Origin of the sequence: Streptomyces boetiae, from assembly GCF_031845405.1 — a bacterium.
Classification (GTDB): domain Bacteria; phylum Actinomycetota; class Actinomycetes; order Streptomycetales; family Streptomycetaceae; genus Streptomyces; species Streptomyces boetiae.
The window spans coordinates 1-57671 of record NZ_JAVREN010000021.1; the positions used below are offsets into that span (position 1 = coordinate 1).

Consider the following 57671-nt stretch of genomic DNA (forward strand, 5'->3'; position numbering starts at 1 on the left):
CGCCCGAGCCGGAGCCTTCGCCCGAGCCCACGCCGCCCGCGCCGGAGCCGCCGCCGGCCGAGGCCGCGCCCCCGGCCCCGCGACCCTACGAGCTGCGTTCGCTGGACTACGACCTCTTCGGCAACGGCGAGGACCCGGCGCTGGTGCTGGCCGAGTCGGGCCCGGTGTGGCAGCGCTCGGGCGTCTCGATCGCCGGCCGCCGGCACGAGCACGGCATCACCGTGCCCACGCTGTCCACGGTCACGATCGCGCTGAACCGTCCCTGCACGTCCTACCGGGCCTTCGCGGGCCTGGACGACCTCACCCTCGGCCTCGGCGCCGCGGTCTTCTCCGTCCACGGCGACGGCCAGGAACTCTGGCGCTCCGGCACGATCCGGGCCGGCGACCCGGCCGTCCCCCTCGACGTCCCCCTGACCGGCGTCGAAACCCTCCGCCTGGAGGTCGACCCCCAGGGTCCCCTGGGCTTGGTCTCCCTCCCGGACTGGGCGGACTCCGAAATCCTCTGCTAGGCCCTTGCCGGCGGGCTGCACCACGACCCCGCACCCGCACGCCGGGGCGGCCCCGGACCCCTGGGCGTACGAGGTGCTGCGGACGGCACGTCGGCTCCGCCGCACGAAGCCTCGTGGCACCTGTGACCGCGAGCGGGAAGGATTCCCGGCCCTCGGGAGTGACGGGCTGGCCGCCCGGCGCTGCCGGGCGTCGCCGCGCCGGGCCGGAGGGGGCGCGGGGGAATCCCCGCGAGTGGGCGCCGCGCGGGGCGGGCCGGGGCGGCGGCCGTCGCAGAGACCGGCCCGGCCAGGGCAGCGTCAGGGGCTGACGCCGCTCGTGACCGCTCGGGGGTCGTGGTTGCCCTCGGCGGTCCAGCAGGAGCCCCGGCGGGTGAGGAGGCGGCGGAGCCAGATCTCCGTGGCGACGAGGTCGGAGAGGCCGTCGAGGGGGAGGTGTTCGCCCTCGGCCGCCGCGCGCAGGGCCTTGCGGACGACGCGGGCCTCGACCAGGCCCGCGTCGGCGAGCAGGGGCGCGTCGAAGAGGCCGACGAGGTCGGCGACGTGCGTGCGCAGGCCGGCCCCCAGGGCCTCGGCGGGCGCGGCGTGGACGGCCGCGCCCCAGCCCGGGGGCAGCGCGCGGACGCCCGCGCCCTCCAGCACGGCGCGCAGCACCTCCGCGCGCGCGCCGGGCTGCACCCGCAGCGTTTCGGGGAGTGCGAGGCAGGCGCGCACCACCTGGTTGTCGTAGAAGGGGGCGTGCAGCCGCTGGTGGCGCACCTCGGCGGCCTGCTCGAAGACGCGGTGGTCGGCGGCGTGCCGGGCGAGCACCGCGCGGGCGCGCTGAACGCCCGGGCGGCCGTTGAGCGTTGCGGAGGGCGGGCGCGCTGCCGCCGCGTCGAGCCGAATCGATACTTCCGCGAGCGCCTCCCCCGTCAGCCAGCGGGCGGCGGGCCCGGGTCTGCACCAGGCCAGCGCCGCGAGCGAGGCGCCCAGGGCCCCGTCCGCCTGCGGGGCCCCGTCGAGCGGTCCGCGCAGCAGCACGGCGGCGCTGGAGAGCCCCTCGGGGTAGGGCGTGCGGGCGAGTCTGCGCGCCGCGCGGTAGACCGTGAAGGGCACGAACATCGCGCGCGAGCCGCCCCCGCTGGCCCGGGCCAGGGCCGTCGCCGGGCGCAGCAGGTGCCGTCTGCGCCGGTCGATGAGGAGGTCGGCGAGGCGCGCGGGGTGGGCGTCGAGGACCTGGCGGGCGCCGTTGCCGATGAGGTGGTCGGCGCTTCCGGCGGCCAGGCGGCGGCGGTGGCGCGCGGCGATGACCAGGGAGGGTCCTGGCTCGTCGGTGAGCGGGCCGTTCTCCAGCTCGCCGTAGGGCAGGGCCTCCTCGCCCGCGGCGACGACCACGTGGTGCAGGCGCGGGTTCTCCGCGATCGCGCGGGCCCGCTCCATCTCGGCGGCGCGGGCGATGGCGGCCGGGCCGCCGGTGGCCGTGAGGTCGTTGAAGGTGACGGCCAGCAGGCGCTCGCCGGCCTGCGTCGCGCCGGTCCCGTAGACCGTGCCGGGCATGCCGGGCAGCCCGGCGGCCAGCAGGGTCAGGGTCGCGGAGGCGCTGCCCCCGGAGAGGTCCGCGCCGATGCCGGGGGCCGGCTCGGGCCCCAGGCGCGCGGCGCGCCGGTCGGCAGGACCCATGCCGGGCACGGGGCCGCCGTCGCGGGGCGGCGCGGTGTGACGGGGGGCGCCGAGCCGGGTGCGGACGGCCTCGACCAGGGCCTCGCGGACGCCCGCGATGGCCGCGTGCCGCTCGACGGGCGGGGCGGCGACGACGGTGGGGGCGGCGGGCTCGTAGCCGAGAACGTCCCGGCTGCCGCCCTCGCGCAGCCGCAGCGCGTGGCCGGGCGGGACGCGGCGCACGCCGCGGTAGGGCGTGCCGTCTCCGAGGGCCTCGGGCGCCTCGGGGCAGGCGAGGAGGGCGGCGAGGTGGGCGACGTCGAGCTGGGCCTCGGTGAGGTCGGCCAGCGGCAGGGCGGCCGTGGCGTAGGCGGTGCCGCCGGCCCAGGTGGTGTGGAAGACCGGGCGGGTTCCGGCCAGGTCGGCGGGAACGACGGTGCGGCGGCCGAAGCGGGCGACGGCGGTGTAGCTGCCGGGCCAGGTGGTGAGCTGGCGCAGGGCACCGGCGCGGGCGGAGATCAGGGAGCGGCGCAGCGTCGGGTCGTCGGCGCCGCAGTGGCCGAAGACGGCCAGGTGCGTGTCGCCGTCCGCGTGGACCAGGCGGATCTCGTCGGGGCGCCAGTCGCCCACCGCCCACAGGGGGTCGGGGCCTTCCCAGAGCAACTGGGCGCCGAGGGGCTGGATTTCACGGGCAGCGCTGGCCGACGCCCCGCACCACCCGACCAACCACCGCATCGCCGCCTCCCCATCGCGTACATCGGGAATCACGGATCGCTTCGGATCGGATCGCCGTGTGGGTGTTTGCTGACAGGGCCATGCTGCCACGGGAGGGGCGGGAACGGGGCATGCTGGTGAGGTAGTTCGCCCGGCGCGGCGCACCACCTGATGTGACGCCCGGGGCTCCCGTGCCTGGTGGGACGGGCTTCCGGGGCAAGACGATCATTCACGATCCGTCTCGGTCAACCTCGGTCGACGGGGGGCCTCGCGGCGCCCGCCGCTCGACGTTACCGGCGGGAAACCTCCTCTTTTCGGCCAAAGTTCGGCCGAACTCTGGCCGGGAGGGGGCCCATGGGAGGGCTCCCCCTGGGGCAGAAGATGCTTTGGTCCGGGAGACGCTGTCCGCCTCCCGGACCACGCCGCCGTCCGCGGGGAATGAGACGGCGGCATCCCCCGGCCCGCCGGACCTCACGGTCAACGGGCCGACCCACGCGATTCCATCCAACCCGCGCCTCCCGGACCGCCCAAGGCGCACGGGCGGGCGCACGGCCACATGCCCGGAGCACGCGGCGCCGCCCGGCGGCGCTCGCACGTACGTACAGTCATAAATCCGCCATCCGGGATTCACCCTCTTAACGGTCAGCAGGCGTCGAACTACGCTGGGTTGGCGAAAGCACGGAAGGGCCCGGCGCTGGTCGCGGGGCTGCCGGCGGCGGGTCAGGGGTGCGTCCAATGTCCAGGGAGTCACGCGGACCGAACGAAAAGCTGGGCGCGGTTCTCGCCCTTGCGGGGATCAGCAACGCGGGACTCGCCCGGCGCGTCAACGACCTCGGCGCGCAACGAGGTCTGACGCTGCGGTACGACAAGACGTCCGTCGCCCGGTGGGTCACCAAGGGCATGGTGCCGCAGGGCTCGGCCCCCCACCTGATCGCCGCGGCCATCAGCAGCAAGCTGGGCCGCCCGGTCCCGCTGCACGAGATCGGCCTGGCCGACACCGACCCCGCCCCCGAGGTGGGCCTGGCCTTCCCCCGGGAGGTCCCGGCCGCGGTCGACGCCGCCGTGGAGCTGTACCGGCTGGACGTCGCGCCAGGCAAGGGCATCTGGCAGACGCTGGCGGGCTCCTTCGCGGTGAGCGCGTACGCGACGCCCGTCTCGCGCTGGCTGATAAGCCCGGCCGACGCGGCCGTGGCGCGGGAGCCGGCGCCGCAGGCCGCGCGGCCCTCGCAGGCCAACGCCCCGGGCGGGGCCGCCGCGCCGGGTTCCGCGTCCGGGACAACACCCGGCGTCCCGGGCCGCGCCCCCGGCGCAGGCCCCGGCGGCGGCCGGCAGGCCCACGGCGCCCCGCCGCTCTCGTTCACCCTGCCCCCCTCCCCCGGCGGGACCGGCGGCCCCGCCGCGCCCGGCGGGCTCCCGTCCCCCGGCCGCGCCGGCGGACTCCGCGGCGGCGTGCGCGTGGGCCACTCCGACGTCGCCAAGCTCCGCGAGGCCGCCGAGTCCGCCCGCCGCTGGGACTCCAAGTACGGCGGCGGCGACTGGCGTTCCTCCATGGTCCCCGAGTGCCTGCGCACCGACGCCGCCCCGCTGCTGCTGGGCACGTACAGCGAGGACGTGGGCCGCGCCCTCTTCCGCGCCACCGCCGAGCTGACGCGGCTGGCCGGCTGGATGGCGTTCGACACCGGCCAGCAGGAGGCCGCCCAGCGGTACTACATCCAGGCCCTGCGCCTGGCCCGCGCCGCGGCCGACGTGCCGCTGGGCGGGTACGTCCTGGCCTCGATGTCCCTCCAGGCGATATACCGCGGCTTCGCCGAGGAGGGCGTCGACCTCGCCCAGGCCGCCCTGGAGCGGAACCGCTCGCTGGCCACCGCCCGCACGATGAGCTTCTTCAAGCTGGTCGAGGCCCGGGCGCTGGCCAAGGCGCGGGACTCCGCCGGCTGCCAGTCCGCGCTGAACGCCGCCGAGAGCTGGCTGGAGCGCTCCCGCGAAAGCGACGACGACCCGCGCTGGCTCGACTTCTACACCTACGACCGTCTCGCCGCCGACGCCGCCGAGTGCTACATCGACCTGGGCGTCCCCGGCCTGGTGCGCCGCTTCACGGAGAGGGCGCTGTCCGAGCCCACGGAGGAATACGTCCGCTCCCACGGGCTGCGGCTGGTGGTGGCGGCCATGGCCGAGCTGGAGTCGGGGAACCTCGACGCCGCCTGCGCCGCCGGCATCCGCGCGGTGGAGGTCGCCTGCCGCATCTCCTCGGCCCGCACGACCGACTACGTCCGCAACCTCCTGCACCGCCTGGCCCCTTACGGCGACGAGCCCCTGGTCAGGGCCCTCCAGGAGCAGGCGCGGCCCCTCTTGACCACTCCGGCATGATGGGGTCCGTCGAGGCGCGGCGGAGGTGACGGACGTGCGGGACCCGGACGGGACGAAGACGGGCCTGCCCGCGCGGGGCGCGCGGGCAGGCACCCCGGCGGAAGAGGCTGCCGCCCCGGCGGCGCACGCGGCGGCACACGGCGCGGGCGCGGGCGCCGCCCCGGGCACGGGGGCGCGCATCGACGCGGGCGCGGGCGCACGTCCTGACCCGCGCGCGGACGCGGACCCGCACGCTGCCGCCGGCGCCTCCGGCGCGGGCGAACGCACCGGCTCGCGCGCCCACGCGACCGCCGACGCCGCCCCCGACGCGCTGCGCACCGCCGACGCCAGCACTGCCGCGGACAGCGCCACCAGCGCGGCCGAGGCACCCGCAGCGGGCCCGGGCGCCGCCTGGCACGCGCCCCGCGCCGCGGAGGTCAACGCCCGCCCCGGCGCCGCCACGCACAGTGGCCCCCGGCCGAAGGCCGAGCCCGCCGACAGGGCCGCCACAGGCGAGGTCGCGCCCGGCGGGCCGCAGGGTGCCGCCGCCGCAGACAGCGCCCCCGCAGCAGGCCCCGACCCGGCCAAGGCCCCCGCAGCGGGCCCGGGCGCCGCCGCGCACGCGCCCCGCGCCGCGGAGGTCAACGCCCGCCCCGGCGCCGCCACGGACAGTGACCCCCGGCCGAAGGCCGAGCCCGCCGACAGGGCCACCGCAGGCCCAGCCCCGCACAGCGAGCCGCCGGGCGGCGGCGCCGCGAAGGACGCCCCCGCCGCAGGCGCGGACCCGGCCCCCGGGCCGGCCCCGCGCAGCGGACCCCGGGGCGTCGACGCCGACGTGGTCGTCGTCGGCGCCGGGATCGTCGGGCTCGCCACCGCGCACGCGCTGCGCGCCGCGCGGCCCGGGCTCGCGGTGGTCGTGCTGGAGAAGGAGCCGGAGCCCGGGCTGCACCAGACCGGGCGCAACAGCGGCGTCCTGCACAGCGGGGTCTACTACCGGCCCGGCTCGCGCAAGGCGCTGTTCGCCGCCCGGGGCACGGACCGGCTGCTGAAGTTCTGCGCCGAGCACGGCCTCCCCCACGCCGTCCCCGGCAAGCTGATCGTGGCCACCGAGCCCGAGGAGCTGCCCCGCCTGCACGAGCTGGCCCAGCGAGCCCGGCGCAACGGCGTGCCCGTCCGCGAGCTGGGCCCCGCCCAGATCGCCGAGCACGAGCCGGCCGTGCGCGGCATCGCCGCCCTGCGCGTGGAGACCACCGGGCAGGCCGACTTCGGCGCGGTGGCACGGGAGTTGAGCCGCCAGGTCACCGTCAGGACGAACGCCGAGGTGGTCGCCGTCGATCGCCGCGAGGGCCGGGGCGTGGCCGTGCGCACGGCCGACGGCGCGATCCTGCGCGCCCGCGCCCTGGTCAACTGCGCGGGCCTGCACAGCGATCGCATCGCCCGCCTGGCCGGCGACGACCCGGGCCTGCGGATCGTGCCCTTCCGCGGCGAGTTCTACCGGCTGCGGCCCGAGCGCTCCGGTCTGGTCCGCGGCCTGGTCTACCCCGTGCCCGACCCCGCCTTCCCCTTCCTCGGCGTGCACCTGACCGCCGGCCTCGACGGCGAGGTCCACATCGGGCCGAACGCCGTGCTGGCCCTGGCCCGCGAGGGCTACGACTGGCGCACGGTCCGCCCCGGCGATCTCGCCGGAACGCTGGCCTGGCCCGGCCTGCTGCGGATGGCGGGACGCCATTGGCGCGCGGGCGCCGGGGAGTTGCGGCGCTCGCTGTCCAAGCGGGCGTTCACCGCGGCCGTTCAGCGGCTGCTGCCCGAGGTCACCGAGGAGGACCTGCTGCCCTCACCGGCCGGGGTGCGGGCGCAGGCGGTGCGCCGGGACGGCACGCTGGCCGACGACTTCGAGATCGCCGAGGCCCCGCACACCGTGCACGTGCTCAACGCGCCCTCGCCCGCCGCCACGGCCTGCTTCCCGATCGGCGAGGAGATCGCCGCCCGCGTCCTGCGCGCCCTGCCGTAAGGGCCCGGGCACCGCCCTGGAGCGCCAACTCCCCAGGGCCCTAGCGCTCGTACGCCCGCAGCCGCAGCGCCGTCGGGGCGCCCTGAGGCCCCACCGGGGTCAGCAGGTAGAACTGGTCCTCGTCGCGCGCCAGGACGTGCCGGTCCCCGGCCCGCTGCCGGTCCAGGTCAACGGCCCCGGCGGGCGTCTGCGCGCCGCTGGCCGGATCGACCCACAGCAGCAGGAGAGTTCCGTCCTCACGCGTGCAGCCCAGAAGGAGCTGCCCGTTGTGGTCGGTCCCGAACTGCTGTGCAACGCCCGGCAGTTCGGTGCTCCACCGCTCGACGCCGTCCGCCAGCCCGAAGCCGGTGAGCACCCGCTGCCCCTCCCCCGAGCTGACCGCGAGAACGTCCCCGGTCACGGCCGAGACGCTGGCCGCGGGCCCGCCGAGGCCACCGGCGCCGCCGCCCGATCCGGCGGCACGGGCCGGGAGTTCCCACAGCACCTCGCCGTTCTCCGAGTAGGCGACGACGCGTTGGTCCTGCCGCAGCAGCACCGGGTCGCCGGCCAGCAGGCCCGTGAAGGCGAACTCCCCGTCCGTCAGCGGCCGTGACCACTCCAGCTCGCCGCTGTCGGCGTGGTAGACGCTCAGTGCGTCCGGCGCCCCGCCCGCGTCGGGCCCGGTCCCCGCCGTCCCCGTGCAGCCGCTCAGCGCGACGATGCGCGAGCCCGCGTGCCGCACGGCCAGTATCTCCGCGCGCCCGGCGCCGCAGTCCGGCGCCGACCCGCCCGCGGCGCCCGGGGGCTGGGGCAGGGCCAGGGCCTCGCCGTTCCCGGCGGAGAAGCGGTGGAAATCCGGCGCGGCGCCGTCCGGGTCCAGGCTGACGGCCACGGCCGTCTCGCCCATCGAGACGGCAACGTCCGCCGGGGAGACGGCCAGGCCGGGCCGCGAGAGGTCCGCCGCCCACAGCACCTCGCCCGCCACGGTGTCCACGGCCGCGACGACCGAGCAACTGCCGTTCTCCTTCGCGGTGTAGAGCACCGCGCCGACGCCCTCGGCGTTCACCCGCCCCGAGGCGGCGCAGGGCCCATTGCCGCCGCCCGGGGGCTCGGCCTGCCAGGCGGGGAGGCCGTCGCGCGTGGCGTAGCCGGTGATCCCGGCCTCCGAGACGAGCGTCACGCTCTCGCCGTGCGCCCACAGCCGCGGCAGCCCGGCGGCGCCGGTCCCGGCGTTCCCCGCCCCCTCGCCCGTCCCGCTCCCGCCCGTCTCCCCGGCCGTCTCCGGAAGCGGAACGTCCTCGGCCTGCCAAGCGCGGGCCAGCTCCCGCGGCACGGCCGAGGCCGAGGCGGCCGGCTCCGTGGGGATCGTCGTGCTGCCCGAGGCGTTCTGCGCCTCCGCCAGGCCCTCCTCGCGGCTGAAGACCACGACCCAGACGGCGAGCAGCGCCAGCGCCAGCACCAGAACGGGCAGCGCCAGCAGCCCTATTCGCCCCTCACCCATGGAACGCCCGCCCTTCGGGGCGTTCCCGCCCTTCGCGCTCTCCGCGCGCGCCGCGGCCTCCGCGCTCCCGCCGCCCTGCGCAGCCTCCGCGCCCCTGGCGCGCCCAGCGCCGCCAGCGCCCCCGGCGCGCGCCGTACCCCCGGTCATGGAACGCCCCCCGGCTTCCCCCGCGTCACGGTCCCCCCACCGTCTCCGACGCCCGCGCCGGGGTCACGGTTCCCCCCGGGAATACCGGCGTAAAATCGGACGCACTGTGATCGAGACCCAACACCACGCCTCTCCCCAGGCCGCCTCCGGGCCCCCGTCGGGGCCGGGACGCGCCATCGTACCCACGAGCGAGCGCCCCGGCATGTTCGCCCCGGGCGCCGGCCCCGCGGCGAACCCGGCCGCCGCCCTCGGCGCCGGCCCCGACCCGCAGGCCGGCGTGCGCAGCTTCACGCCCCGGCGCAGCCGCGTCACCGCCGCGCAGCGGGATGCGCTGGAGCGCCTGTGGGCGCGCTGGGGCGTGGAGATCGACGGGCGCACGCCCCTGGACCTGCCGGCCCTCTTCGGCGGCCTGGAGCGGATCGTCCTGGAGATCGGCTTCGGCATGGGCGAGGCCACGGCCGAGCAGGCCGCGGCCGACCCGGACACCGGCATCCTGGCCGTGGACGTGCACACCCCGGGCCAGGGCAACCTCCTGCGGCTGGCCGAGCGCGCGGGCCTGAGCAACCTCCGCGTGGCGAACGGCGACGCCGTCACCCTGCTGCACGCGATGCTGCCGCCCGGCCCCGCGCTGGCGGGCGTCCGCGTCTTCTTCCCCGACCCCTGGCCCAAGAAGCGGCACCACAAGCGGCGGCTGATCCAGCCCGCGTTCGTGGAGCTTGCCGCCTCCCGGATGGCCCCGGGCGCACTGCTGCACTGCGCCACCGACTGGGAGCCGTACGCGGAGTGGATGCTCGACGTCCTGAGCGCCAGCCCCTCGTTCGCCAACGCGGCCCCCGGCGGCGCCGGTTACGCGCCCCGCCCGGCCGGCCGCCCCGTCACCCGCTTCGAACGCCAGGGGCTGGCCAAGGGGCACCGCGTGCACGACCTCCTCTTCCGCCGCACGAACTGACCGCACCCCCCGCGCGTTCCCCCCGTACCACTCACGCCCGCACGAGTCCCTGGCCGAAACGCCGCCTCCCGCCGCACACCACGCCCCGGCGCCCCTGGAGCCCCCCGGCGGCAGGCCGTAAGGTCGGCGTGTGCGCACCGCGTCCCCCCTTCGAATCGGCGTGCCGCTGCTGCTGTGCGGCCTGCTGGTCACGGTGCTGATGTGGCGCGAGCTGGGCGGCGAGGGCGTGGCGGCCGGTCTGCTGCTGGCCCTGGTGCCGGTGCCGTTCCTGCTCGGGGCCTTCCGCTGGCTCGACTCGGTGGCGCCCGCGCCCTGGCGGCCCCTGGCGTTCGCCTTCGGCTGGGGGGCGTGCGCGGCCACGCTGTTCGCGCTGGTGGTCGGCGGAGCGCTGATCGGCCTGGTCAGCGGCGACTTCGGCGGGGACGCGACCTCCTTGCGCCCGGCGCACGCCGACGCGCTGGAGCTGACGGTGATCGCGCCGGTGGTGGAGGAGTCGGCCAAGGCCGCCGCGGTACTGCTGCTGTTCGTCCACCGGCCCCGGGCGTTCAACGGCCTGCTGGCCGGCCTGGTCGCGGCGGGGGTGACGGCGACCGGCTTCGCGTTCACCGAGAACGTCCTCTACCTGGGCAGCGCCTTCACCCAGGACCACGCGGCGGCGCCCTCCGTGCTGCTGGGCGCGGGGACGCTGGTGACCTTCGTGGTGCGGGTGCTGATCGCGCCCTTCGCACACCCGGTGTTCACGGCGCTGACCGGCATCGGCTTCGGGCTGGCGGCCACGCTCCCGCCGGAGCGCGGGCGGGCGCTGAGGGTGGGCCTGCCGCTGGCCGGCCTCGCGGCGGCGATGGGGCTGCACTCGGCGTGGAACGCCTCCGCCTCGATGACCGTCACGGGCTTCGTGCTGGTGTATCTGCTGCTGATGTTCCCGGTGTTCTGCGGCCTGTGCTGGCTGGCGGCGCGGGCGCGGCGGGTGCAGTTGCGGGTGGTGCGCGAGGTGCTGCCGCTGTACGCCGCCGCGGGCTGGCTGACCCCGGACGAGCCGGAGGCCCTGGCCTCCCCGGAACATCGCTCCCGCGCGCGGGAGTTGGCGCGCCGCATGCACGGCCAGGCGGGCCGCCGGGCGGTGGCGGACTACCAGCGGGCGGCCACCTCCCTGGCGTTGCTCCGGGAGCGGGCCGAACGCGGCGTGGAGGGGCCGGAGTTCCGCGCGGAGGAACGCGAGCTGCTGGCCCGCATTGAACGCCACCGCTCGGTGGCCGTCCCCGTCACCCTCTCCTCGGGCTGAGGCCCCGCGACTACCGCGGGACTACCGCAGGGAGACGCGCAGGCCCGCCCGCTCCGTGGCGTGCCCCAGCAGCCACTGGCGTTCCTCCGGGCGTAGCTGCCCCGGCAGCCCGAAGCCGAACAGGTCGATCCGCGTGCTCACGCCGAGGTGGTGCAGCAGCCGGGCCACCACGAAGCCGGTGCTCGGATCGGCCGCCCACCCGCTCTCGCCGAGGACGGCCGGGTCGCGCAGCGGCCGGCTGAGCGAGCGGTCGCCGACGTAGGACTGGGCGCCGGGCACCAGGTGGGCGCGGATCGCCTCGGCCCACTGCTCCGGCCGCTCGCCGAAGACCAGCCGGGTGCGCACCCGCCGCCGCCAGCCCGGGCCGCCACTGCGGCAGGACACGGCGTGCACGTCGGCGCGTTCCCCGGCGGCGAAGGAGTCCACGCGGACGACCAGGTCGTAGCCGTCGATCACCGGGCGCAGGCTCTTCTCGGCGGCCACGGCCTCGCCGTTGGCCACCACGCAGACGCTGCGGCCCATCACCTGGGCGCGAAATCCGGCCAGGCCGATCAGCTCGCCGCCCTCCAGGGGGAGCGCCTCCGGCTCGGCCGCCGCGTAACGCGCCCGCGCGTGCGCCGCCTCCGCGCCGCGCCCGTCCGCCTCCAGGGCCTGCGCGCGCAGCCGCCACGCCTGCCCGGACGCGCTGCGCAACGCCACGCCACTGTCCGCGATCCTGCGCGCCAGGCGCACCTCCCGCGCGTCCAGCGCCAGGCGGCCGACGTTCAGCAGGGCGTCGAAGGTCCGATCCGGGGAGGGCTGGTGCGCGGAGTGCTCGGCCACCAGCGTTCCGATGGCGGCCACGAGCTTCGTCCGCTCCGGCGCCGCCTCCCCGTCCAGCGCGGACAGATAGCCCGCGCATTCGCGTATGCACGCGGCCACCAGATCCTCGGCGCGTGCGACACTTCCCGGGCGCAGCCTCACCTTCATGAGGGGAGAGTGCCCAGCGCGCGGGCCGCTTTCGTGACCACCGGGCGCCGTCAAGGTGAACGTTCCCTGTCTAGCGCTTCGCGCCCACCGAACGTAACGTCTCCCTTACCCACCGCGTGGTAGGAGTGCGATGTTCACCGACCACACCGCCCGGCCCGAGCTGCCGGAGCTGCCCGAAGCCCCCGCGTTCAGCGACCACGAGCGCCAGCTCCGCGAACGCTTCCTCGCCGCCCCCCTCGCCCCGGCGCCGCCGCCCTGGCGCCCGGCCTTCCGCCCGTATCCGGCCATGCCCATCGGCGGCCTCCTCGGCATCGGCTTCGCCGCGCACCCCGAGACGGGCGCCGACCTGGTCATGGTCGTCTCCGTCGGCGGGCACGGCCTGTTCGACGCCGCCACCGGCACCCTGCTCGCGCGCGACCGCGACCCCGACCCCGACATCGCGGAACCGGCCGGCCCCGACCTCACCTGCCCGGGCCTGGGCCCCCTCGCCGGCACCCCCATCCGCATCGCCGGCCTCCACGGCGGCGGCCTCCACGCCACCACGGACGACGGCTGGACCCTCGACGTCGTCAGCCCCGACTGGCCCCACCACCGCATCCTCCTCTCCACCGACGGCGGCCTCTGCCACGGCCCCACCGGCGGCTGCTGGTGGCACATCCACCACACCACCCACACCACCCTCCGCACGACGGGCTTCTCCCCGACGGGCCACACGCTGGCGATAGCGACGAGCGGCGACTTGACCTTGCTGACACGGACGGGGTGAGGGGCCGCCCCCGCCTGTCCGCGGCTCCTGGCACGATGGGCCCATGCCCGTCGCCTCCAGCCCCGGGGTCTCGGCCCGGATGAGCCGCCAGGCCAGTCGCAACACCACCCCCGAGGTCGCCGTCCGCCGCCTCCTCCACGCGACCGGCCATCGGTACCGGCTCCACCGCCCCGTCCCCGGCATGCGGCGCCGGACGATCGACATCGCCTTCCCCGGCCCCAAGGTCGCGGTCTTCCTCGACGGCTGCTTCTGGCACGGCTGCCCCGAGCACGCGACCCACCCCAAGGCCAACAAGGAGTGGTGGCGCGAGAAGCTGGACCGCAACGTCAGCCGGGACCGGGAGACCACCCAGCGCCTCACCGAGGAGGGCTGGACGGTCCTGCGCTTCTGGGAACACGAGCCATCCGACGAGGTGGCCGCACGCATCTCCCGCGTCGTGACCGCCCGCCGCAGCCCGGACCGCCCCACCCAACCCGAACCACTTGGGCGGACGGGCGACTCCGACTAGGGTCGATACCGTACGTGTTCGCGTCGCCCCGCAGAGGAGTTCCAGATGCTCGGCCCCCGCCTGACCTCCCTCGAGGTCTGCGCCGGCGCGGGCGGCCTCGCGCAGGGGCTGGAAATGGCCGGCTTCGACCCCGTGGCCCTGATCGAGAACAACGCCCACTGCTGCGCGACGCTGCGGGCCAACCGACTCGGCTGGCGGGTGCTGGAAACGGACCTGCTGTCCTTCGATCCTGCGGAGCACACCTATGTCTACGACATCGACCTGCTCTCGGCCGGTCTGCCGCGGGTGAAGTCTCCGGCGTCCGTCAGGCGCACCGAGGACGAGTACGAGCGCGGGCTGCTCGAGGCGACGGTGTGGCTGGTCGCCGGGGTGCGCCCGCGTGCGGTGCTCATCGAGAACGTTCCGGCCCTGGTGAGCGACGACGCGTTCACCGGCCTGAGGGAGTTCGTCAGGGCGGAACTGGAGCACCTGGGGTACGTCCTGCGGTGGAATATCCTCAACGCTGGCGACTTCGGACTGGCGCAGGATCGCAAGGTGGGAGTACTGGTCGCTCTCCACAGCGACGCCGCGGATGCCTTCCGGTGGCCAGAGCCGAACCCGGAGCCGCGGCCGACCGTCGGCACGGCGCTGTGGAAGTCGATGGCCGCGCGCGGCTGGCGGGGTGCCGCCCAGTGGGCCGCCCAGGCCGACCGGCTCGCGCCGGCCATCGTCGGCGGCTCGGAAAACCGCGGCGGCGCAGACCTCGGACCCACGGGCACGAAGAAGGCGTGGGCCCGCATGGGCATCAACGGCGGCTCCATAGGCGACCAGGTACCCGGCCCCGAGTACCGGTGGGACCCCGCGGGGCCCGTGGCCGGCCTGCCGAAACTGACAGTGGAGCAGGTGGCCATCCTTCAGGGCTTCCCCGCGAACTGGCACCTCCAGGGCGGCAAGACGGCCCGCTACCGGCAGCTGGGCCACGCGTCGCCGCCCCCCGTGGCGCGGGCGTTGGGCGAATCGATCGCGGCGGCGCTCCGTTGACGCCCATCTCGCTCCCGCGCACACGCCCCGGCTACACTCCCCGCATGACCGCCGACCGTCCCGACGAACCTCTTCGTGTCGTGGACCTGTTCAGCGGTTGCGGTGGCTTCACCGAGGGCTTCCGGTCGTTCCGCCCGCCCGGGGAGGAGGATCGCGAAGACCCCCTCTTCCAGTCCGTCTTCGCCGTGGAGAAAGACCCGGCTGCGGCGGCCACGTACGCGGCGAACTTCGCACCGGAGGGTGCCGACGATCACATGCTCGTCGGGGAGATCGAGCATTGGGTACCTCAGTCGCAGGATCTTCGTGCAGACGTCGTCATCGGCGGCCCGCCTTGCCAGGGCTTCTCCGGACTCGGCAAGGAGGACCCCGATGATCCCAAGAACAAACTGTGGCGCCACTACGTCGCGGTCGTCAAAGCTCTCGAACCCAAGGTTTTCGTCATCGAGAATGTCGACCGTTTTCTGAGTTCCCCGGAGTTTCGAGACCTCAAGAGAGAGGTCAGGACGGGGGGCGACCTCGCCAACTATCGCCTCCTCCCACCGCCCGATGCGCGCGACAACGACTCGGAACGGATCCGCGATCGCCGGTATCTCCTGAATGCCGCCAACTACGGCGTACCCCAGACGCGGCGACGAGCCATCGTCATCGGCGTGCGCAAGGACGTACCCGAACTGTCCGCGCTGCGGTATCCGGCAGCCACGCATCGGAAACCGATCCTGGGTGCATTGGACGACGGTGGCCGCACATGGCGAACCGTCGAGTCCGTCTTCCGCAGAACGAAAGGCATGGGCCTGCTCGAGGATCTTCCCGAGCGCCCCGAGGGCTATTGTCTGACGAGAGAATTGCACATCCGACGCAACCCGGAGAAGCTGTCCCTGGCCCGCTATAAAGCGATTCCTGCCGGGGGGAACCGTAAGGCTTTGACAGGCGTCTGGTACAGGGTGGACAGCAAAGGCAGGATCCGTCTGTCGACAGAGCCGGGATACAGGCTGCTCAAGGGTCCGGAAGTCTACCTTTCGACGGAGAGCTGGGACGGACACAGGACGGGCACCGGTGACGTGATGGGGCGTCTGCACATGGACCGTCCCGCCGTCACCATTCGCACGGAGTTCTACAAGCCGGAGAAAGGTCGGTACCTTCATCCGACGGAGGATCGCCCCATCACCCACTTCGAGGCCGCCCTGCTGCAAGGGTTCCCCGAAGACTTCAAATGGTGCGGCTCCAAGACGGAGATCGCCCGACAGATCGGCAACGCCGTCCCGATAGGGCTTGGTCGAGCGATCGCCGGCGCCATTTACGCTGCGCTGCGCGGTTGATCAGGCAGTCTTTTCCTTTCCGCGCACCGGGGCATCGGCGAACAGCTTTCCGAACTGCTCGACCAGGGACTCCACGGACGCAGCCGGGACGGGGCCGTCCTCGGGTCCCGCCGGCAGGGAGTCGCGGGAAACGGGCGGCGCCAATTCCGCTTCCTCGATCCAATGGCGAAGGGCGTCCACATCCGGGCCCTCGTCGGGCGCGGTGATCTCGAACATCAGCGTACTGCCCGCGGAATTCACCGCCGTGGCCAGGGCGTTGACCTCCCGACCGGTGCCGACGGCGCCGGTCTCCAGCAGGCGGATCACGGCGCGGGCCGTCGGCCGGTGGTCGATGACGTCGAGCCGCAGGACCGTGTTCAGCACGTCCTGGTTGCGGCAGGCCGCAACCGCCGGGCCGTAGTCCTCGCCGTCGCGGAAGAGTTCCGCGGCCCACCAAAGGCGAGCGAGAGCCTGGGTGTAGTGGATTCCGCGAAAGCGCGCCGCCGCGACCGTGGGAACCTCGTTCTTCTTGGTGGGCCTGGGAAGGTGTCGCCAGACGACGTAGTCCGGGGCCACCACGAGCGCCAGGAAGTTCCACAGAGCCGAATCCGCGGCCTCGGCGCGCGTCATGCGCAGGGTGGCGTGCAGGCGCGGGGCCAGCCAGGCGTCGGCCTGCGTGCGGCTCCCCTCGTCGAACCGCCGCATGGCGTCCTCGAAGAGGTCCCGCACGGGCGCCGTGCTCCAGCGGGTGCCCGCTTCCTCGATCGGCTCCGCGGATCGCATCAGGGCCACCAGCGGCGGGCGCTCCTGGCCGGTGAGCACGCCCCTCGTCAGGTACTTGGAAGCCAGGGCATCACGAAGGCGGTGCAGCCGCTCGGGCAGATCTTCCATGGCGCGGGTCACGTGGCCTCCCCCTGGGCGGAGCGGTCGAGGGTCCGTATCGCCGAGCCGAGGTGCTTGGCGACCCGGGCCCGGCGGGCGGCGGCGTACTGGATGCGCGGTTGGAGCTCGTTCCACCCGGTGCCCTCGGAGCGACGGGCGTGGATCTCCAGGAGGGCATCGGCCGGCGAGGACTCGGGGAGGACGTCCGGAAGCATGCCGCGCAGCACCGAGTCCCGCCAGCCGGACGGCCACTGCGGGGTGCCGTCCTCCTCCACCTCCAGGTCGCTGACGGCCGCGTGGAACATGGCGGTCCAGGCGTCGGCGGCGATCTGGGCAGCGAGCATGTCGCGCACGGCCTTCTCGGCCGGGCCGGCGGCCGCGTTGAGCAACTGCTCGATCCCGTCGAAGCCGGTGTTGAGATGCACGGTCGGCATGTCTCCCGAGGTCTCCACCAGCCAGGGGGCGTCCTTGAAGGGGTGCAGCCAGTCGGCCTCGGGGGACCGGAAGTCGATCTCGCTGATGTGGAGTTCGCGCTGCCGCACGGGCCGCTGGGCAGCCAGGTCGACGATCCAGTTCTCATCGGAGGCACCGATGATCCGCCCCGGCACGCCGTCCACCGTGGCGACCGCGCACACGGACAGCTCGGCGCGGCCGCGGTGGGCCGCACGCGACAGGGTGACGGTACCGGCCCAGTCGCCGTCACGGACGTGGCGCAGCCGGGTCACCGTCCGGGAGTTGGTGGCGCCCTCGGCCACGACGACCGCACACATCAGGTCCCGCCAGGGCGACGAGGCGGTCTCGGCCTGGGGAAGCCGCGCCTGCACCTCCAGGCGCGCCTCCTCCCATGCGCGACGCTCCACCTGATGCAGGGCGACGACGCGGTCCGGCAGCGAGATCATCTCCAGCGGCAGCCCACGTCCGTCCACGCGGGCCGCGACGACCGAGAAGGTCACCTCCCCGGCCAGCGTCGGATAGGGCATCAGCGTCCTCATGCGTCCGCCTCCCGGGTCCGCTGAAGGTCGATCACCAGCCGAGCCATGCGCGCGGCCACCGGATGGCTGTCCACGTCGGTGACCCCGCTGAACGAGGCGGAACGGGCACCGGGTTCGAACCGAAGGCGCCCGCCGTCCACGTGGCAGTTCTGCCCGGCGATCAACTCGGCCCAGCGCAGGGTGGGTCGACCGCCGGAGCGTACGTCGAACTTCGCGACCGGGGTCATCAGCCACGGATCGTCCCGGCGGGGCAGCTTGACCTCGACCCGCACCCGCCAGGCGCCGGACGCGTCGAGTTCCCCGACGACGTCGCGGATGGTGGGGTGGCCCTCCGGGCGCCGGCCGGCCGCGCCGGTCCCGGCGTCCAGGCGCAGGAGCTGCCGCAGGGCCTCCGGGCCCTCCCCGGTCCGTTCCTTCGGCCGGGAGACCAGCGCCCGGACGGCGGCGTACATGTCGCGTCGGAAGTCGAGGATGCGCTGCCGTGCCCCGGGGGCGTAGGCGGTGATCAGCTCCTCCGTCCTCGTCCAGTCGTCGTGCTCGGGTGGCTCCGCCGAGCGGAGGAACTCCTCGGCCAGCCGCGCGTCCTCCGTCTCGCTTCTCGTGGCGTAACCGGCCAACAGCACCGCCTGGAAGGGGTTGGTGCCCAGCGGCAGGTCGGGAACGCGGCGCGTCCTGATGGCCATGCGGTTGCCCCGCATGCAGACGAGTGTGTTGGGTCGGGCGTCGGAGTCGTCGGCGGGGGTGACCAGGAGAACGGCCGAGTGCTCCCGGTTGGGCGCCTTCTCGTCGCGCGGCGGCGGGACGGCGAGACGGACGCGGGCGAGGGCCACCTGGTCGGCGCCCGTGAGGCGCTCGACGGTCGTTCCCTCCAGGAAGGCGCGCAGGGCGCGGGTACGGGCCGGCTCGTGCGTGTGCGGATCGACGATCTCCTCCTGGAGAAGCACCTGGCCGTCCCGAAGCGTGGTGACGGAAGCCTCCAGGAGGGCGGGCGAGCTGCCGCCGCGGGTCATGGCGGCCCAGAAGTTCTGCGCCAGCGAACGGACGAGCTTCGCGTGCATCGCCTGCACGCTGCCCGTCTCGTCCTCCTCCCCCGCGCCTTCGCCGTCGCGAACGCCGACGTCGTGCGCCCCGACCACCAGGAAGGAGGTGCCGGGCGCCGGGTCGGTCCTGGTCAGGTGGAGTCGTTCGGTGATCTGCTCGTCGGCCCACCACGAACGCGAGACCTGGTGCCCCTCGTAGGCGGGCTCCGTGTCCTCCTCGCCCAGCCAGGCGGGGCCTGCGTACGCCTCGCCGCCCACCTCGCGCCAGGGAAGGTCGAGCCGGCCGACGAGGCGGCGCTCGGTGCGTCCTTCGTGGGGGGTGGAGAGGGTGCTGTTCATCAGGACGAGGCCGAGGCGGCTGGTCGCCCAGAGCGTCGCCTTGCCCAGCCCGTAGGAGCCGCCGGCCGCACGGCCCTTGCCGGTGGCCTTGTGGCTGTCCAACTGGCGCCGCACCACGGCGGCGAACCTGCCGTCGCCGTACTCGGGGCCGGTGAGGCCGGATGCGTTGTAGTCCTCGATCCGCAGGAGGATCAACGACTTCGCCTCCTCCACCTGCCGCAGCCCCTCCGCGACCGCCCGCCCGACCTTCTGCCGGTGGGCGGCCGCGGCCTCGTAGTGCGGCCTCAGGTCCTCCTCCCAGCGCAGGGCCGCGAGGAAGTCCTTCAAGCGGGCCCCCGTGAGCTCGTGCAGCACGTACCGGACGCGGACCGGCTCGCCGCCGGGCAGGCGCTCGTCGAGGCTGTTCTGCGTGGCCTCCCGGGCGAGGACGTCGAGGTCGGCGTCGAAGGCGAAGGCCGCCGCGTTGCCGAATTCGCGACCGCCATCACGATGGGCGAGCCGGTGACGCCACTCGACGGGCCGCTCGGACGGCGCGTCCACGGTGCGCAGGTGCACAGCCGCCTCGTCCACACCCAGGATCCGCGCGATCGCGCGCTTCTTGTCCTCCCGGGGCTCGGAGCGTTCCGTGATCCAGGCCGAGACCCCGGCTCGGGTCATGCCCAGCGCCTCGGCCAGCTCGTGCTGCGTCATCCCGCGCCGGCGCAGCTGGCGCGCCAGCCAGACGCCGAAGCTCTCGGCGCGGTCGTCGCTCTCGTCGTTCGGCTCCATGCCCCCTCCGTTTCCGGGAACGAGCATACAGCGCTTTTTGACATGATCAAGGTCGAGATACTTTCGGTTGCCCCGAAGCCGTGCTCTTTCCCCTATGCAACTACCGCCACAATGCCGGGCGGAGCAACTGCCCCTGGCGCTGAGTCCATTGGGGGTTGCGCGAGCGAGCCGCCCCCCGCTAGCGTCCTCACTCTCCGCACAGCAGTTCGTTTGGCGAGCAGGATGCGGCCAAGGGGTGAAGTGTGTCCACAGCCCGCCCCGGCCGCCCCGTCGCGCTGGCGAGGCGGAGACCGATCACGTTCCGCAACGACCGCGTTCTCCGTGAGCCCGGTCTCCCATCCCGGGTCCTGCCAACGGGTGTTCACGCCGGTTGTCAGTGCCCCGCCCTACCGTTCTCTCCCACGGACGCCTGCACCTGTCCGCCCGTCAGTTCCCTGCGCCCCACTCGCCTTTGGACCGGGAGTCACCCACAGCATGAACACCAGCGCCGCCTCGGAGGCCTCGGACGTCATCAGAACCGTCCTGGCCCAGTCCCGCCGGATCCTCGACGTCTATCGCGCCGATCCGGGCCATGTGCAGGAGCACGCCAACAACGAGCGCCGCATCACGCAGGGCGGGTACGGCGAGCGGCAGCTGTACGAGCTGGTGCAGAACGGGGCGGACGAGAATCAGGACGCCCCGGGCGGCGGGCGCATCCACGCGGTGCTCACCGAGGACACGCTGTACTGCGCGAACTCGGGCCACCCGGTGACCGCCGAAGGCGCGGACACCATTCTGCGGATGGCCGTCTCGCGGAAGCGCGGCGGCCAGATCGGTCGGTTCGGTGTCGGCGTCAAGTCCGTGCTCAGCGTGACCGACACCCCCCGCTTCTACAGCGCCTCCGGGAGCTTCGGCTTCGACAAGGCGTGGTCGGAAGCGCGCATCAGGGAGGTCGTCCCCGGGTTGTCGGAGCAGGACGAGACGCCGGTCCTGCGGATGGCCCAGCCCCTGGACACGGCGGCCGACCGCGCCCGGGACGGCGTGCTGGACGAGCTGATGGGCTGGGCCAGCACGGTGGTGGTGCTGCCGCTCCTCCCCGGAGCGCAGCTGCGCCTCGGCCGCGACCTGCGGGCGTTCCCGCGACACTTCCTGCTGTTCTCCTCGCACGTCGCCACCGTCGAGCTGGAGGATCGTCGGCAGGGGCACCGGCTGCGCCGGGTGCTCCGCCAGCAGACGGAGGGCACCGCCCACCGGGTGATCGAGGACAGCGGCGGGAGGGTCACCGACGACGAGCGGTGGCAGGTCTTCCACGTGGATCACGTGCCGTCCGCCGAGGCCAGGAAGACTGCGGGCGAGCTGCACGAACGCCCGGAGATCCGGCTCTCCTGGGCGGTGCCGGGGAAGGGCGTCAAGGCCCGGCGACAGCGGGGCAGCTTCTGGGCGTTCTTCCCGACCAACTACGACACGACCCTCACGGGCATCCTCAACGCTCCCTGGAAGACTCCCGAGGACCGGCAGAACCTCACCAAGAGCGACTTCAACTCCGAGCTCATCGAGGCCGCCGCCAAGTTGGTCGTCGACTCGATCCCCCGACTGGTGGAGAAGGACGACCCCGCCTCGTACCTCAACCTGCTCACCGCCCGGGGGCGCGAGGCCTCCCAGTGGGGCGACGCGATGATCAGCGAGAAGCTCATCAAGGCGGCGTCCGAGGCTCCCTCGCTCCCGGATCAGCTCGGCGCCGTGCGCCCCCCGCGGGAGCTGCGGTTGCACCCCGACGATCTGCGGCAGCACTGGCTCGACCTCTGGGCCTCCTACGCGGGCCGCCCGACCCACTGGTGCCACCACTCCGTCGAGCAGCGCGAACGGCGCGCCCGCGTCCGGGACTTCATGGCGGCGGCCGGCGTGGCCACCTCCTCCGTCACCGAGTGGCTGGAGGCCCTTACGGCGGATCGGCAGCCCGCGTCCTCCGCCCTGGCGCTGCGCATCGCCGCCGACATGGAGCAGGTGGGGTCGGGCCACGCCACCGAGGCGGTCGGGGCACGGATACTGCTCACGGAGGAGGGCGACCTGGTGCGTCCGGCACGGGGCCGGATCTATCGACGCAGCGCCGTCGGGGGCGAGGGGTTGCGGGACGACCTCACGTACGTGCACCCGGACATCGCGAACGACGCGGACGCCCGGCGCGCCCTCGACGCGCTCGGCATCCCGGAGGCCGACGCGGAGGGCCGGTTCAGGGCGGTGCTCGATCTCGGCCTCGATCGGTACGGTGCCAAGGAGTGGGAGAAGTTCTGGACGCTGCTGCGACGCGCCGGCGCCGGACGGGCCGTCGTGGCGATCCGCGAGAAGTACGCCGAGCCCGAGCGCTCGATCAAGGTGAAGGCGGCGGACGGCGTCTTCCGGCCCATCCGCGACCTGTTCCTCGCCGGTCCGGTCATCCCGCCGGACGGCGGGCGGGACGCGGCCTTGCTGGTCGACCCCGAGTTCCATGGCACGGACGGGCCCGCGCTCCGCGACCTCGGCGCCGTCGATCGCCCCGTCACGAACCGTGACCCGCGGACGGACGAGTGGTTCCAGACCTACCTGGACCGGGTCTACAGGTCCTACGTCAAGGGTCTGCCGGACACCGCGCGCCGGCCCAGCCCCAAGACGCTGCACGTGGAAGGCCCGAACCCGGCCGGCCCCCTGCACCTGCTTTCCGAGCTCTCGCCAGAGGGGCGCGCCGCCTTCGTCCAGCACTTGCCCAAGCACGGCCTGGTGCAGAAGTGGACGCTGCAGGTGGGTTCCAACCAGAACACGCAGCGGCCGGTCCCCTCCCCGATCGTGTGGCTGCTGCGGCTTGAGAGCCTGCTTCCCACCTCCCTGGGCGCGCGCAAGCCGAACGCCTGCGTGGCGCCGGGGTGCGGCTTCGACAAGAGCCTGCTCCCCGTGGCGGACGTCGCCCCCGAGACCGCCCGGGCGCTGCGCCTGGTCGACGAGCCGGAGGCGGTGCCCGAGTCGCTGTGGACCGAGTTGATCGGCCGGGTCCTGGCGAGCGAGGACGCGGAGTTCGTGGGCCGCGCCTACGCGCTGCTGACCAGCGTGGAGGCCGATCGCGTTCCGTGGCCCGGGGACACGTTCACGCGGTGCCAGGTGGGCGAGGAGTGGACCACCCGCCCCGACGAGGAGATCGCGGTCACCGCGGACCCGGAGCAGTACCGCATCCTGCAGCGGGAGCGCGTGCCGGCGATGCTGGTGCCGACCGAGGAGGACGCGGCCCGGATGATCGCGGAGTGGCCGCTGGAGGCTCCGTCGACCTTCCTGGTGGAGGAGCTCACCAAGGTGGAGCTGGGCAGCCCGACGCAGCTGACGGACCTCTATCCGCGTCTGCGCCAGCGCCTGCCGCGGGGCACCAACTGGCTGCTGTCCCACTGTTCGAGCCTTGCGCGCGTGGTGCGCGGACCCGAGGGCCGGCGGGAGAAGGCGCTCACGGAGGCTCGGGAGGGCGAAACGGTGCTGCTGTGCGGGCCGGACGGCGAGCTGGACGTGCTGCTCGCGGTGGACCGGGTGCTGGAGCTGGGCCTGGGCGAGTCCGGCTGCCGGGCCCTCCTCCAGCAGCAGGAGAAGGATCGGGAGGATCGGCGCCTGCTGCAGATCCGGCAGGAGCCGGACCCGGCGCGGAAGCTGCTGCTGGCACTGGGCGCCGAGCGGCTCCGGGAGGAGCTGCCCCCCGGTCTCCTTCTCGCCGACGAGGAGTTGAACGGCGAGAAGCCCGGCGATCTGCGCGTGGCGCAGCTGGTCATCGCCACCCACGGCGAGGAGGTCCTGCGCCGGCTCGCGAAGGCGCTGGTCGAGGCGGGGTTCGACGCGCCCCAGCAGTGGGCCGGCGGCCATCGCGCCCGCACTTTCGTGGAGGACTTCGGATTCCCGCCCGAGTGGGCCGGGGACCAGGAGACCAGCCGACCGCCTGCGCCGTTCGAGACGGTGCCCGGCCCCCGCAAGCCCCGACCGTTGCACAAGTACCAGATGCGCCTGGTGGCGAACATGTACCAGCACCTGGTGCAGAGCGACGAGAAACGGGCCATGCTCCAGATCCCCACGGGCGCCGGCAAGACGCGCATCGCCGTGGAGGCCGCCGTCCAGGCGATCGCCGACGGTGTCGTCAAGGGCCCCGTGCTGTGGATCGCCCAGAGCGCCGAGCTGTGCGAACAGGCCATCGAGACGTGGAAGTTCGTCTGGTCCCAGGACGGCCCGGACCAGAGCCTGCGGATCAGCCGCATGTGGGGCGGAATGGCCGCGGAGCCCGCTCCGGACGGCCCTCAGGTGGTCGTGGCGATCGACGACACCCTCTCCCTGCACCTGGGCACCGAGCCGTACGCGTGGCTCCGCGAAGCGTATCTCGTCATCGTGGACGAGGCACACTTCGCCGTCCCGCGGACCTACACCAAGATCCTCGACGCTATGGGCATCACCCAGCACAGGACCGACCGCCACCTCATCGGTCTCACGGCGACGGCCTTCCGCGCAGGCAGCGAGGAGGAGACGCGCCGGCTCGCGGTCCGCTTCGGGCAGAAGAGGCTGGACCGCGACGTCTTCGAGGGCCAGGACCCGTACACCTACCTGCAGAAGCTGGGCGTGCTGGCGCAGGTGGAGCAGCGGGTCCTCCAGGGCGGCGACTTCGAACTCACATCGGAGCAGATCGAGCAGGTCGCGCAGAGCAACAGCATGACGCTTCCCGCCGCGGTGATCAGGCATCTCGCCGAGGACGTCGACCGCACCAAGCGCATCGTGGAGGAGATCGAGCGGCTGCCGCAGCACTGGCCGGTGCTGGTCTTCGCCACCTCGGTGGAGCACGCCCAGGTGCTGGCCGCGCTGCTGCACGAGAGCGGCATCAAGGCCGCCTCCGTGGACGCCAAGACACCGACGGGCGTGCGCAATCGCCGGATCGAGGCGTTCCGCCGGGGGAAGATCCAGGTGCTCACCAACTACAACGTCCTCACCCAGGGCTTCGACGCCCCGGCGGTCCGCGCGGTGGTCGTGGCCCGCCCGACCTACAGCCCCAACACCTACATCCAGATGATCGGGCGCGGGCTGCGCGGGCCGCTGAACGGCGGCAAGGACAGCTGTCTGATCCTCAACGTCTCGGACAACATCAAGCACTTCGGCCGCCGGCTCGCCTACACCGAGCTGGAGTACCTCTGGGAGAGGACGTCATGACCCCCGGTCCCTTCGAGGGCGACCCGCCGCTGCTGCCCGAGCAGCGGACGGTCGTGGAGCAGCCCGTCGAGGCCAAACTGCTGGTCACCGCGGGAGCGGGGGCGGGCAAGACCCACACGCTGATCCGCCGTCTGGAGGCGCTGGTGGCCGAGGAGGGGGTGGCCACCGGGGACATCCTGGTGCTCACCTTCTCCCGCGCCGCGGTGCGGGAGCTGCGGGAGCGGCTCTCCCGACAGGCCGGGCGCTCCCGGCACGTGCGGGTGACCACCTTCGACGCCTGGGCCCTGGAGCTGCTGAACGAGTCGGGCGGCGACGGCCCCCTCCCGGGCTCTCTCTCCTTCGACAAGCGCATCCGGGAGGCGAGCCGGGTCATCGCCGACGCCGACCGCGCCCCCGCTTGGCTGGACGAGGTCCAGCACGTGGTGATCGACGAGGTTCAGGATCTGGTCGGCGACCGGCGGGAGATGATCGAGGTCTTGCTGGAGTCCTACGACTGCGGCTTCACCATCGTCGGTGACCCCGCCCAGGCCATCTACGGCTACCAGGTCACCACGCCCGAGGAGCGGGCGATCGAGACGAACCGCTTCTTCGACTGGCTGCGCAACTACTTCCGCGACGAGCTGATCGAGCTGTCCCTCACGCGCAACTTCCGCGCCCGCACCGAGGAGGCCCGTACGGCGCTGTTCCTGGAGGCGGCTTTGAGGAACTGCGTGACGCTGCCGGACGCCCGGAGCGCCCACGAGCGGCTGCGGATCGAACTGGCCGCCCGGATGGACTTCGGCGACATCACCGTGCCGTTCATCCGCGACTCGTTGCGCGACACCACCGCGAGCACGGCCGTGCTGTGCCGGACCAACGCCGAGGCCCTGCTCGTCTCCGGCTGGCTGCACGGCGCGGACGTTCCCCACCAGCTGCGACGGCCGGCACAGGATCGGGCCGTGCCCTCCTGGGTCGCCGACGTGCTGCTGGCCGACCCGGGCGCGCTCTCGATGACGAGACAGCGCTTCGATGCGCTGGCCCCCACCCTTCTCCCCGGGGCCGTCGTCGGGAAGACGGATACCGAACGCCTGTGGCGGCTGTTGCTGGTGGCCTCCCGGGACCGCGGCGGGCAGGCGCTCGACCTCTCCCGGCTGCGCGACGCGGTCCGCTCCCGGCGCCTGCCCGACGAGTTGACGGCCCAGCCCCCGCATCCGCTGGTCGTCTCCACCTTCCACCGGGCCAAGGGGCTGGAGTTCGACCGCGTCCTCGTGGTGGACCCCGGTCCCTTCGAGCCCGGCACAGACGACCTTCCGGCGGACGTCGCCGACGGCGCGCGGGCCTTGTACGTGGCGATGACCCGGCCGCGCGACGAGTTGTACCGGCTGACCCCGCCGCCCGACGCGAGGCCCGAACGGAACGGCTTCCGATGGGTGCGAAGGGACCGACGCACGAACCGTTGGGCCCGGTTCGGCTACCGGCACTGGGAGCGGCGGGGGCTGGAGATCCTCGCCGGCGATCTCCACGCCCACCACCCGGCCGGCGCGCACCACGTCACCGGGGACTGCCTCGCGTTGCAGAAGTACCTGCGCGAGGCCACGCGGGCGGGCGACCCCGTGGAGTTCGAGCGCATCGACGGGATCGCGGAGGACCACGAGACCCGGCTGGCCCCCGGCTATGCGCTGCGCCACGGCGACCGGGTCATCGGCGTAGCCTCCGAGCAGTTCCGCCATGACCTCTATCGCCACCTGCAGCAGTCCCACACCTACCGCCCGCGCAATTGGCCCCGCCGCGTCACCGACCTCCGCGTCGACATCGTGGAGGCGGTCGCCGGCGAGCCCGCCGTGGCTTTGCACGCCGGCCTTCCGGACCTCGGGGTGTGGCTCGTGCCGCGACCGACCGGACTCGGCCGCTTCCACTACGACCGCACCGACGAGGACTGAGAAGCGAGGAACGCCCCATGTCCGATCACAAGGAGCACTACCGCTTCCGGTCCGAGCTGGTGGACCGCCTCAAGGCCGATCTCCTCGGCCCCACCGGGGCGCGTGCCGACTCGACCGAGCTGCTGAGCGACTGGCCGGTGACCACCTACGCGACGGGAGTTCTCTTCCCCCGCACGAAGGACGAAGCACTCGCCCGGGAGGAGGCCGAGGAGAACGACTTCGACGACGCCGACTCGACCCTGGCCGTTGACGAGACGCCCGACCTCGGCATCACCCTCGCCAACGTCAGCCGCCCCTCGGCCACCGGCATCACCTTTGCCGTCGACCCGTCGCGCGGCCGAACTATCCGGGTCACCGCGACGGCGGCCGTCTACGACCCCGTGGACGAGAACGGCCTCCCCACCGTGCCCAAGCGGGCCGAGCGCCGCAGCACCGTGGCGCAGAACCTGCGTTGGCGACGCCGCCCGCTGGAGCTGAAGCTCACGGAGGTGGATCTTTCCGCGCCTCCCGAAAGGCCGGTGGAGCTGGCCCCGGGCCTCGAACTGCGCCTGCGGGTGCGCCGCCCCAGCGGCCCGCGGGACACGGTCGCCGTGACGGCCACGCTGGTCAACACCCAGGTCGTGGACCGGCGGGAGATTCGGGACACGCACTGCTTCTTCCAGGTCGGCCTGCGCATCGACGTACCCGACGGGCGCCCCGCCCTGGTCGAACGTCCGGCGGAGGGCGGCGCGGACGACGAGGTCCGGCTGAACCAGCTTCTGCACCGCCACGCACCCTCCTTCGCCACCGGGCACGGCTGCGCGGCCGACTGGGATTGGCAGCCGCCCCTCCCCGGCGAGGCGTACGCTCCGGCCGAACCGGTGGCAGTGTCCGCCGTGTGGACGGAGTTCGTTCCCGCCTACGAGGTGCTGCTCACTGACTCCAACCCCGAGATCGACGTGAGCCGCCTCGGCATGCAGCACCTGGGCACCGGGACGACCGCGGCGGTCACGGCTTCGCTGCGCGACCTGGTGGACGCCTACGGTCGCTGGATCGAGGCCCGGGGCGCCGACCTCGCGGCGCTGCGCGGCGGGCCGTACGGCGACACCGAGTACCTGCGGCTGGCTCGTGAGCAGTTGGACCACTGCAACGCCGCCCGCCGACGCATGGCGGCCGGCATCCGGCTTCTGGAGGACGACCCGCGAGTCCTGGAGGCCTTTCGCAGGGCGAACCAGGCGATGGCCCTGCAACACGGCCGCGGCCGGTGGATCGCCGACGGCCGCCCGGGCGAGCCGACGCCCCAGGGCACGTGGCGGCCGTTCCAGATCGGGTTCCTGCTCCTGTGCCTCAACGGCATCGTCGACCCGGACCACGAGGACCGCGGCGTGGTGGACCTGCTGTGGTTCCCGACCGGCGGTGGCAAGACGGAGGCCTACCTCGGCCTGATCGCCTTCACCGCCTTCCACCGCCGGTTGCTGCACGGCCGGGCCGGGGCGGGCGTGACCGTCCTGATGCGGTACACCCTCCGCCTGCTCACCCTCCAGCAGTTCGAGCGCGCCGCCCGCCTGATCTGCGCCATGGACCGCATCCGTGCCGAGGACCCCGAGCGCTACGGGAACGAGCCGATGTCCATCGGCATGTGGGTCGGCAGCGCGGCCACGCCCAACACCCTCAAGGAGGCGGCCGAGTCCCTGCGAGAACTCAAGGCCGGCGCCACCCTCCAGAAGCGCAACCCCGTGCAGCTCGGCCAGTGCCCCTGGTGCGGCACGGCCCTGCGGACCCGGCAGGACTACGCGGTGGACATTAACCAGGGCCGGATGTCCATCACCTGCCCGGACGCGAGCTGCGCCTACCACGGCGGCCTGCCCGTCCACGTCGTGGACTCGGAGCTGTACCGGGTCCGCCCCACGCTCGTCATCGCCACCGCCGACAAGTTCGCCCGCGTGGCCTGGCGGGAGGATGTCGCCGCGCTGTTCAACCGGGACACCGGGGTGCACGGCACCCCGCCGCCCGAGCTGATCGTCCAGGACGAGCTGCACCTCATCTCCGGACCCCTGGGCACGCTCGCCGGTCTGTACGAGGGTGCGGTGGACATCGCGGCCGACCGTCCGAAGGTCATCGCCTCCACCGCCACCATCCGCCGCGCCAGGCAGCAGGGCAACGTCCTCTTCCATCGCGAGGTGGCCCAGTTCCCGCCCGCGGCCCTGGACGCCCGCGACTCGTGGTTCGCCGTGCAGGCGCCCGCCGACCGGAAGGCCTCGCGCCAGTACGTCGGCCTGCTCGCTCCGGGCATCTCCCAGGCCACCCTGCTGATCCGTGCCTACGCCTCCCTGCTGCACCACGCGCGGGCGATCGACGCCGGCCAGGATGTGCGCGACGCCTACTGGACCCTGGTGGGGTACTTCAACAGCCTGCGCCTGCTCGCCGCGGCCGAGTTGCAGGTCCACGCCGACGTCAACGAACGGCTCAAGACGCTGGCCGTCCGCGACGGCTTCGAGGACGACGCCAGGCAGGTCGTCCCCACGGAGCTGACCAGCCGCGTTCCTTCCAGCGAGATCCCCGCCCGCCTGCGCGCGTTGGCCCGGGACCTGGCCTCCGGGGCGGCGGCCGACGTCGTGCTCGCGACCAACATGATCTCCGTCGGCGTCGACATCGACCGCCTCGGCCTGATGGCCGTCCTGGGGCAGCCGCAGACCACGGCGGAGTACATCCAGGCCACCAGCCGCGTCGGACGCAGCCACCCCGGGTTGGTCGTCACTCTCTTCAACGGCGCCCGGTCGCGGGACCTTTCCCACTACGAGGACTTCGTGACGTACCACTCGGCGCTCTACAAGCAGGTCGAGTCGACCAGCGTCACTCCCTACTCGGCGCGCGCACGGGACCGTGCCCTGCACGCCGTCTTCGTCGGCCTGGCCCGGCTGCTGTTGCCGGCCGCCCGGCCCAACGTCGCGGCGGCCGAGGTCAGAAATTTCGCACCCGAGCTGCAGGACCTGCGCCGGCGGCTGGTGGCGCGGGTCCGCGCGGTGGCGGAGGAGGAGGCGGACGCGACGGACGCGGAGTTGGGCGCCTTCATCGACCGCTGGATTCTCCTCGCCGACGACAACGATCGCCTGCTGTACGAGGCGCCCTGGACCCCCGGTCCGCGCCGGGAGCGCCATGCGGACACCGCCCTGCTCCGCACCCATGCCGATCACGACCTCGAGGAGGCGAGGGCCACCCTGTGGAGCCTTCGCGATGTCGACGTCGAATCCCCCCTGTTCCTGGAGTACTGAGAGATGGCACGTCGATTCCCCGCGGGCACCAACACCACCGCCACCGCGCCCCGGCGCGAAAGCGCCGGCCGCAAGGCCCTGGGCTCCGTGCGTCGGGCCCAGCAGATCACGACCTACGGCGTCGGCGCGATGATCGCAATCGGCGACCAGTCGTTCATCGTCAGCGGCCTGGACTCCTGGGACGTCTCGGAGGCGGACACGCTGCACGAGCCGCGCCTCGAAGGGCCGCTGGGCGTGGACCACTTCTGCCTCCCGCCGGCCGGTGAGGCGGACTCCGGCCGCGGCGTCAAGGTGCGCCGCTTCCCGGAGACCTACTCCTGCCCGAGCTGCGAAGCTTTGAGGCGTCTCCGCGACTTCGGCAACGGCCGCAACGACAACTCCTGCGGCGACTGCGGTTCCAAGCTGACGCCCTCCCGCTTCGTCGTGGCCTGCGACGGCGGCCACCTGGCCGAGTTCCCCTATTGGGACTGGCTTCACCGCCGCCGTGACGAGGAGCGTCGGGCGCAGCACTCCTGCGACCGGCGACGGGCCCGGCTTTCCCTTCGCAGCGAGGGCCGCACGGCGAGTCTCCAGGGGATCGTCGTCGCCTGCGACTGCGGGGAGAGCGGGTCGCTGGAGGGCGCCTTCGGTCGCGACGCGATGGCCTCCCTCCGGATCGGCTGCCTCGGCCTCCGGCCCTGGCTGGGGCGCGACGGCCGAGAGGACGGCTGCGACCGGCCCCTGCGGGTGCTGCAACGTGGTTCCTCCGCGGCGTGGTTCCCGGCCGTGGCCTCGGCGTTGTCGATTCCGCCGTGGCACCGGCGGCTGACGCAGCTCGTGGAACGGCAGCGCCGGCACTTGCTCGGCAAGACGGACGCGCGCATCCGGGAGTTCGCCCACGACGAGGGCTGGCTGGCCCCGGGACGCTACAGCGCCGAGGAAGTCATCGAGGCCGTACGCACGTTGGAGGGCGTCGCCGCCGATGCCGAGCGGGACCCCGACGACATCGACGCCTTCGCCCCCGGAAGCAGGCTGCGGCGCGAGGAATACCGGCAGCTGTGCGCCGAGACGCCGGAGCTGCCGGAGAACGAGCACTTCGTGTGCGTCCCTCCCGCGAGCACCGAGAAGGTGTCCGTCCCTGGCATCGAGCGGACCATGCTCGTCAAGCGGCTTCGGGAGGTGCGAGCGCTGCGCGGCTTCACGCGGATCGAGCCGCCGGCCGACTCGGAGGCCGGTCGCCGCCGTCGGGCGCGGCTCGCCCTCGGCCCGGACGTCGACTGGCTCCCGGCCATCGAGGTCATCGGCGAGGGCGTCTTCCTCACCCTCGACCCCGAGCGACTCGGCCGCTGGGAATCCCGGCGGGGGCCCAGCTCGCCGCACGCGCGGGCCGAGGCGGTGCGGCACAACCACGAGCGAGCCCTCCGCAGCCGGGCCGAGGACCCGCTGACCGTTGCGCCGTCGCCCGTGACCAGCCGGCTCCTGCTCCTGCACACCTTCGCCCACGCCCTCATCACCGAGTGGAGCCTGGACTGCGGCTACCCGGCCTCGGCTCTTCGGGAGCGTCTGTACGTCGACGACGACATGGCGGGCGTGCTCCTCTACACCGCGACCAGCGACTCGGCCGGCAGCCTCGGCGGCATCGTCGCTCAGGGGGAGCCCGCCGCCCTGGCCGCGTCCCTCCGCTCGGCACTGGCCCGCGTCTCCTGGTGCTCCGCCGACCCCCTGTGCATGGAGGCCGATGCGAGCGGCGTCGACAGCCTCAACCTGGCGGCGTGCCACGCCTGCGTCCTCTTCCCGGAGACGAGTTGCGAGCTGAACAACACCTTCCTGGACCGCGCTCTGCTGATCGGCACCCCGGATGGGGAGGTACCCGGCTTCTTCTCCGCCTGACACGTCAATCGGCTCCCGGGACGTGTCGGCGCGTGGCATAGAACACGCTCGTCCGCTGAAGCGTCAGCGTCTCCCCCGAGGCGAAACGCACGCGCTTGGCACCCTGGGGCAAGGCGACGAGGTCCGTCACCGTGAGGGACTGTCCTCCCACGAGCAGTTGATCGCCCAGGCGGATCGTCGTCGCGTCGACCGTGACGGGGACGTGGACGTGGACGCCGGCCGTGGTCATCGGGCCTCCTCCTGGCGACGGCGCCACCGGCGCCGATAGTCGTGGCACCAGCAGTCGCACGCCTGGTAGATCACCGGGATGTCCGGCGGCGACGGGGGCGCCTCCGCCTTCGTGCAGACGAGGTGGTGGTCCATGTGGCACTCCGGCGAGCGGAAGCACTCGATGGGCCGCGGACGTTCCGAGGTGGCCACGGCCAGGGCGTCGTGGAGCGGCCTGGGCTCGGAGAGGCAGGTGCCACGCGGCGGGACCCGCCAGCGGGTCGCCGGCCCCTGAGTCCAGGCGGCCGGCGGCACGGCGAGCTGGTCGCCGCGGACGAGGATGCGGACGCCCGCGAGTCGCCAGGTGTCCGCGGCGCCCACGGCCACCAGCCAGCACAGGGTGCCCTTGGCCTGATCCTCGATCACCGGCCCCGCGGCGTTCCCGAGCAGGCGGAGGGCACACAGGCCGTCCGGCGTGGCCACGCGCACCGCGTGGAACCATCTGCCGCAGGGCACAAGGCGGATGCCCTGCCCGGCAGAGGGCATCCATGAGGTTCCGGCCTGCGCACGGCGGGCCCCGGGGCTCAACATGGGCATTCTCCAGTCGGGTTCGCTGAACTGCTCTCCGCGGACAGTAAGCTCGCCACGACAGCCGGTGAGCACGCGGAGCGCGTGCATCCGGGGCGGACCTCGCTGGAGGACGCATGGATACCCAAGGGATCGGACGACGGATCGCCTATTGGCGGGGACGGCGACGGCTCACGCAGGCCGACTTCGGGACGTTGATGGGCAGATCACGGCGGTGGGTGCAGGACATTGAGGGCGGCCACCGGCAGGCCGACCCGCGGTTGTCGGTGCTGGAGCAGGCGGCGCAGGTCCTGAAGGTGAGGCTGGAGACGCTGCTGTCCGACGAGGCCATGCGCTCGGACCGCCCATGCGTCGACGCCGCCGAACTGGCCGAGATCCGCGCCACCTTGTACCGGCACGACATACTGACGGGCTCCTGCGCGAGCGCAGGTCCGCCCGAACTTGCGACCCTCCGCCGGAACATTGCCTACGGCTGGACGGCCTTCCAGGCGTCCAACTACTCGCCGCTGGGAAGGGTGCTGCCTCCCCTACTGGTGGGGGCCAACCAGGCCGCCGCCCACTCCACCGGCGCGGCCCGGGACGAAGCCTTCGTCCTACTCGCGCTGACCTACCAACTCGCCGCCGCGGCAGCGACCAAGTTCGAAGACGGCGACCTCGCCTGGCATGCCTCCGACCGAGCCGTCGTGGCAGCGGAACGCTCGGGCGATCCCGTCGCGCGCGCCGGAGCGGCGCGCCACCTGAGCGATGCGCTGTTCCATCGCGGAAGGGGCCAGGAGGCCGTGGCCCTGGCCACGGACACGGCCGCGGACTTGGAGGGCGATCTCCGCGCACGCGGCGAAGAAGGGCTCAGCGTCCTGGGCATGCTCTATCTCAAGGCGACGATGGCCGCCGCGCACCGAGAGGATCACCGCGCGGTTCCCGGCCTTCTCCACGAGGCCGAGAGCGTGGCGCAACGCCTCGGCGGAGACCGCAACGCCCTGTGGACCGCCTTCGGCCCGACCAACGTGCGCATCCACCGGGTCTCCGCGATGGTTCGCCTCCACGAGGGGCGCGCCGCGGTGGCGGAGGCGGAGCGGATCGGCCGTTCGGCACTCGATGCCCTGCCCAGGGAACGCCGGGCCCTGCACCGCGTCGATGCGGCCCGCGGGCTTCTTCAGTCCGGACGACGTCCGGAGGCGGTGTCCGCGTTGCTGGAGGCGGAGGAGGAGGCTGCGGAGGAGGTGCGCTGTCGGGCCAAATCCCGCAAGCTGGTCGAGGAATTGACCTTGCTGGGCGCGGGTTCTGCCGAGGGGCGGTTGCGCGGACTGGCCGCGCGGTGTGGACTCCCCGCATGACGTCCTCGCGCGTTCTCTATCTGGTCGCCTGCGCCGCGCCGCCGAGCCAGGAGGTGCACACGGGGATCGCCACGGCCCAAGCGGCCGGATGGGATGTGTGCCTGGTGCTGACGCCGAGCGCGGCCCGGTGGCTGGAGAACGACCTGCCGCGGCTCGCGGAGATCACGGGGCATCCCGTGCGCAGCGCGTACAAGCGCCCGGGCGAGCCGGACGTGCTGCCTGCGCCGGACGCGATCCTCGTCGCCCCGGCCACCTCGAACACGATCAACAAGTGGGCGCAGGGCATCTCCGACACGCTGGCGCTGGGCCTGATCACCGAGGCCATCGGTCTCGGCGTGCCGCTGGTGGCTCTTCCCTACCTGAATCAGGCGCAGGCGGCGCACCCGGCCTTCGCCCGCAGCGTTGCCACCCTCCGGGCGAGCGGGGTCGCCGTCCTGCTCGGGGAGGGGGGATTCGTGCCCCACCCGGCGCGGAAGGGGACGTTGGAGACCTTCTCGTGGGACGCCGGAGTGGCGGCCCTGGCGACGGTCACGCCGTAGGCCGGTACCGGCGGAGGTGGCGATGAGGTGGGGGTCGGCCGCCAAGGCCGTGCTCAAGACCGGGCCTGATCGGGAGGTCGTGGCCGTGTATCCGTACCGGTCGGCCTGTCCCGGGTCGGTGTGGCGGGGGTTGATCACGGGGGCCCGGGAGCAGCTCACGTTCGCGGGGTATACGAACTACTTCCTGTGGCTGGACCAGCCGAACCTGGCGGTCGTGCTGCGGAAGAAGGCGCGGGCCGGGGTGCGGGTGCGGTTTCTGTTGGGGGATCCCGAGTCGGAGGTGACGCGGCGGCGGGAGGCCGTGGAGCGGACGGCGTTGACCGTGTCGACGCGGATTCGGATCACCTTGGAGCACCTGGAGCGGCTGGCCGGGGTGGAGGGGATCGAGGCGCGGCGCAGCCAGGCCGAGCAGCACGTCGCGCTGTCGGTGTTCCGCTTCGACGACCAGATGCTGGTGACGCCGCACCTGGCGTATCTCGTGGGCCACGACTCGCCGTTGCTGCACCTGCGGCGGCTCCAGGACGACGGGATGTTCGACCGGTTCGCAGCGCACGTGGAGACGTTGTGGGACGAGGCACGGGCGGAGCAGGGCTAAGGGGCCGGGGCGGGCGGGGGGCCCACGATCGCGTGGAGGGCCGCGAGGTGGCGGTGGTAGGCGGTGCGGCCCTCGGGGGTGAGGTGGAGCCAGACGCGTTGGCGGGTGTCGCGGGTGGCCTTGCGCTGGGCGACGTAGCCGGCGTCCATCAGGACGGTGACGTGTTTGCTCAGGACGGAAGCAGAGACGCCCAAGTGGCTCTGGACGCGGGCGAATTCGGCCTCACCCGCCGTGTCGAGGAGGGCGCAGACGCGCAGTCGGTTCGGGGCGTGGATCGTGGCGTCGAAACCGGACAGGGGGTCCGGGGAGTCGGCGCTCACGAAGCGTTCCGCCGGTGCAGGCGGATGAAGGCGCGGTGGAAGGCGAGGGAGACGGCAGCGCCGAGGACGGAGGCGGCGAGGGGCCAGGCCGGGGAGCCGGTGGCGCGGAAGGCGTAGGCCGAGCCCACCAGGAGGACGGGCAGGGCGACGAAGAGGGGGACGGTCGCCCGCTTGGGGAGGACGTCGAGGCGCAGGGCGACGCCCGTGGCGGCGCGCCACCGGTTCGCCGCGGCGGCGAAGAGGGCCAGGAACGTCACGATCAGCGCCGCCGTGAGCGCCAGCCAGGCCGGGCGGGGCAGAAGCCAGTCGCGGTCGGCGACGAAGCCCGCGTAGGCGATGGGGAGCGCGGCGAGGTAGAGCGCGATGGCGGTGGCGAACCAGGCCGGCCACGGGGTGGCGGAGAGGGCCGCCGTGGAGGCGCGGACCCGCTCGGCGTCGGCGAGGGCGGCCCGGGCCTGGTCGGGGGTCAGAGGTGCGCTGCTGGTTTCCATGACGGAAAGAGTAGCCGCAAGTTTCCGGGATGGAAAGAGACGGTTTTCCGGTGCGGCAAGACAGGGGGCGGGGGGCGGACCCCGATAATTTCCGCATGTCGCTGAGCCGTCGCGTCTGGGACCTCGTGCTGCCGCCGCTGGTCGGCCTGTACCTGTGCGCCGTCGTCCTCGACGGCACGGAGGGGGACGGCGCGGCTCCCGCACTGGCGGGCGTCGCCGCGGCCGTTGTCCAGGGGGCGGCGCTGCGGTGGCGGCGGGCGCGGCCCGTGGCGGTGTTCGGCGTGACGCTCGTCGGCGGAGCCGTGATCCATCTCGTCGCGCCGGAAGGGGTGTTCCCCTACGCCGGGCTGTTCGCGATCGGGGCCCTGGCGGCGCTGCGGCCCCCGCGCGTCTCGCTGCCCGCGCTCGCCGCGCTGCTGGCGTTGACCGCGCTCAACTACCTGACCGGCCCGGCCGTGGACGCGCACTTCGCGATGACCGTGCCGGTGATCGCCTGGGCGCTGGGCGACGCGGCGCGCAGTCGGCGCAACGCCGTGGAGCAGGCCGCCCGTCGGGCCATCGCGGAGGAACGGGACCGAATCCAACGGGAGTTGCACGACGTGATCGCGCACAGCGTCTCGGTGATGGTGGTCCAGGCCGCCGCGGCGGGGGACGTGTTCGACCAACGGCCGGACCAGGCGCGGGAGTCGCTGGCCGCGATCGAGACGGCGGGGCGCGAGACGCTGGGCGAGCTGCGCCGCCTGCTGGCCTCCGGCGAGGGGGAACGGCACCCGCAGCCGGGCCTCGACCGGCTGCCCGAGCTGGTAACGCCCCTGCGGACCGCCGGGCTTGAGGTGACGCTGAGCACGGACGTTCCCGGGCCGCTGCCCGCCGGGGTCGAGCTGTCGGCGTTCCGCATCGCGCAGGAGGCGCTGACGAACGCCCTGCGGCACGCCGCCGGGGCCACCCGCGTGGAGGTGCGGGTGTGCGCCACGGAGGCGGCCGTGGAGATCGAGGTGCGGGACAACGGCCGCCCGGGCGCCCCGGCCAGGGCGGGCCGGACGACGGGGTCCGGCGCCGGACTCGCGGGGATGCGGGAGCGGGCGGCGATGCTCGGCGGAACGCTCGCGGCGGGGCCGACGGGCGACGGCTTCCGCGTGCGGGCGGTGCTGCCGCTCAACGACCGGGCGGAGGCGGGGCGTTAGGCCACGCGGACGCGGGGCGTCGAGCCGGGCCGCAACGTCAGTCCCGCAGCGCCGCGTTGAGCCGCGCCGCCTGCCGGGTGAGGTGGGTGTGCTCCGCGAGGTTGGGGGCCTTCTGGGCCGCCTCGGCGTACAGGCGGGCGGCCGTCGCCGCGTCGCCCGCGCGTTCGTGGAGGTAGGCGACCGCGGCGGCGTGGCGCGGGAGCGTGGCGTCCAGCTCCGCCAGGGCCGCGAGGCCGGCCCGCGGTCCGTCCGCCTCGCCCACCGCGACCGCCCGGTTGAGGCGGACGACGGGGCTGTCGTTGAAGCGCAGCAGCTCGTCGTACCACTCCACGATCTGCACCCAGTCGGTCTCCTCCGCGCGGGGCGCGTCCGCGTGCAGGGCGGCGATGGCGGCCTGGGCCTGGAACTCGCCCAGCCGGTCGCGGGCCAGCGCCGTCTGGAGGATGTGCACGCCCTCGGCGATCGCGGCCGTGTCCCACCGGCCGCGGTCCTGCTCGGCCAGCGGGACCAGGCTGCCGTCGGCGGCGGTGCGGGCCGCGCGCCGGGCGTGGTGGAGCAGCATGAGGGCCAACAGCCCGGCGACCTCGGGGTGTTCGATGGCGGCGGCGAGCTGCCGGGCGAGCCGGATGGCCTCCACCGCCAGGTCGACATCGCCGGAGTAGCCCTCGTTGAACACCAGGTAGAGGACGCGCAGCACGGTGCCCACGTCGCCCGGCCGGTCGAGGCGCACCCGGGAGACCGTCCGCTTGGCGCGGCTGATGCGCTGGGCCATCGTCGCCTCGGGTACCAGGTAGGCCGCGGCGATCTGACGCGTCGTCAACCCGCCCACGGCGCGCAGGGTGAGCGCGACCGCGGAGGAGGCGGACAACGACGGGTGGGCGCACAGGAAGTAGAGCTGGAGCGTGTCGTCCGCGGTGGGCGCGGGCCCCGGCGGCGGCTCCCGGTCGACGGCGTCCTCGCGCCGGCGGCGGGCGGCCTCCGCGCGGGTGGCGTCGAGGAACCGGCGCCAGGCGACGGTGACCAGCCAGCCCTTCGGGTCGCGCGGGGGGTCCTCGGGCCAGGTGCGGACCGCCTCGACCAGGGCGTCCTGCACGGCGTCCTCGGCCGCCGCGAAGTCGGCTCCGCGGCGGACGAGGATCGCGAGCACGGTCGGCGTCAGGCTCCGCAGCAGGGCCTCGTCCGCCGCCGGGGGCAGGGGGTGGTTCACCGCCGCGGTCACTCCGTGATGGTGGGCGCCGTGCCGTAGAACGGGCGCAGCTCCAGCCACTCGTGGATCGGCTTCCCGCCCGCGCCGGGGGCGGCGGACAGCTCCCCGGCCAGCTCGACGGCGCGCTCCTGGCTGTCCACGTCGATCACCATCCAGCCGGCGATGAGGTCCTTGGTTTCGGGGAACGGCCCGTCGGTGACCGGCGGGCGGCCCTCGCCGTCGTACTGGACCCACATGCCCTCGGGGGCGAGCGCCTGGCCGTCGACGAACTCGCCGGTCTCCCGCAGCCGGTCCGCGAACTCCTCCATGTAACGGATGTGGGCGGAGATCTCCTCGGGCGTCCACCGGTCCATGGGGACGTTGTTGACCGGGTCGGGGGCGCCGCGGTAGTGCTTCAGGAGCAGGTACTTGGCCATGGTGTCTCTCCTCTGTGCCGACGCGACCCATTCTGGTCACGTTCACTGCGGGGACGGAGCCGCCCGCGGCTTCTCGACATCCCCGGCGAAGTTTTTCTGACTCCCGTGGAGGAACCGGCCGGCGCCCGTGGGGTGGGGCCGCCCGACGCGCCCGCCCGGCCCTACGCTGTGCGGCATGAGCGACCAGCCCGGCCGGCCCTCCCGGCCCGAGGGGGCGCCGCCCGTGCGCGTCCTCCTCGCCGACGACCAGGCCCTGGTCAGGACCGGTTTCCGCATGATCATCGACTCCCGCCCCGGACTTGAGGTGGTCGGCGAGGCCGGGGACGGCGAGGAGGCCGCGGTGCTGACCGCGACCCTGAAGCCCGATGTCGTGCTGATGGACGTGCGGATGCCGCACGTGGACGGCATCGAGGCCATCCGGCGGATCGTGTCCTCCGGCAGCCCGGCCCGGATCGTGGTGCTGACGACCTACGACGTGGACGAGGCCGTGCACGCGGCGCTGCGGGCGGGGGCCTGCGGCTTCCTGCTGAAGGACGTGCGGCCCGCCGACCTGGTCGAGGCGATCGGGGTGGTCGCGGGCGGGGACGCGCTGCTGGCACCCTCGGTGACGCGGCGGCTGCTGGAGCGCTTCGCGCCGGCGCTGCCCGCCGCGCGGGAGGGGCGCCCGGCGGGGCTGGACGCGCTCAGCCCGCGGGAGTTCGAGGTGCTGCGGCTGGTCGCACACGCCCTGTCCAACGCCGAGATCGGCGCCCGCCTCGGGCTGACCGAGGCCACGGTGAAGGCGCACGTCTCCGGCGTCCTGCGCAAGCTCGGCCTGCGCGACCGGGTGCAGGCGGTGGTGCTGGCGTACGACCTTCGGCTGGTGCGCCCGCGCCCCGAGTAATCCCCGGGGCGTGCGGCATCCGACGGAAGTAGGTGGTCAACGCTGCACCGTACGCCGGATGTGCCGACCCGGACGCGTTGCGTAACGTCCCTGGTGACCGGTCACCGAACGTCACCGCGAGTCGCCCCGAGCAGCACCGCGATTCGCCACACGAAGGGGATACGCATCATGCCGTGGAGGCCGCGCACCATGGGTGCCGCGCTGCTCGCGCTGCCGCTGCTGGCGGCCGTACCGGCCGTGGCCGGGGAGGTGCCCGACCGGGCCGGGGCGCCGGCCGCGCAGCTCTACGTCGCGCCCTGGGGGGACGACGCCTGGCCCGGGACCGAGGGACGCCCCTTCGCGACCCCGGCCCGCGCGCAGCAGGCCGTCCGCGCCCTGGCCGACGGAGGGGAGGGAGGGGACGAGGGGGCGAGCGCCCGGGGCGAGGTGATCGTGCACCTGCGCGGCGGGACGTACCGGCTGGACCGGCCGCTGGACTTCGACGGGACGGCCGGGGACTCGGGCGCGGGCGGCCACCGGGTGGTGTATCAGGCGTACGGGTTCGGGACGCCGCGCCAGGAGCGGGTCACGCTCAGCGGCGGCCGGGAGGTCACCGGCTGGGAGCCGGCCGGGGGCGGGCTGTGGCGCGCGGAGGTCGGGGACCTCGACACCCGCCAGCTCTACGTCGACGGCCGGCGCGCGCCCCGCGCCGCCGCGCGGGAGGTCCCCGAGCTGCACCCGACCGAGGCCGGGTTCGTCACCGAGTCCACCGCGCCGCAGGAGTGGGAGCGGCCGGGCGACGTGGAGCTGGTCCACACCTTCGCCGACTCCTACTCCGAGGGCCGCTGCGGCGTGGCCTCCGTCCGGGGCGACGCCACGGGGACCGAGGTCGTGATGGACCAGCCCTGCCACCGCCGGGCCCGGGACATCTACGCGGAGCTGTACGGCGCGGACAACGGCCAGGGCCTGATACCGCCGACCGCCGTGGAGAACGACCCCTCCTTCCTGCCGGAGCGCCCCGGGAGCTGGTATCTGGACCGCTCCGAGCCTGGGCGGCACGTGCTCTATCTCAACGGCCGCCCGCGCGGCGGCGTGGTGGCGCCGGTGCTGGAGCGGCTGGTCACCGGGCGGGGAACGGCCGGGGAGCCGCTGCACGACCTGGCGCTGCGGGGCCTTGAGTTCACCGAGGCGGGCTGGACGGCGCCCAGCGGCCCGGACGGCTTCCCGCACATCATCGGCACCTGGTACTACACGGGCGAGGACCCCACGGCGCAGGAGGCGGCGACGATGCCGGCGGCGCTGTCGTTCTCCGGCGCGCGCGACCTCTCCTTCGAGGGGAACCGCTTCACGCGGCTCGGGGCCTCGGCTCTCGAACTGGCCGGCCGCACCCGGGACATCGAGATACGCGCGAACACCGTGGAGGACGTCTCCGGCGGCGGCTTCCACGTGCAGAGCGCGGACGAGGACCCGGCGGCGGCGCCGCGCGGCATCGAAGTGGTGGACAACTGGGTGCACCACGCCGGCCGCGACTACCGGGGCTCGTGGGGCATCCTGCTGAACCAGACGCACGACTCGCTGATCGCGCACAACGAGGTGGCCCACATCCCCTACTCGGGCATCGCGCACCTGAACGTCGCCGGGGACGGCACGACCACCGGCGGCCTGCGGATCACGGACAACCTGGTGCACCACACCAACTCCGTGCTCATCGACGGCGGGGGAATCTACGGAAACGGCCCGCAGGGCCCGTCGTTCGAGGAGGGCGCGCTGGTCGAGCGCAACGTCGTGCACCACGCGGACGGCCCGGCCGCCACCGCCGCCGAGTACCCGCCCTACGCCCTGTACCCGGACGACGGCGGGGACATGGTGACGTACCGGGACAACGTCCTGTTCGCCAACCAGGCGAGCGTGGGCGGGGTCGCGCCGCGCGGGATCCGGTTCGAGGGGACGTTCCTGGACGACGAGAGCGCCTACTGGTGGGAAGGGGACGGCGAGCAGGTGGAGTTCGCGGGCTCCACCCGGCTCTCGCCGCTCGCCCCGCGCGCGGACTGCCGCGCCCGGCCCGCCTGCGCGGCCGTGCTGGACGGCGCGGGACTGCTCAGCCCACGCCGCTGACGGCCGCCGAGGAGCGGGCGAGGAGGGAGTCCAGGATCTCCCCGGCCCGCACGGCCGCCGTGGACAGCAGGGTGGAGGTGATGCCGTGGGTGTGCTCGGTGGCGCCCTGGAGGTAGATCCCGGCGGTCAGCCGCTCGGCCGTGGCCACCCGGTGGTCGCGGCCGACGCGGACGGCGTCCTCGTCGTCCCGCTCGCAGAGCTTGGAGAGGTCCCCGAGCAGGGCGGCGAGGTCCCGCGGCCGGTACCCCGTGCCGTGCACCAGCACGTCGGCCTCCAGCACCTGGCGTTCGCCCGTGGGCAGGTACTCGACCGTCAGCGACAGGCCCTCGGGGCCGTCCTGGACCTCGCGGATGCGCGAGACGTTCATCATCCGCAGGCGGCGCCGGCCGGTGACCTTCTCGCGGTAGAGCGTCGCGGACAGGGACTCGATCAGGTCCATGTCCACCACGGAGTAGTTGGTGGAGCGGTGGTAGTCGTCCAGGGAGCGCTTCACGTTCTGCGGGGAGCCGTGGTAGACGTCCACGGCCTCCGGGTCGAAGATCCGGTTGGCCAGCGGGCTGTCGTCGGCCGGGGTGTAGCCGTACTTGGCGAAGACCGAGCACACCTCGGCCTGGGGGAAGGTGCGGTGCAGGTAGTCGACGGCCTCCGCCGCGGACTGCCCGGCGCCCAGCACCACGGCCCGCCGCACCGCGCCAGGCCCGCCGGGGACGTTCGCCGCCCGGTCGAGCAACTGGCTGGTGTGCCACACGCGTTCGGACAGGGCGGTACCCGGCGGCAGGTGCGGCTCCAGGCCGGTGGCCACGCAGAGGTTCCGCGTGCGGCGCACCACGGTGCCGCCCCCGGCGGGGTCGCGGCTGGTCACCTCCAGCCAGCGGACCTCGCCCCGCTCGTCGGTGACCGGCTCCACGGCCAGCACCTCCGCGCCGTACTCCACGAGGTGGTCCACCCGCGAGGCCGCCCACTCGAAGTACGCGTGGAACTCCACCCGCAGCGGGAAGAACGTCTTCTGGTTCAGGAAGTCGACCAGCCGCCCCTGCTCGTGCAGGTAGCTCACGAAGGAGAAGTCGCTCGTGGGGTTCCGCAGGGTCACCAGGTCCTTGAGGAACGACACCTGCATGGTGGCGTCCTCGATGAGCATGCCCCGGTGCCAGCCAAAGCGCGGCTGGGCCTCCAGGAATCCGGCCTTCAGGCGCCGGTCCAGCCGGTCGAGCGGCAGCGAGGCGTTGTACTCCTCGATCGCCACCGCCAGCGCCAGATTTGACGGCCCGAACCCCACGCCCACTATGTCGTAGATCGCATCCGAACCACTCGGCAGCGTCTTCACCGCGGCATCGCCTCCTCAGCCCGGGACATGTTAGGTAAGGTTTGCCTAACCTCGCAAGGGAGTCCGGGAGACTCGGAAGACCGCGAGGGTCCGAAGAGCCCGAAGAAGTCCGGCAGAAGGGAACGCGCGGCATGAGGGTCGCCATGTTCGGCTACCAGACCTGGGGGCACCGCACCCTCCAGGCGCTGTTCGACGCGGGTCACGAGGTGGCGCTCGTGGTCACACACCCCGCGAGCGACCACGCCTACGAGAAGATCTGGGACGACTCGGTCGCCGAACTGGCCGGGAAGCACGGCGTTCCGGTGCTGCTGCGCCGGCGCCCCGACGACGAGGAGCTGCTGACCGCTCTGCGGGACGCGGCCCCCGAGATCATCGTGGCGAACAACTGGCGCACCTGGCTGCCGCCGGAGATCTTCGGCCTCCCCCCGCACGGGACGCTCAACATCCACGACTCGCTGCTCCCGGCCTACGCCGGCTTCTCCCCGATCATCTGGGCCCTGATCAACGGCGAGCGCCAGGTGGGCGTCACCGCGCACCGGATGGACGCCGCGCTGGACGCCGGGGACATCCTGCTCCAGCACGCCGTCCCCGTGGGGCCGCGCGACACGGCCACCGACCTCTTCCACCGCACGGTGGACCTGATCGGCCCGATCGTGCGCGACTCCCTGGACCTCATCGCCTCCGGCCGGGCGCGGTGGACGCCGCAGGACCGCTCCCGGGCCTCGTTCTTCCACAAGCGCTCGCTGGAGGACAGCCGGATCGACTGGAGCTGGCCCGCCGAGGACCTGGAGCGCCTGGTACGGGCGCAGTCCGACCCCTACCCCAACGCCTTCACGCACTACCGGGGCGAGCGCGTGCGCATCGTCGAGGCCGGGATATCCGAGGGGCTCTACGGCGGCACGCCGGGGCGGGTGTTCATCCCCGAGGGCGACGGCGTGGTGATCGTCGCGGGCGCGGACGCGCGGCGCGGGCGCGGCCACGGCCTGCTGGTGCGCAAGGTGCGCCGGGAGGACGGCACGGAGCTGCCCGCCCGCGAGTTCTTCCGCACCATGGGCGGCTACCTCACCGCCCGCCCCTGAGGCCCGCCGGGCCCCGCCCCTAGGACGAGGCGGAGGCGGGGACCTCGGCCCCGGCCGGGGCCGGCGCGTGGTGGCGCCCGAGGGGGATGACCATCGGGGTCCCGCTGACCGGGTCGGGGTCGATGCGGCAGCGCAGGCCGAAGACCTCGGCCACGGTCTCCCGCGTGATGACCGCGGCCGGGGCCCCCTCCGCCACGACCCGGCCCTCCTTCATCGCGATGAGGTGATCGGCGTACCGGCAGGCCTGGTTGAGGTCGTGCAGCACCATCACGACGGTGCGGCCCTCGTTGCGGTTCAGGTCGGTGATCAGGTCCAGCACCTCGATCTGGTGGGCCAGGTCGAGGTAGGTGGTCGGCTCGTCCAGCAGCAGCACGGGCGTTCCCTGGGCCACGGCCATGGCGATCCACGCGCGCTGCCGCTGCCCGCCGGAGAGCTCGTCCACCGGCCGGTCGGCCAGCTCGGTCATCCCGGTGGCGGCCAGCGCCGCGTGGACGGCCTCCTCGTCGCCGCGCGACCACTGCCGCCACCAGGTCTGGTGCGGCGAACGCCCGCGGCTGACCAGGTCGATGACGCTCAGGCCCTCGGGGGCGACGGGGCTCTGCGGCAGGATGCCCAGCCGCTGGGCGAGTTCGCGGGAGGGGTAGTCCGCCAGGGCGCGCCCGTCGAGCCGGACCGCGCCCTGGCGGGGCGTCAGCAGCCGGGCCAGGGCGCGCAGCAGCGTGGACTTGCCGCAGGCGTTGGCCCCGACGATGGCGGTGACGCGGCCCGGCGGCACGGCCAGGTCCAGGCCCTCGGCCACCGTGCGGTCACCGTAGCCCAAGTGCAGCCCGTCGGCCCGCAGTTCGGGCCCACGCACGTGATCCATGGACGATCAGCCTCCCGAGCCCGCGCGGTTCACGCGGATGAGCAGCCAGAGCAGGAACGGGGCGCCCAGCACCCCGGTGACGACGCCGACCGGCAGCTCGGTGCCGGGGATCAGCTCCCGGGCGGCCAGGTCGGAGAGCAGGACGACCAGCCCGCCGGTCAGGCCCGAGGCGATCAGCGGCGGCCAGGCCGCGCCGGTCAGCCGCTGCGCGATCTGCGGGGCGGCCAGGGCCACGAACGCGACGGGGCCCGCCGCGGCCGTTCCGAAGGCGACCAGGCCGACGCCGGTCAGCAGCAGCGCCAGCCGCACGCGTTGCACCGGGGTGCCCAGCGCGGTGGCGACCTCGTCGCCGAGCTGGAGGTTGCGCGTCCAGCGGCCCAGCAGCAGCGCCGCGGGCACCAGCACGGCCAGGGCCCGGACCAGGGGCGTGACGTGGTCCCAGTTGCGGGCGTTGAGGTTGCCCACCAGCCAGCCGATGGCGGCCTGGGCCTCCTGCATGCCGCCGCGGGCGGTGAGGTAGTCGGTGAAGCTGGTGCACATCCACGCCAGGCCGATGCCGATCAGGACGATCCGGTACCCGGTGGTGCCGCGCTTCCAGGACAGCGCGTAGATCAGCAGCGCGGTGGCCGTCGCGCCGAGCAGCCCGAGGGTCTGGGTGCCCAGGCCGCTGCCCCAGCCCAGGACCACGCCGCCGACCACGGCGGCCCCGGCGCCCTGGGTGATGCCGATCATGTCGGGGCTGGCCAGAGGGTTGCGGGTCATCGTCTGGAAGATGGCCCCGGACATCCCGAAGGCCACGCCCACCAGCAGGCCGGTCAGGGCGCGCGGCAGCCGGAACTCCCGCACCACCAGGGCGTTTCCCGGATCGCCCGTGCCGGCCAGGCCGCCGAGGACCTCCGGCAGCGACAGCGGGAAGTCGCCCACCGCCAGGCTCCAGCAGAAGACGCCGAAGACGGCGGCCAGGAGCACGCCGCAGACGGCGAGCTGGCGGGGCCGAAGGTAGCCGGAGACGGGCGGCACGCGCAGGCGGAACGTCCGGCGCCGGGAGACCGGGCCACCGCCGGGGGTGCCGGGGCCCGCGAGGGGTCCGTCCCGGGTGTTCTCGACGCCGGACGCGCCGGACGCGCCGGCGGCGGCCCGGCCGGCACCGGTGCGGTCCGCGCGCGCCTGCTCCGCGCCGGTCGCCGCGCCCGCGCGGGAGTCGCTCAGATCCGTCACGCTCAGACCTCCGCGAAGTGCCGGCGCCGCACGAGCGCGATGAAGAACGGGCCGCCGATGAACGCCACCAGCACGCCCGCCTGGATCTCCAGCGGCCGGGCCACGACCCGCCCCAGCACGTCCGCGGCCAGCAGCAGGCAGGGCGCCAGCGCGGCCGAGACGGGCAGCAGCCAGCGGTGGTCGGGCCCGATCCCGGCGCGCGCGGCGAACACCCGGGCCAGGTGCGGCACGACCAGCCCGAGGAAGACGACCGGGCCGATGAGGGCGACCGCGGCCCCCGTCAGCAGCGTCACCGCGGCGACCCCGGCGAGCCGGATCAGGCCGGTGCGCCGCCCGAGCGCGGCGGCCACGTCCTCGCCCAGCGCGAGGCTGTTGAGCGCGGGCGTGCAGGCCAGGGCCAGCGCCGCCCCGGCGACGAGGAAGGGCAGCACGGTCAGGAGCTGGTCGGCGGCCTGCCGCTCGGCCAGCGAGCCGGCGCTCCAGAAGCGGTACCGGTTCAGCGACTCGGGCTGGGTCAGCACGAACGCGCTGGTGAGCGAGGTCAGCAGCGCGGTGATGGCGACCCCGGCCAGCGCGAGCTTCACTGGTGTGAGGCCGGAACGCCCGGCGTTGCCCAGCAGGTAGACGCCGACGCTGGCGGCCAGCGCGCCCACGAAGGCGAACAGGATGCGGCCCTGCGCCGAGCCGACCCCGAGGGTGACAGCCGCGACGACGAGGGCGAACGCGGCGCCCGCGCTGACACCGAGGATGCCCGGGTCGGCCAGCGGGTTGCGGGTGAGGGCCTGCATCAGCGCGCCGGAGAGGCCGAGGGCGGCGCCGGTGGCCAGCGCCAGGAGGGTGCGCGGGACGCGGGCCTCCCAGACGATGTTCTCCACCTGGCGGTCGGGGGCGGTGCCCAGCAGCGTCCGGATCACGTCCAGGGGCGGGATGTCCCGCGCGCCCAGGCCGAGCGAGAGCAGGCACAGCGTCAGCAGCGCGGCGGCGAGCGCCAGCACCAGCAGCCCGCGGGCAGCGCGCGTGCGGCCTCGTCCCATGCTCGTCTCCCCGTTCGCCTCTCCCCAAAGTTAGGCGAACCTTACCTCACAGGGAACAGCGGAGTCGGGGGCGTCACAGAAGAAATCCGGGGCTTCTGGTTAGGTAAGGCTTACTTTACTATAACGGGCGGCCTGCTCCGGTGGAGCGGGCAGTCGAACGTCTGAGGAGGCAAGCCGCCCGTGGCCGCTCAGGATGAGTCCCGCGTCGAAGAATCCCTCGGCTACTGGCGGGAGCTGCTCAGCCCCCCGCCTCGCGAGGCCACGCTGCCGGCCGACTTTCCCTACCCCGGAGGGGGCCCCGGCGAAACGGCCCTCGCGGTCCGGCCGCTGCCGCCCGGCGGTCCGGGCGGCGGTCCGGGCGGCGGTCCGGGCGGTGAGGACGAACGCCTCACCGCGCTGGTGGCATTGCTGTACCGCTACGGCGGCGAGCGCTCCGGCGAGGTGACCGTCGCCGTGGGCGGGCTCCCGCTGCGCCTGGCCGTCTCCGGCGCCGAGCCCTTCGCCGCCCTGGTCCGGCGCGTGACCGAGGCCCGCCGGGCGGCCCTTGAGCATCCGGTGCGGCCCGCCGCGCTGTGCGCCGCGCTCGCGCCCGAACCGACGCGCGGCGGGGGGGCGTTCGCCAACACCGGCTTCGGGCCCGGAGCCTCGGAGACGCCGCTGGACCTGGCCCTGACGATCACGGGCGAGGGAACGGCCGAACTCACCTACCGCGCCGACCTGTTCACGCCGGAGACGGCCGACCGCATCCTGGGCCACTGGGCCACCCTGCTGGCCGACGCCACCCGCCGTCCGGACACCCCGGTCGGGGACCTCGATCTGCTGACCGAGGGCGAACGCCACGAGGTGCTGACCGCGTGGAACGACACCGCGCACGCGGTGCCGCGCCTGACCTGGCCCGAGCTGTTCGCCCGCCAGGTGGCCGCCCGGCCCGGGGCCACCGCCCTCGTCTTCGAGGACACCCGCCTCAGCTACGCCGAACTCGACGCCCGGGCCAACCGTTTGGCCCACGCCCTGGCCGCGCGCGGGGCCCGGCCCGGGGCGGTCATCGCGCTGGCCGTGCCGCGCTCGGCGGAGATGATCGTCGCGCAGGTCGCCGTCCTGAAGACCGGCGCCGCCTACCTGCCCGTGGACACCGACTATCCGCCGGAGCGCGTCGCCTACCTGCTCGACGACGCGCGCCCGGCCTGCCTGGTGACCACGGGCGAGGCGGCCGAGGGGCTTCCGGCGGACCGGGCCCCTGGCGCCGGGGCCGACGGCCGCCTCGTGCTGCTGGACTCCCCCGCGTTCGCCGCCGAGCTGGCCGGGCTCCCGGAGCACGCGCCCGACGCCCGCCCCCGCCTGCTGGACGCCGCCTACGTCATCTACACCTCCGGCTCCACCGGCCGCCCCAAGGGCGTGGTCCTCACCCACGCGGGCGTGGCCAAGCTGGTGGCGACCCAGAGCGAGCGCCTCGGCGTGGGCCCCGACAGCCGCGTGCTCCAATTCGCCTCGCCCGCCTTCGACGTGGCGTTCTGGGACCTGTGCCTGGGCCTGCTCTCCGGCGGCACGCTCGTCGTCGTCCCCGCCGACCGCCGCGTCGCCGGGGCCCCGCTGGCCGACTACGCCCGCGCGCACGGCGTCACGTTCATGATCCTGCCGCCCGCGCTGCTCGCCGCGATGCCGCCCGGCGTGACGCTGCCGCCCGGGGCCACCCTGCTCGCCGGGACCGAGCGCGTCTCGCCGGAGCTGACCGCGCGCTACGCCGGCGGCCGGATGATGTTCAACGCCTACGGCCCCACCGAGGCGACCACCAACTCCACCCTCGGGCGCTGCTCCCCCGACGCCGAGCCCGGCTCGATCGTTCCCATCGGCGTGCCCGACCCCGGCACCCGCGCCTACGTGCTGGACGCCCGGCTGCGGCCCGTCCCCGCCGGGATCACCGGCGAACTGTACCTGGGCGGCGAGGGGTTGGCCCGCTGCTACCTGGGGCGGCCCGACCTGACCGCCGAGCGCTTCGTGGCCGACCCCTTCGGCGCGCCCGGCGAACGCCTCTACCGCACCGGGGACTTGGTGCGGTGGCGCGCGGACGGGCGGCTGGAGTTCCTCGGCCGCGCCGACGCGCAGATCAAGATCCGCGGCTTCCGCATCGAGCCCGGCGAGATCGAGTCCACGCTGCGCACCCACCCGGGCGTCGCCCAGGCCGCCGTCGTCGTCCGCGAGGACCGGCCCGGCGACCGGCGCCTGGCCGCGTACGTCGTGCCCGCGCTGGACGGCGCCGCCGACCCCGGGGCCGCCGGGCGCGTCGAGGGCTGGAAGGACGTGCACGAACTCCTCTACGCCGCCGGGGGCGACGAGCGCGCGGACGGCGGCGAGGAGAACTTTGCGGGCTGGAACAGCATGTACGACGGGCTGCCCATCCCGCTGGAGGAGATGCGGGAGTGGCGGGCCGCGACGCTGGCGCGCATCCGGGAGCTGGCGCCCCGCCGCGTGCTGGAGATCGGCGTCGGCTCCGGCCTGCTGCTGACCGGCCTCGCGCCCGAGTGCGAGCACTACACCGGCACCGACCTCTCCGCCGAGGCCGTGGCCGCGCTGCGCGAACGGCTCGCCGCCGACCCGGAGTTGGCCGGACACGTGGAGCTGAGCGCCCGCCCCGCCCACGACACGGCGGGCCTTCCGGCGGGCGCGTTCGACACGGTGATCATCAACTCGGTGGCCCAGTACTTTCCTTCGGCCGGCTACCTCACCGACGTGCTGCGCCGCACCGCCGGGCTGCTCGCGCCCGGCGGGCGTATCTTCCTGGGCGACGTGCGCAACCTGCGGCTGCTGCGCTGCCTGCGCGCGGCCGTGGAGACCCGCCGCGCGCGCGGCGGCGAGGCGTCCGGCAAGCGGGCGCTGCGCGAGTCCGTGGACGCCTCCGTCGCCTGGGAGGGCGAACTGCTCCTGGACCCCGAGTACTTCGCGGCCCTGGACGGCTTCGAGGCGCAAATCCTCGTCAAGCGCGGGGAGCACCACAACGAGCTGACCCGCTACCGCTACGACGTGGTCCTCACCCCGGCGGGCGCCCCGCACGCCCGGGAACCCGAGCCCGAGGAGCTGCCGTGGAGCGGCGAGGAGGCCCTGGCCGCCCGCCTGGCGGAACGGCCCGCGCTGCTACGCGTGACCGGCGTGCCCAACGCCCGGCTCGCCCCCGACCTCGCGGCCCTGCGCGCCCTGGAGGACGGCAGCGGCCCGGCCGTTCCCGCCGCCGACCCCGAGGAGCTGCTGCGGCTGGGCGAACGCCTGGGCTACCGCGCCGCCGCCACCTGGACCGGCCCCGACGGGGACGGGGCCGTGGACGTGCTCTACGCCCTCGGCGAGCTGCCGCCGGGCGCCCTCTACCGCCCGGCGGGCGGCGGATTCCCGCGGGCCAACCGGCCCGCGCCGTTCCGCGACGTGGCCGCGCTGATGCGGGCGGTGCGCGCCCACGCCTCCGCCTGGCTGCCGCCGGCCATGGTCCCCGCCGCCTTCGTGCCCCTGGGGCGGCTGCCCGTCACGCCCAGCGGCAAGCTCGACCCGGCCGCGCTGCCCGTCCCCGACTACGGCGCGCTCAGCGCGGGCCGCGCCCCCCGCGACCCGCGCGAGGAGCTGCTGTGCGCGCTGACGGCCGAGGTGCTGGGCCTGTCCTCGGTGACCGTGGACGACGACTTCTTCGCGCTCGGCGGGGACAGCATCGGCGCCGTCCGGCTGCTGATCGCCGCCCGCGAGCGGGGCCTGGACCTCACCACCCGCGACGTGTTCCGTCACCGCACGGTCGCCGAACTGGCCCGCGTGGCACGGGAGTCGGCGCCGCAGGACGAGGCCGCCGCGCCCTGGGAGCTGCCCGCCCCCGCCGCCCTGGGCACGGCCGGGGAGGACGTTCCCGGCGGCGTGGAGGAGGTGCTGCCGCTGAGCCCGCTCCAGGCCGGGTTCCACGCCCGCTCCCTGCTCGACGGGCCGGGCCGCGACGCCTACGTCGTCCAGCAGGTGATCGAGCTGGCCGGGGAGCTGGAATCCGCCCGGCTGCGCGAGGCCGCCCGCGCCCTGCTGCGGCGCCACGCCCCGCTGCGCGCCTGCTTCCGCACCGACCCCGCCACCGGCACCGCGCTCCAGCTCGTGGCCCGCGACCCCGCCCTGCCCTGGCAGGAGGCCGACCTCGGCACCCGGCCCGAGGATGAACGCGAGGCGCTGGCCGCCGCGCTGGCCGAGGAGGAGCGGCAGCGGCCGTTCGACCTGGCCGACCCCCCGCTGCTGCGCTGCGCCCTGATGCGCCTGGGGCCCGGCCGCGCCCGGCTGGTGCTGACGTTCCATCACATCGTCGCGGACGGCTGGTCGCTGCCCGTGCTGCACCGCGAGCTGCTGGCCGCCTACGGCGGGGGCGAGCTGCCGCCCGTCGCCCCCTACCGCGCCCATCTCGCACACCTGGCGCGGCAGGACGCGGCGGCGGCCCGCGACGCCTGGCGGGCCGCGCTCGCCGGGGTGGAGGAGCCGACCCGCGTGGTGCCGGGCGAGGCGGGCGCCGAACGCCCCCGGCCGGCGCACGTGCGCGTCGAGCTGCCCGGGGAGGCCACCGCCCGCCTCGCGGCTCGTGCCCGCGAACTCGGCGTCACGCAGGGCACGTTGGTGCAGACGGCGTGGGGCCTGCTGGCCGGGCGCCTGACGGGGCGCCAGGACGTGCTGTTCGGCACGACCGTCTCCGGGCGCGACCCCCGGGTGCCCGGGGTCGCGGAGATGGTCGGCCTGTTCATCAACACCCTGCCCACGCGCCTGGCCTGGCGGCCGGGCGAGAGCGCGGCGGCCGTGGCCGTCCGCCTCCAGGCCGAGCAGGCCGCGCTGCTGGACCACCAGCACCTGGGCCTGGCCGAGATCCAGCGCGCGGCCGGGCACTCCGGCGGCGGCGACCTGTTCGACACGCTGGTGGTGCTGGAGAACTACCCGGGCGAGGACGCCCCGTCCGACCCCACGGGCGCGCTGCGGATCACCGGGCACACCTTCCACGACACCGTGCACTATCCGCTGGCGCTGATCGTCAAGCCCGGACGCGCCCTCGACCTGCGGCTGAAGTACCACCCCGGGCGGCTGACGGAACAGGACGCCCGCCGCGTCGCCGAGGCCCTCACCCGCACCCTGCGCGCCCTGGCCGACGACCCGCACGCTCCGGCCGCGCGCCTTGACCCCCTGGCGGGCGGCGTGGCGCCTCGCGGCGCTTCCGGCGGAGGCGCGGGGCACGACGCCGCCGCGCTCGGCGGTCCCGGCGAACACGCGGCGTTCACCTGGCCGCAGGAGATCTCCGGCTCCGCCGCGGCGCTCACCGGCGAGGCCGTGGCCGTCCCCGGCGGCACCCTGGCCTCTGCCCTCGCCGCGCAGGCGACCCGCACCCCGGACGCCACCGCAGTGATCGCCGAGGACGCCACCCTCACCTACGCCGGGCTGACCGCGCGCGCCTCCGAACTGGCCGCCCGGCTGCGGGCGTCGGGCGCGGGCCCCGGCGAGGTCGTGGCCGTGGCCGTGCCGCGCTCGGCCGCCCTGATGACGGCCCTGGCGGGAACGCTCGCCTCCGGCGCCGCCTACCTGCCGCTCGACCTGGACTACCCGGCCGAGCGCCTGGCGCACATGCTGGCCGACTCCGGCGCCCGCCTCCTGCTGACCACCCCGGCCGCCGCCTCCCGCGTCCCGGGCCTGGCCCCCGGCGCGGCCAGGGACGCCGCTGCGGCGCCTGACGGGCTGCTGGTGCTGCGCAAGGCCGCGGACGCCCCGGCCGCGCCCGGCCGCGCACCCGCTCCGGCGGGGGGCGAGCGCCCGCCGAGCGACGGCCGGGTGTCGCCGGCCGCGGGCGGCTCTCCGCTGGGCGGCGAGCCGCTCGGGAACCGGGCTCAGCCCGGCCCCGGCCCGGACTGGGCCGTCGCCGGACCCGGCGAGGCCGGCCCGCACGGCGGCACCCCCGCCCGGGAGGCCCGGCCCGAGGACGCCGCCTACCTGATCTACACCTCCGGCTCGACCGGCCGCCCCAAGGGCGTGGTCGTCAGCCACCGGGCCGTGCTCAACCGGCTGGCGTGGATGCAGGGCGCCCACCCCCTCACCGCCGGGGACCGGATCGCGCAGAAGACGCCCTCCTCCTTCGACGTGAGCGTCTGGGAGTTCTTCTGGCCGCTGTGCGAGGGCGCCGCCGTCGTCATGGCCCGCCCGGACGGGCACCGCGACCCCGCCTACCTGGCCTCCCTCGTCCGCGAACACCGCGTCACCACCCTGCACTTCGTGCCCGCCATGCTCGACGCCTTCCTGGGCGACGGGGAGATCACCGCCGACCCGTCCTGGGCGGCCGGCCTGCGGCGGGTGTTCACCAGCGGCGAGGCCCTGCCCGCGCGGGCCGCCGCGCGCTGGCACGCGCTGACCGGCGTGCCGCTGCACAACCTCTACGGCCCCACCGAGGCGGCCGTGGACGTCACCTTCCACCGCTACGCGCCCGGCGAGGACACCGGCACCGTCCCCATCGGGCGGCCGGTGTGGAACACCGGGCTGCGGGTCCTCGACCCGGCGCTGCGGCCCGTCCCGCCGGGCGTGCCCGGCGAGTTGTACCTGTCCGGCGTCCAGCTCGCGCGCGGCTACCACGCCCGTCCGGGCCTGACCGCCGAACGGTTCACGGCCGACCCGTGGGGCCCGCCCGGCGCGCGGATGTACCGCACGGGCGACCTGGTCAGCCGCCGTGCGGACGGCACGCTGGAGTACCTGGGCCGCACCGACCGGCAGGTGAAGCTGCGCGGCAACCGCGTCGAGCCGGGCGAGATCGAGGCGGCCCTGGCCCGGCAGCCCTCCGTCGCCCGGGCCGCCGTCACCGTGGTCGGCGGCGAGCTGGCCGCGTACGTGGTGCCCGCCCCCGGCGCCGAGGCCGGCGCGGACCGGCTCGCCGAGGAGCTGTCCGCCGCCCTGGCCGCCGAGCTGCCCGCCGCCCTGGTCCCCACCGCCTACGTCGCCCTGCCCGCCCTGCCGCTGACCCCCAGCGGCAAGCTGGACCGCGCCGCCCTGCCCGCCCCCCGCGCCCGCCGGGCCGCCGCCCGCGCCCCGCGCACCCCCGCCGAGGCCGCGCTGACCGCGATCTTCGCCGAGGTGCTGGGGCTTCAACAGGTCTCCCCCGACGACGACTTCTTCCTGCTGGGCGGCGACAGCATCACCTCCATCGGCGTCTCCAGCCGCGCCCGCAAGGCCGGCTGGGCCCTCACGCCCCGCGACGTCTTCGACCACCGCACCCCCGCCGCGCTGGCCGCCGCCGCGCCCGCCACGGCCGTTGCCCCCAAGGCGCAGGCTCAACGGCCGGGGGCGGAGGCGCTGTTCGGGGACGAGGCGCCCACGCCCGAGGAGCGGGAGCGGATCGAACGCCTCGCGCCCGGGCCCGTGGAGGACATCTGGCCGCTGTCCCCGCTCCAGGAGGGCCTGTTCTTCCACTCCGCCTTCGACGCGGGCACCTGGGACGTCTACACCGTCTTCGAGTCCTTCGACTTCGCCACCCCGCTGGAGGAGGAGCGGCTGCGGGCCGCGCTGACCACCCTGCTGGCCAGGAACGCCGCGCTGCGCGCCGGGTTCACCAGCGAGGGCCTGCGCCGGCCCGCGCAGTTCATCCTGCGCGAGCCCGAACCCCCCCTGACCGTCACCGACTTCAGCCACCTCGGCCGCGAGGACCAGGACCGGGCGCTGGAGGAACTGCTGGACGCCGCGCGGCGGGAGAAGTTCGACCTGGCCCGCCCGCCGCTGTTCCGGATGATCCTGGTACGCCTCGGCGCGGAGCGCGGGGACCGCCTCATCACCGGCCGCCACCTCATCCTGTGGGACGGCTGGTCCGCCTGGCTCTTCCTCGACCAGCTCTTCGCGCTCTACGCCTCCGGCGGGGACGACGCCGCGCTGGAGCCCCCCGGCTCCTACCGCGACTACCTCCTCCACCTGCGCGCCCAGGACGAGGCGCGGGCCGCCGAAGCCTGGCGTTCCGCCCTGGCCGGACTGGAGGAGCCCACGCTGCTGGCGCCCGCCGCCCAGGCCGGCGACGAGGCCGCCGCGCCCGAGCCGGTCATCCCCGAGAGCGTCGAGACCCTGCTCGACCCCGCCCTCGGAGACCGCCTGCGCGCCGCCGCCCGCGAGCGGGGCCTGACCCTCTACACCCTGCTGACCACCGCCTGGGGCATGGCACTTGCCGCCGCCACCGGCCGGACCGACGTGGTCTTCGGCACCACCGTCGCCGGGCGCCCGAGCGAGGTCCCGGACGTGGAGCGCATCCTCGGCCTCTTCCTCAACACCGTGCCCGCGCGCCTGGCGTTCGACCCGGCCGAGCCGCTGGAGGCGCTGCTGCGCCGCGTGCAGGACGAACGCCTGGCGCTGATGCCGCACGAGCACATCGGCCTGGGCGTGCTCCAGGCCGAGACCGGGCACCGGCGGCTGTTCGACACGCTGTTCGTGCTGCGGGACAACGACACCGAGGACCGGCTGCGCGGACTCGCCGAGCGGTACGGGGCAACGGCCGTGGCCAACGTGGACGCCACGCACTACCCCGTCAGCCTGGTCGTCACCCCCGGCCGCCGCATCCGCGTCACCCTCAACCACCGCCCGGACGCGGTGGACGCCGAGGCCGCGCGCACCCTGCTGGACCGGTTCGCCGCGCTGCTGGCCCGGCTCTCGGAGGCGCCCGAGGGGGCCCGCGCCGCGTCCCTCGACCCGCTGCTGGGCGGCGAGCGCGCCGCGCTGGAGCGCTCCTGGGCCGAGGCGCGGGTGCCCGCGCCCGAGGAGACCATCGACGGGCTGCTCGCCACCCAGGCCGCCCGCACCCCCGAGGCCACCGCCCTGGTCTGCGGCGAGGAGCGGGTGAGCTACGCCCAACTCGACGCCCGGGTCAACCGGTTGGCACGGCTGCTGCGCGCGCGGGGCGCCGGGCCCGAGCGGGTCGTCGCCCTCGGCCTGCCGCGCTCGGTGGACACCGTCGTGGCGCTCTTCGCCGTGCTGCGCTCCGGCGCCGCCTACCTGCCGCTGGAGCTGGACCACCCCGACGAGCGGCTGGCGCTGATGCTGGCAGACGCGCGGCCGTTCCTGCTGCTGGCGACCGGGCCCGTGGCCGCCCGTCTGGAGAGCGCCGCGCCGGACACCGCGCGCCTGCTGCTGGACGACCCGGGCGCCGCCCGCGAGCTGGCCGCCCTGCCCGGGGGCGCACTGGAGGAGGCCGAACGCCCCCGGCTGAGCCCGGAGCACCCGGCGTACCTGATCTACACCTCGGGCTCCACCGGCCGCCCCAAGGGCGTGGTCACCCCGCACCGGGGCCTGACCAACATGCAGCTCAACCACCAGAGCGAGATCTTCGCCCCGGCCATCGCCTCGGCCGGCGGGCGGCGGCTGCGAGTCGCGCACACCGTCTCCTTCGCCTTCGACATGTCCTGGGAGGAGCTGCTGTGGCTCGTCGAGGGCCACGAAGTGCACATCTGCGACGAGGAGTTGCGGCGGGACGCCGAGCGGCTGACCGCCTACTGCGAGGCGCACGCCATCGACGTCGTCAACGTCACGCCCACGTACGCGCACCTGCTGCTGGACCACGGGCTGCTGGAGGGGCACCGGCCGCCGCTGGTGCTGCTCGGCGGCGAGGCCGTCTCCGAGGCGGTGTGGGAGCGGCTGCGGGACGCCGAGGGGACCTACGGCTACAACCTCTACGGCCCCACCGAGTACACGATCAACACCCTCGGCGGCGGCACCGGCGACAGCGCCACCCCGACCGTGGGCCGCCCCATCCGCGGCACCAGCGCCTACCTGCTGGACGCCTGGCTGCGGCCCGTGCCCGACGGCGTGCCGGGCGAGCTGTACATCTCCGGCACCGGCCTGGCCCGCGGCTACCTGAACCGGCCGGGCCTGACCGCCGAGCGCTTCGTCGCGGACCCCTTCGGCGCGCCGGGCGAGCGGATGTACCGCACCGGCGACCTGATGCGCCGCCGCCCGGACGGCAACCTCGACTTCCTCGGCCGCACCGACGACCAGGTGAAGATCCGCGGCTACCGGGTCGAGCCCGGCGAGATCGCGGACGCCCTCCAGCGCCGCCCCGGCGTCGCCCAGGCCGCCGTGATCGTCCGCGACGACCGGCTGGCCGGCTACGTGGTGCCCGCCGAACTCTCCGCCGAGGAACGGGAGGTGGCCGAGGGCGCCCAGGTCGGGGAGTGGCAGGAGGTGTACTCGGACGAGTACGAGCGCATCGAAACGGCCCTGCGCGAGGAGGACTTCGCCGGCTGGGACAGCAGCTACGACGGGCAGCCCATCCCCTTCGGCCACATGCGCGAGTGGCGGCACGCCACGCTGGAGCGCATCCGGGAGCTGGCGCCCCGCCGCGTGCTGGAGATCGGCGTCGGCTCCGGCCTGCTGCTCTCCGGCCTCGCCGCCGACGCGGAGGCGTACTGCGCGACGGACTTCGCCGCGCC

Annotated in this window: 37 protein-coding genes (1 of these 37 running past the window's edge); 21 read left to right on the top strand and 16 right to left on the bottom strand. The window is 74.5% G+C overall.

Going from position 1 to position 57671, the window contains the following annotated elements; genetic code table 11:
* Nucleotides 1–509 (top strand): NPCBM/NEW2 domain-containing protein (locus RM780_RS15490; RefSeq protein WP_311631303.1); only part of this gene is annotated, 509 nt, incomplete at its 5' end.
* A 297-nt stretch (nucleotides 510–806) separates the two neighbouring features.
* On the opposite strand, the gene RM780_RS15495 is transcribed toward RM780_RS15490, so the two are convergent.
* Nucleotides 807–2882 carry an asparagine synthase-related protein gene (locus tag RM780_RS15495; RefSeq protein WP_311631304.1) on the bottom strand — a complete coding sequence of 692 codons (2076 nt, stop codon included), beginning with the start codon at nucleotides 2880–2882 and terminating at the stop codon, nucleotides 807–809.
* A 714-nt stretch (nucleotides 2883–3596) separates the two neighbouring features.
* On the opposite strand from RM780_RS15495, the gene RM780_RS15500 reads away from it, so the two are divergent.
* Together RM780_RS15500 and lhgO are read left to right on the top strand one after the other, a co-directional pair.
* Nucleotides 3597–5228, top strand: a complete 1632-nt coding sequence (locus RM780_RS15500) for a sporulation protein (RefSeq protein WP_311631305.1) — start codon at nucleotides 3597–3599, stop codon at nucleotides 5226–5228.
* An 814-nt stretch (nucleotides 5229–6042) separates the two neighbouring features.
* Complete coding sequence (gene lhgO / locus RM780_RS15505) at nucleotides 6043–7218, top strand: L-2-hydroxyglutarate oxidase (protein WP_311631358.1); 1176 nt, start codon at nucleotides 6043–6045, stop codon at nucleotides 7216–7218.
* 40 nt (nucleotides 7219–7258) lie between these two features.
* Here lhgO and RM780_RS15510 read toward each other — a convergent pair whose 3' ends face one another.
* Nucleotides 7259–8698, bottom strand: coding sequence for an outer membrane protein assembly factor BamB family protein (locus RM780_RS15510; protein WP_311631306.1), 1440 nt, complete (start codon nucleotides 8696–8698; stop codon nucleotides 7259–7261).
* Nucleotides 8699–9047: 349 nt separating this feature from the next.
* On the opposite strand from RM780_RS15510, the gene trmB reads away from it, so the two are divergent.
* On the top strand, nucleotides 9048–9794 hold the full coding sequence (gene trmB, locus RM780_RS15515; RefSeq protein WP_311631359.1) for a tRNA (guanosine(46)-N7)-methyltransferase TrmB: 747 nt from the start codon (nucleotides 9048–9050) through the stop codon (nucleotides 9792–9794).
* Nucleotides 9795–9924: 130 nt separating this feature from the next.
* The gene (locus tag RM780_RS15520; protein ID WP_311631307.1) at nucleotides 9925–11076 is read left to right on the top strand and encodes a PrsW family intramembrane metalloprotease; all 1152 of its coding nucleotides are present in this window, start codon (nucleotides 9925–9927) and stop codon (nucleotides 11074–11076) included.
* 21 nt (nucleotides 11077–11097) lie between these two features.
* Here the strand turns inward: RM780_RS15520 and RM780_RS15525 are convergent, their stop codons facing one another.
* Complete coding sequence (locus RM780_RS15525; protein WP_311631308.1) at nucleotides 11098–12045, bottom strand: hypothetical protein; 948 nt, start codon at nucleotides 12043–12045, stop codon at nucleotides 11098–11100.
* A 130-nt stretch (nucleotides 12046–12175) separates the two neighbouring features.
* Between RM780_RS15525 and RM780_RS15530 the strand changes: the two genes are divergently transcribed.
* From RM780_RS15530 to RM780_RS15545, 4 genes are read left to right on the top strand one after another with little or no spacing between them, the layout of a single operon-like run.
* The gene (locus RM780_RS15530; RefSeq protein WP_311631309.1) at nucleotides 12176–12811 is read left to right on the top strand and encodes a hypothetical protein; all 636 of its coding nucleotides are present in this window, start codon (nucleotides 12176–12178) and stop codon (nucleotides 12809–12811) included.
* A 43-nt stretch (nucleotides 12812–12854) separates the two neighbouring features.
* Nucleotides 12855–13319 (top strand): very short patch repair endonuclease, encoded by a 465-nt coding sequence (locus RM780_RS15535; RefSeq protein WP_311631310.1) that lies wholly within the window; start codon nucleotides 12855–12857, stop codon nucleotides 13317–13319.
* A gap of 45 nt (nucleotides 13320–13364) precedes the next feature.
* Nucleotides 13365–14339, top strand: a complete 975-nt coding sequence (locus tag RM780_RS15540; RefSeq protein WP_311631311.1) for a DNA cytosine methyltransferase — start codon at nucleotides 13365–13367, stop codon at nucleotides 14337–14339.
* 44 nt (nucleotides 14340–14383) lie between these two features.
* Nucleotides 14384–15655: a DNA cytosine methyltransferase gene (locus tag RM780_RS15545; protein WP_311631312.1), complete on the top strand. Its 1272-nt coding sequence runs from the start codon at nucleotides 14384–14386 to the stop codon at nucleotides 15653–15655.
* Here RM780_RS15545 and RM780_RS15550 read toward each other — a convergent pair whose 3' ends face one another.
* The 3 genes from RM780_RS15550 to RM780_RS15560 are packed head-to-tail and all read right to left on the bottom strand — an operon-like array spanning nucleotide 15656 to nucleotide 19655.
* A complete protein-coding gene (locus RM780_RS15550) occupies nucleotides 15656–16537 on the bottom strand; it encodes a DUF6339 family protein (protein ID WP_311631313.1) in 882 nt (293 codons plus the stop codon). It abuts the gene before it with no gap.
* Nucleotides 16534–17508 carry a hypothetical protein gene (locus RM780_RS15555; RefSeq protein ID WP_311631314.1) on the bottom strand — a complete coding sequence of 325 codons (975 nt, stop codon included), beginning with the start codon at nucleotides 17506–17508 and terminating at the stop codon, nucleotides 16534–16536. The genes RM780_RS15550 and RM780_RS15555 overlap by 4 nt, the downstream gene beginning before the upstream one ends.
* Nucleotides 17505–19655: a helix-turn-helix domain-containing protein gene (locus RM780_RS15560; RefSeq protein WP_311631315.1), complete on the bottom strand. Its 2151-nt coding sequence runs from the start codon at nucleotides 19653–19655 to the stop codon at nucleotides 17505–17507. The genes RM780_RS15555 and RM780_RS15560 overlap by 4 nt, the downstream gene beginning before the upstream one ends.
* Nucleotides 19656–20129: 474 nt before the next feature.
* Here RM780_RS15560 and RM780_RS15565 point away from each other — a divergent pair, with 474 nt between their 5' ends.
* From RM780_RS15565 to RM780_RS15580, 4 genes are read left to right on the top strand one after another with little or no spacing between them, the layout of a single operon-like run.
* On the top strand, nucleotides 20130–24827 hold the full coding sequence (locus tag RM780_RS15565) for a DEAD/DEAH box helicase (protein ID WP_311631316.1): 4698 nt from the start codon (nucleotides 20130–20132) through the stop codon (nucleotides 24825–24827).
* Nucleotides 24824–26746, top strand: coding sequence for a UvrD-helicase domain-containing protein (locus RM780_RS15570; protein WP_311631317.1), 1923 nt, complete (start codon nucleotides 24824–24826; stop codon nucleotides 26744–26746). The genes RM780_RS15565 and RM780_RS15570 overlap by 4 nt, the downstream gene beginning before the upstream one ends.
* Before the next feature lie 17 nt (nucleotides 26747–26763).
* Nucleotides 26764–29997, top strand: coding sequence for a helicase-related protein (locus RM780_RS15575; RefSeq protein WP_311631318.1), 3234 nt, complete (start codon nucleotides 26764–26766; stop codon nucleotides 29995–29997).
* 3 nt (nucleotides 29998–30000) lie between these two features.
* Entirely contained in the window at nucleotides 30001–31866 is a 1866-nt protein-coding gene (locus RM780_RS15580) for a DUF1998 domain-containing protein (RefSeq protein WP_311631319.1), read from the top strand.
* A 4-nt stretch (nucleotides 31867–31870) separates the two neighbouring features.
* Here the strand turns inward: RM780_RS15580 and RM780_RS15585 are convergent, their stop codons facing one another.
* Together RM780_RS15585 and RM780_RS15590 are read right to left on the bottom strand one after the other, a co-directional pair.
* Nucleotides 31871–32095, bottom strand: a complete 225-nt coding sequence (locus tag RM780_RS15585; RefSeq protein ID WP_311631320.1) for a hypothetical protein — start codon at nucleotides 32093–32095, stop codon at nucleotides 31871–31873.
* On the bottom strand, nucleotides 32092–32562 hold the full coding sequence (locus RM780_RS15590; RefSeq protein WP_311631321.1) for a hypothetical protein: 471 nt from the start codon (nucleotides 32560–32562) through the stop codon (nucleotides 32092–32094). The genes RM780_RS15585 and RM780_RS15590 overlap by 4 nt, the downstream gene beginning before the upstream one ends.
* 215 nt (nucleotides 32563–32777) lie before the next feature.
* Here RM780_RS15590 and RM780_RS15595 point away from each other — a divergent pair, with 215 nt between their 5' ends.
* Genes RM780_RS15595 through RM780_RS15605 form a run of 3 tightly spaced genes read left to right on the top strand, consistent with a single transcriptional unit; the run spans nucleotide 32778 to nucleotide 35129 of the window.
* Complete coding sequence (locus RM780_RS15595; protein ID WP_311631322.1) at nucleotides 32778–33995, top strand: helix-turn-helix domain-containing protein; 1218 nt, start codon at nucleotides 32778–32780, stop codon at nucleotides 33993–33995.
* On the top strand, nucleotides 33992–34534 hold the full coding sequence (locus tag RM780_RS15600; protein WP_311631323.1) for a flavoprotein: 543 nt from the start codon (nucleotides 33992–33994) through the stop codon (nucleotides 34532–34534). The genes RM780_RS15595 and RM780_RS15600 overlap by 4 nt, the downstream gene beginning before the upstream one ends.
* Nucleotides 34535–34556: 22 nt before the next feature.
* The gene (locus RM780_RS15605) at nucleotides 34557–35129 is read left to right on the top strand and encodes a hypothetical protein (protein ID WP_311631324.1); all 573 of its coding nucleotides are present in this window, start codon (nucleotides 34557–34559) and stop codon (nucleotides 35127–35129) included.
* On the opposite strand, the gene RM780_RS15610 is transcribed toward RM780_RS15605, so the two are convergent.
* Nucleotides 35126–35449 carry a transcriptional regulator gene (locus tag RM780_RS15610; RefSeq protein ID WP_311631325.1) on the bottom strand — a complete coding sequence of 108 codons (324 nt, stop codon included), beginning with the start codon at nucleotides 35447–35449 and terminating at the stop codon, nucleotides 35126–35128. The genes RM780_RS15605 and RM780_RS15610 overlap by 4 nt on opposite strands.
* Entirely contained in the window at nucleotides 35446–35940 is a 495-nt protein-coding gene (locus tag RM780_RS15615; protein ID WP_311631326.1) for a hypothetical protein, read from the bottom strand. The genes RM780_RS15610 and RM780_RS15615 overlap by 4 nt, the downstream gene beginning before the upstream one ends.
* A 95-nt stretch (nucleotides 35941–36035) precedes the next feature.
* Here RM780_RS15615 and RM780_RS15620 point away from each other — a divergent pair, with 95 nt between their 5' ends.
* Nucleotides 36036–37124 (top strand): sensor histidine kinase, encoded by a 1089-nt coding sequence (locus tag RM780_RS15620; protein ID WP_311631327.1) that lies wholly within the window; start codon nucleotides 36036–36038, stop codon nucleotides 37122–37124.
* Between the two features lie 37 nt (nucleotides 37125–37161).
* Here the strand turns inward: RM780_RS15620 and RM780_RS15625 are convergent, their stop codons facing one another.
* Nucleotides 37162–38343, bottom strand: a complete 1182-nt coding sequence (locus RM780_RS15625; RefSeq protein ID WP_394812987.1) for an RNA polymerase sigma factor — start codon at nucleotides 38341–38343, stop codon at nucleotides 37162–37164.
* The gene (locus RM780_RS15630; RefSeq protein ID WP_311631328.1) at nucleotides 38340–38747 is read right to left on the bottom strand and encodes a YciI family protein; all 408 of its coding nucleotides are present in this window, start codon (nucleotides 38745–38747) and stop codon (nucleotides 38340–38342) included. Before RM780_RS15630 ends, RM780_RS15625 begins: the two co-directional genes overlap by 4 nt.
* Before the next feature lie 175 nt (nucleotides 38748–38922).
* Between RM780_RS15630 and RM780_RS15635 the strand changes: the two genes are divergently transcribed.
* Both RM780_RS15635 and RM780_RS15640 read left to right on the top strand, forming a co-directional pair.
* Nucleotides 38923–39630 (top strand): response regulator transcription factor, encoded by a 708-nt coding sequence (locus RM780_RS15635; RefSeq protein ID WP_311631329.1) that lies wholly within the window; start codon nucleotides 38923–38925, stop codon nucleotides 39628–39630.
* A gap of 168 nt (nucleotides 39631–39798) precedes the next feature.
* On the top strand, nucleotides 39799–41724 hold the full coding sequence (locus tag RM780_RS15640; RefSeq protein WP_311631330.1) for a right-handed parallel beta-helix repeat-containing protein: 1926 nt from the start codon (nucleotides 39799–39801) through the stop codon (nucleotides 41722–41724).
* Here the strand turns inward: RM780_RS15640 and RM780_RS15645 are convergent.
* Entirely contained in the window at nucleotides 41708–43048 is a 1341-nt protein-coding gene (locus RM780_RS15645; protein WP_311631331.1) for a lysine N(6)-hydroxylase/L-ornithine N(5)-oxygenase family protein, read from the bottom strand. The genes RM780_RS15640 and RM780_RS15645 overlap by 17 nt on opposite strands.
* Nucleotides 43049–43179: 131 nt before the next feature.
* Here RM780_RS15645 and RM780_RS15650 point away from each other — a divergent pair, with 131 nt between their 5' ends.
* Nucleotides 43180–44127: a methionyl-tRNA formyltransferase gene (locus RM780_RS15650; protein ID WP_311631332.1), complete on the top strand. Its 948-nt coding sequence runs from the start codon at nucleotides 43180–43182 to the stop codon at nucleotides 44125–44127.
* 19 nt (nucleotides 44128–44146) lie between these two features.
* Here RM780_RS15650 and RM780_RS15655 read toward each other — a convergent pair whose 3' ends face one another.
* The 3 genes from RM780_RS15655 to RM780_RS15665 all read right to left on the bottom strand — a co-directional run bounded on the left by RM780_RS15655 (nucleotide 44147) and on the right by RM780_RS15665 (nucleotide 47244).
* A complete protein-coding gene (locus RM780_RS15655; RefSeq protein ID WP_311631333.1) occupies nucleotides 44147–44992 on the bottom strand; it encodes an ABC transporter ATP-binding protein in 846 nt (281 codons plus the stop codon).
* Between the two features lie 6 nt (nucleotides 44993–44998).
* Nucleotides 44999–46018, bottom strand: coding sequence for a FecCD family ABC transporter permease (locus tag RM780_RS15660; protein WP_311631361.1), 1020 nt, complete (start codon nucleotides 46016–46018; stop codon nucleotides 44999–45001).
* 194 nt (nucleotides 46019–46212) lie between these two features.
* Nucleotides 46213–47244, bottom strand: coding sequence for a FecCD family ABC transporter permease (locus tag RM780_RS15665; RefSeq protein ID WP_311631334.1), 1032 nt, complete (start codon nucleotides 47242–47244; stop codon nucleotides 46213–46215).
* Nucleotides 47245–47424: 180 nt separating this feature from the next.
* On the opposite strand from RM780_RS15665, the gene RM780_RS15670 reads away from it, so the two are divergent.
* A protein-coding gene (locus tag RM780_RS15670) for a non-ribosomal peptide synthetase (protein WP_311631335.1) crosses the window boundary here: on the top strand, nucleotides 47425–57671 show its 5' portion. 9184 nt of this gene lie beyond the right edge of the window; the window shows 10247 of its 19431 coding nt (coding positions 1–10247); the start codon lies at nucleotides 47425–47427; its stop codon lies beyond the right edge, outside the window.

What these genes read in the sequence shown, in the direction of transcription:
- RM780_RS15495 (WP_311631304.1), bottom strand. Translation starts at nt 2,882, where the DNA reads ATGCGGTGGTTGGTCGGGTGGTGCGGGGCGTCGGCCAGCGCTGCCCGT.
- RM780_RS15500 (WP_311631305.1), top strand. Translation starts at nt 3,597, where the DNA reads ATGTCCAGGGAGTCACGCGGACCGAACGAAAAGCTGGGCGCGGTTCTC.
- RM780_RS15510 (WP_311631306.1), bottom strand. Translation starts at nt 8,698, where the DNA reads ATGGGTGAGGGGCGAATAGGGCTGCTGGCGCTGCCCGTTCTGGTGCTG.
- trmB (WP_311631359.1), top strand. Translation starts at nt 9,048, where the DNA reads ATGTTCGCCCCGGGCGCCGGCCCCGCGGCGAACCCGGCCGCCGCCCTC.
- RM780_RS15525 (WP_311631308.1), bottom strand. Translation starts at nt 12,045, where the DNA reads ATGAAGGTGAGGCTGCGCCCGGGAAGTGTCGCACGCGCCGAGGATCTG.
- RM780_RS15530 (WP_311631309.1), top strand. Translation starts at nt 12,176, where the DNA reads ATGTTCACCGACCACACCGCCCGGCCCGAGCTGCCGGAGCTGCCCGAA.
- RM780_RS15535 (WP_311631310.1), top strand. Translation starts at nt 12,855, where the DNA reads ATGCCCGTCGCCTCCAGCCCCGGGGTCTCGGCCCGGATGAGCCGCCAG.
- RM780_RS15540 (WP_311631311.1), top strand. Translation starts at nt 13,365, where the DNA reads ATGCTCGGCCCCCGCCTGACCTCCCTCGAGGTCTGCGCCGGCGCGGGC.
- RM780_RS15545 (WP_311631312.1), top strand. Translation starts at nt 14,384, where the DNA reads ATGACCGCCGACCGTCCCGACGAACCTCTTCGTGTCGTGGACCTGTTC.
- RM780_RS15555 (WP_311631314.1), bottom strand. Translation starts at nt 17,508, where the DNA reads ATGAGGACGCTGATGCCCTATCCGACGCTGGCCGGGGAGGTGACCTTC.
- RM780_RS15560 (WP_311631315.1), bottom strand. Translation starts at nt 19,655, where the DNA reads ATGGAGCCGAACGACGAGAGCGACGACCGCGCCGAGAGCTTCGGCGTC.
- RM780_RS15565 (WP_311631316.1), top strand. Translation starts at nt 20,130, where the DNA reads ATGAACACCAGCGCCGCCTCGGAGGCCTCGGACGTCATCAGAACCGTC.
- RM780_RS15570 (WP_311631317.1), top strand. Translation starts at nt 24,824, where the DNA reads ATGACCCCCGGTCCCTTCGAGGGCGACCCGCCGCTGCTGCCCGAGCAG.
- RM780_RS15575 (WP_311631318.1), top strand. Translation starts at nt 26,764, where the DNA reads ATGTCCGATCACAAGGAGCACTACCGCTTCCGGTCCGAGCTGGTGGAC.
- RM780_RS15580 (WP_311631319.1), top strand. Translation starts at nt 30,001, where the DNA reads ATGGCACGTCGATTCCCCGCGGGCACCAACACCACCGCCACCGCGCCC.
- RM780_RS15585 (WP_311631320.1), bottom strand. Translation starts at nt 32,095, where the DNA reads ATGACCACGGCCGGCGTCCACGTCCACGTCCCCGTCACGGTCGACGCG.
- RM780_RS15595 (WP_311631322.1), top strand. Translation starts at nt 32,778, where the DNA reads ATGGATACCCAAGGGATCGGACGACGGATCGCCTATTGGCGGGGACGG.
- RM780_RS15600 (WP_311631323.1), top strand. Translation starts at nt 33,992, where the DNA reads ATGACGTCCTCGCGCGTTCTCTATCTGGTCGCCTGCGCCGCGCCGCCG.
- RM780_RS15605 (WP_311631324.1), top strand. Translation starts at nt 34,557, where the DNA reads ATGAGGTGGGGGTCGGCCGCCAAGGCCGTGCTCAAGACCGGGCCTGAT.
- RM780_RS15615 (WP_311631326.1), bottom strand. Translation starts at nt 35,940, where the DNA reads ATGGAAACCAGCAGCGCACCTCTGACCCCCGACCAGGCCCGGGCCGCC.
- RM780_RS15620 (WP_311631327.1), top strand. Translation starts at nt 36,036, where the DNA reads ATGTCGCTGAGCCGTCGCGTCTGGGACCTCGTGCTGCCGCCGCTGGTC.
- RM780_RS15630 (WP_311631328.1), bottom strand. Translation starts at nt 38,747, where the DNA reads ATGGCCAAGTACCTGCTCCTGAAGCACTACCGCGGCGCCCCCGACCCG.
- RM780_RS15635 (WP_311631329.1), top strand. Translation starts at nt 38,923, where the DNA reads ATGAGCGACCAGCCCGGCCGGCCCTCCCGGCCCGAGGGGGCGCCGCCC.
- RM780_RS15640 (WP_311631330.1), top strand. Translation starts at nt 39,799, where the DNA reads ATGCCGTGGAGGCCGCGCACCATGGGTGCCGCGCTGCTCGCGCTGCCG.
- RM780_RS15650 (WP_311631332.1), top strand. Translation starts at nt 43,180, where the DNA reads ATGAGGGTCGCCATGTTCGGCTACCAGACCTGGGGGCACCGCACCCTC.
- RM780_RS15655 (WP_311631333.1), bottom strand. Translation starts at nt 44,992, where the DNA reads ATGGATCACGTGCGTGGGCCCGAACTGCGGGCCGACGGGCTGCACTTG.
- RM780_RS15665 (WP_311631334.1), bottom strand. Translation starts at nt 47,244, where the DNA reads ATGGGACGAGGCCGCACGCGCGCTGCCCGCGGGCTGCTGGTGCTGGCG.